General features: G+C 68.7%; 52 protein-coding genes and 1 tRNA gene (2 of these 53 cut by a window edge). 32 read left to right on the top strand and 21 right to left on the bottom strand.

Annotated elements, in window-relative coordinates:
• From gap to HNQ73_RS07515, 9 genes are all read left to right on the top strand, one after another.
• On the top strand, window positions 1-967 hold the 3' portion of the coding sequence (gene gap, locus HNQ73_RS07555; RefSeq protein WP_183333840.1) for a type I glyceraldehyde-3-phosphate dehydrogenase. Its footprint begins 41 nt before the window's first position; the window shows 967 of its 1,008 coding nt (coding positions 42-1,008); its start codon lies beyond the left edge, outside the window; it ends in the stop codon at window positions 965-967.
• A 76-nt stretch (window positions 968-1,043) separates the two neighbouring features.
• Window positions 1,044-1,496, top strand: coding sequence for a hypothetical protein (locus tag HNQ73_RS07550; RefSeq protein ID WP_183333838.1), 453 nt, complete (start codon window positions 1,044-1,046; stop codon window positions 1,494-1,496).
• Window positions 1,496-2,716, top strand: coding sequence for a phosphoglycerate kinase (locus tag HNQ73_RS07545; protein ID WP_183333836.1), 1,221 nt, complete (start codon window positions 1,496-1,498; stop codon window positions 2,714-2,716). Before HNQ73_RS07550 ends, HNQ73_RS07545 begins: the two co-directional genes overlap by 1 nt.
• Window positions 2,717-2,776: 60 nt before the next feature.
• A complete protein-coding gene (gene fba, locus HNQ73_RS07540; RefSeq protein ID WP_183333834.1) occupies window positions 2,777-3,841 on the top strand; it encodes a class II fructose-bisphosphate aldolase in 1,065 nt (354 codons plus the stop codon).
• A 228-nt stretch (window positions 3,842-4,069) separates the two neighbouring features.
• On the top strand, window positions 4,070-4,726 hold the full coding sequence (locus HNQ73_RS07535) for a thiamine phosphate synthase (RefSeq protein ID WP_183333832.1): 657 nt from the start codon (window positions 4,070-4,072) through the stop codon (window positions 4,724-4,726).
• Window positions 4,723-5,754, top strand: a complete 1,032-nt coding sequence (locus tag HNQ73_RS07530; RefSeq protein WP_183333830.1) for a tetratricopeptide repeat protein — start codon at window positions 4,723-4,725, stop codon at window positions 5,752-5,754. Before HNQ73_RS07535 ends, HNQ73_RS07530 begins: the two co-directional genes overlap by 4 nt.
• Before the next feature lie 63 nt (window positions 5,755-5,817).
• Window positions 5,818-6,612 (top strand): inositol monophosphatase family protein, encoded by a 795-nt coding sequence (locus tag HNQ73_RS07525; protein ID WP_183333828.1) that lies wholly within the window; start codon window positions 5,818-5,820, stop codon window positions 6,610-6,612.
• A 177-nt stretch (window positions 6,613-6,789) separates the two neighbouring features.
• On the top strand, window positions 6,790-7,776 hold the full coding sequence (locus HNQ73_RS07520; RefSeq protein WP_183333826.1) for a flagellar motor protein MotA: 987 nt from the start codon (window positions 6,790-6,792) through the stop codon (window positions 7,774-7,776).
• A gap of 1 nt (window position 7,777) precedes the next feature.
• Window positions 7,778-8,809, top strand: coding sequence for a peptidoglycan -binding protein (locus HNQ73_RS07515; RefSeq protein WP_183333824.1), 1,032 nt, complete (start codon window positions 7,778-7,780; stop codon window positions 8,807-8,809).
• 38 nt (window positions 8,810-8,847) lie between these two features.
• Here HNQ73_RS07515 and HNQ73_RS07510 read toward each other — a convergent pair whose 3' ends face one another.
• Window positions 8,848-10,668 (bottom strand): ABC transporter transmembrane domain-containing protein, encoded by a 1,821-nt coding sequence (locus HNQ73_RS07510; protein WP_183333822.1) that lies wholly within the window; start codon window positions 10,666-10,668, stop codon window positions 8,848-8,850.
• A gap of 195 nt (window positions 10,669-10,863) precedes the next feature.
• On the opposite strand from HNQ73_RS07510, the gene rpmE reads away from it, so the two are divergent.
• Entirely contained in the window at window positions 10,864-11,094 is a 231-nt protein-coding gene (gene rpmE / locus HNQ73_RS07505) for a 50S ribosomal protein L31 (protein ID WP_183333820.1), read from the top strand.
• Window positions 11,095-11,184: 90 nt separating this feature from the next.
• On the opposite strand, the gene rcdA is transcribed toward rpmE, so the two are convergent.
• Together rcdA and HNQ73_RS07495 are read right to left on the bottom strand one after the other, a co-directional pair.
• The gene (rcdA, locus tag HNQ73_RS07500) at window positions 11,185-11,718 is read right to left on the bottom strand and encodes a protease adaptor protein RcdA (RefSeq protein WP_183333818.1); all 534 of its coding nucleotides are present in this window, start codon (window positions 11,716-11,718) and stop codon (window positions 11,185-11,187) included.
• Window positions 11,719-12,190: 472 nt separating this feature from the next.
• Window positions 12,191-12,397 carry a DUF1192 domain-containing protein gene (locus HNQ73_RS07495; protein WP_183333816.1) on the bottom strand — a complete coding sequence of 69 codons (207 nt, stop codon included), beginning with the start codon at window positions 12,395-12,397 and terminating at the stop codon, window positions 12,191-12,193.
• A 209-nt stretch (window positions 12,398-12,606) separates the two neighbouring features.
• Between HNQ73_RS07495 and HNQ73_RS07490 the strand changes: the two genes are divergently transcribed.
• Window positions 12,607-13,023: a YciI family protein gene (locus HNQ73_RS07490; RefSeq protein WP_183333814.1), complete on the top strand. Its 417-nt coding sequence runs from the start codon at window positions 12,607-12,609 to the stop codon at window positions 13,021-13,023.
• Between the two features lie 253 nt (window positions 13,024-13,276).
• Window positions 13,277-13,999, top strand: coding sequence for a DUF1013 domain-containing protein (locus HNQ73_RS07485; protein WP_183333812.1), 723 nt, complete (start codon window positions 13,277-13,279; stop codon window positions 13,997-13,999).
• 75 nt (window positions 14,000-14,074) lie between these two features.
• Here the strand turns inward: HNQ73_RS07485 and HNQ73_RS07480 are convergent, their stop codons facing one another.
• Window positions 14,075-16,018 carry a propionyl-CoA synthetase gene (locus HNQ73_RS07480; protein ID WP_183333810.1) on the bottom strand — a complete coding sequence of 648 codons (1,944 nt, stop codon included), beginning with the start codon at window positions 16,016-16,018 and terminating at the stop codon, window positions 14,075-14,077.
• 183 nt (window positions 16,019-16,201) lie between these two features.
• On the opposite strand from HNQ73_RS07480, the gene HNQ73_RS07475 reads away from it, so the two are divergent.
• The 3 genes from HNQ73_RS07475 to HNQ73_RS07465 all read left to right on the top strand — a co-directional run bounded on the left by HNQ73_RS07475 (window position 16,202) and on the right by HNQ73_RS07465 (window position 19,711).
• Window positions 16,202-16,957 (top strand): sulfite exporter TauE/SafE family protein, encoded by a 756-nt coding sequence (locus HNQ73_RS07475; RefSeq protein WP_183333808.1) that lies wholly within the window; start codon window positions 16,202-16,204, stop codon window positions 16,955-16,957.
• 42 nt (window positions 16,958-16,999) lie between these two features.
• Complete coding sequence (locus HNQ73_RS07470) at window positions 17,000-17,995, top strand: glycerophosphodiester phosphodiesterase (RefSeq protein WP_183333806.1); 996 nt, start codon at window positions 17,000-17,002, stop codon at window positions 17,993-17,995.
• A gap of 87 nt (window positions 17,996-18,082) precedes the next feature.
• The gene (locus tag HNQ73_RS07465) at window positions 18,083-19,711 is read left to right on the top strand and encodes an acyl-CoA synthetase (RefSeq protein WP_183333804.1); all 1,629 of its coding nucleotides are present in this window, start codon (window positions 18,083-18,085) and stop codon (window positions 19,709-19,711) included.
• 71 nt (window positions 19,712-19,782) lie between these two features.
• Here the strand turns inward: HNQ73_RS07465 and HNQ73_RS07460 are convergent, their stop codons facing one another.
• Window positions 19,783-19,971, bottom strand: a complete 189-nt coding sequence (locus HNQ73_RS07460) for a YdcH family protein (RefSeq protein WP_183333802.1) — start codon at window positions 19,969-19,971, stop codon at window positions 19,783-19,785.
• 209 nt (window positions 19,972-20,180) lie between these two features.
• Here HNQ73_RS07460 and HNQ73_RS07455 point away from each other — a divergent pair, with 209 nt between their 5' ends.
• The 5 genes from HNQ73_RS07455 (at window position 20,181) to HNQ73_RS07435 (ending at window position 23,609) form a co-directional block, all read left to right on the top strand.
• Window positions 20,181-20,402, top strand: coding sequence for a YdcH family protein (locus HNQ73_RS07455; protein ID WP_183334297.1), 222 nt, complete (start codon window positions 20,181-20,183; stop codon window positions 20,400-20,402).
• 132 nt (window positions 20,403-20,534) lie between these two features.
• Window positions 20,535-21,026: a 5-(carboxyamino)imidazole ribonucleotide mutase gene (purE, locus tag HNQ73_RS07450; RefSeq protein WP_183333800.1), complete on the top strand. Its 492-nt coding sequence runs from the start codon at window positions 20,535-20,537 to the stop codon at window positions 21,024-21,026.
• Complete coding sequence (locus HNQ73_RS07445; protein ID WP_183333797.1) at window positions 21,019-22,104, top strand: 5-(carboxyamino)imidazole ribonucleotide synthase; 1,086 nt, start codon at window positions 21,019-21,021, stop codon at window positions 22,102-22,104. The genes purE and HNQ73_RS07445 overlap by 8 nt, the downstream gene beginning before the upstream one ends.
• A gap of 142 nt (window positions 22,105-22,246) precedes the next feature.
• Window positions 22,247-22,477 (top strand): 30S ribosomal protein S21, encoded by a 231-nt coding sequence (rpsU, locus tag HNQ73_RS18065; RefSeq protein ID WP_183333794.1) that lies wholly within the window; start codon window positions 22,247-22,249, stop codon window positions 22,475-22,477.
• A 241-nt stretch (window positions 22,478-22,718) separates the two neighbouring features.
• Window positions 22,719-23,609, top strand: coding sequence for a tetratricopeptide repeat protein (locus HNQ73_RS07435; RefSeq protein WP_183333792.1), 891 nt, complete (start codon window positions 22,719-22,721; stop codon window positions 23,607-23,609).
• Window positions 23,610-23,735: 126 nt separating this feature from the next.
• Here HNQ73_RS07435 and HNQ73_RS07430 read toward each other — a convergent pair whose 3' ends face one another.
• The 6 genes from HNQ73_RS07430 to HNQ73_RS07405 form a co-directional block, all read right to left on the bottom strand.
• Complete coding sequence (locus HNQ73_RS07430; RefSeq protein ID WP_183333790.1) at window positions 23,736-25,136, bottom strand: NAD(P)(+) transhydrogenase (Re/Si-specific) subunit beta; 1,401 nt, start codon at window positions 25,134-25,136, stop codon at window positions 23,736-23,738.
• A gap of 4 nt (window positions 25,137-25,140) precedes the next feature.
• Entirely contained in the window at window positions 25,141-25,590 is a 450-nt protein-coding gene (locus HNQ73_RS07425) for an NAD(P) transhydrogenase subunit alpha part 2 (RefSeq protein ID WP_183333787.1), read from the bottom strand.
• A 52-nt stretch (window positions 25,591-25,642) separates the two neighbouring features.
• Window positions 25,643-26,779, bottom strand: coding sequence for a Re/Si-specific NAD(P)(+) transhydrogenase subunit alpha (locus tag HNQ73_RS07420; RefSeq protein ID WP_183333784.1), 1,137 nt, complete (start codon window positions 26,777-26,779; stop codon window positions 25,643-25,645).
• A gap of 82 nt (window positions 26,780-26,861) precedes the next feature.
• Window positions 26,862-27,017 carry an aa3-type cytochrome c oxidase subunit IV gene (locus HNQ73_RS07415; RefSeq protein ID WP_183333782.1) on the bottom strand — a complete coding sequence of 52 codons (156 nt, stop codon included), beginning with the start codon at window positions 27,015-27,017 and terminating at the stop codon, window positions 26,862-26,864.
• Between the two features lie 139 nt (window positions 27,018-27,156).
• Window positions 27,157-28,521 (bottom strand): ABC1 kinase family protein, encoded by a 1,365-nt coding sequence (locus tag HNQ73_RS07410; protein WP_183333780.1) that lies wholly within the window; start codon window positions 28,519-28,521, stop codon window positions 27,157-27,159.
• 63 nt (window positions 28,522-28,584) lie between these two features.
• Entirely contained in the window at window positions 28,585-30,408 is a 1,824-nt protein-coding gene (locus HNQ73_RS07405) for a M3 family oligoendopeptidase (protein ID WP_183333778.1), read from the bottom strand.
• A 205-nt stretch (window positions 30,409-30,613) separates the two neighbouring features.
• Here HNQ73_RS07405 and HNQ73_RS07400 point away from each other — a divergent pair, with 205 nt between their 5' ends.
• From HNQ73_RS07400 to mepK, 3 genes are all read left to right on the top strand, one after another.
• Window positions 30,614-32,098, top strand: coding sequence for a sigma-54-dependent transcriptional regulator (locus tag HNQ73_RS07400; protein WP_183333775.1), 1,485 nt, complete (start codon window positions 30,614-30,616; stop codon window positions 32,096-32,098).
• A 110-nt stretch (window positions 32,099-32,208) separates the two neighbouring features.
• Window positions 32,209-33,933, top strand: a complete 1,725-nt coding sequence (locus HNQ73_RS07395) for a L,D-transpeptidase family protein (protein ID WP_183333773.1) — start codon at window positions 32,209-32,211, stop codon at window positions 33,931-33,933.
• A gap of 210 nt (window positions 33,934-34,143) precedes the next feature.
• Entirely contained in the window at window positions 34,144-35,775 is a 1,632-nt protein-coding gene (gene mepK / locus HNQ73_RS07390) for a peptidoglycan L,D-endopeptidase MepK (RefSeq protein ID WP_183333771.1), read from the top strand.
• Between the two features lie 84 nt (window positions 35,776-35,859).
• On the opposite strand, the gene HNQ73_RS07385 is transcribed toward mepK, so the two are convergent.
• A complete protein-coding gene (locus HNQ73_RS07385) occupies window positions 35,860-36,111 on the bottom strand; it encodes a DUF2312 domain-containing protein (RefSeq protein WP_183333769.1) in 252 nt (83 codons plus the stop codon).
• Between the two features lie 148 nt (window positions 36,112-36,259).
• On the bottom strand, window positions 36,260-36,565 hold the full coding sequence (locus HNQ73_RS07380; protein ID WP_183333766.1) for a DUF1244 domain-containing protein: 306 nt from the start codon (window positions 36,563-36,565) through the stop codon (window positions 36,260-36,262).
• Between the two features lie 112 nt (window positions 36,566-36,677).
• On the opposite strand from HNQ73_RS07380, the gene HNQ73_RS07375 reads away from it, so the two are divergent.
• The 4 genes from HNQ73_RS07375 to pyk all read left to right on the top strand — a co-directional run bounded on the left by HNQ73_RS07375 (window position 36,678) and on the right by pyk (window position 41,026).
• Window positions 36,678-37,607: a DMT family transporter gene (locus HNQ73_RS07375; RefSeq protein ID WP_183333764.1), complete on the top strand. Its 930-nt coding sequence runs from the start codon at window positions 36,678-36,680 to the stop codon at window positions 37,605-37,607.
• Between the two features lie 34 nt (window positions 37,608-37,641).
• Complete coding sequence (locus tag HNQ73_RS07370) at window positions 37,642-39,006, top strand: glycerate kinase type-2 family protein (protein ID WP_244649980.1); 1,365 nt, start codon at window positions 37,642-37,644, stop codon at window positions 39,004-39,006.
• 89 nt (window positions 39,007-39,095) lie between these two features.
• Window positions 39,096-39,569 carry a DUF1036 domain-containing protein gene (locus tag HNQ73_RS07365; protein WP_183333762.1) on the top strand — a complete coding sequence of 158 codons (474 nt, stop codon included), beginning with the start codon at window positions 39,096-39,098 and terminating at the stop codon, window positions 39,567-39,569.
• Window positions 39,566-41,026, top strand: coding sequence for a pyruvate kinase (pyk, locus tag HNQ73_RS07360; RefSeq protein WP_183333760.1), 1,461 nt, complete (start codon window positions 39,566-39,568; stop codon window positions 41,024-41,026). The genes HNQ73_RS07365 and pyk overlap by 4 nt, the downstream gene beginning before the upstream one ends.
• A gap of 71 nt (window positions 41,027-41,097) precedes the next feature.
• Here pyk and HNQ73_RS07355 read toward each other — a convergent pair whose 3' ends face one another.
• From HNQ73_RS07355 to cpdR, 4 genes are all read right to left on the bottom strand, one after another.
• Window positions 41,098-41,724 (bottom strand): tetratricopeptide repeat protein, encoded by a 627-nt coding sequence (locus HNQ73_RS07355; protein ID WP_183333758.1) that lies wholly within the window; start codon window positions 41,722-41,724, stop codon window positions 41,098-41,100.
• 158 nt (window positions 41,725-41,882) lie between these two features.
• Entirely contained in the window at window positions 41,883-42,008 is a 126-nt protein-coding gene (gene ykgO, locus HNQ73_RS07350; RefSeq protein WP_183333756.1) for a type B 50S ribosomal protein L36, read from the bottom strand.
• 55 nt (window positions 42,009-42,063) lie between these two features.
• A tRNA-Val gene (locus tag HNQ73_RS07345) sits at window positions 42,064-42,138 on the bottom strand.
• A gap of 86 nt (window positions 42,139-42,224) precedes the next feature.
• Window positions 42,225-42,584 (bottom strand): cell cycle two-component system response regulator CpdR, encoded by a 360-nt coding sequence (gene cpdR, locus HNQ73_RS07340; protein ID WP_183333754.1) that lies wholly within the window; start codon window positions 42,582-42,584, stop codon window positions 42,225-42,227.
• A 309-nt stretch (window positions 42,585-42,893) separates the two neighbouring features.
• Between cpdR and HNQ73_RS07335 the strand changes: the two genes are divergently transcribed.
• Window positions 42,894-43,784, top strand: a complete 891-nt coding sequence (locus HNQ73_RS07335; RefSeq protein ID WP_183333752.1) for an N-formylglutamate amidohydrolase — start codon at window positions 42,894-42,896, stop codon at window positions 43,782-43,784.
• A 184-nt stretch (window positions 43,785-43,968) separates the two neighbouring features.
• Here HNQ73_RS07335 and HNQ73_RS07330 read toward each other — a convergent pair whose 3' ends face one another.
• Window positions 43,969-45,255: an MFS transporter gene (locus HNQ73_RS07330; protein ID WP_183333750.1), complete on the bottom strand. Its 1,287-nt coding sequence runs from the start codon at window positions 45,253-45,255 to the stop codon at window positions 43,969-43,971.
• Window positions 45,256-45,408: 153 nt separating this feature from the next.
• Here HNQ73_RS07330 and hisN point away from each other — a divergent pair, with 153 nt between their 5' ends.
• Window positions 45,409-46,191 carry a histidinol-phosphatase gene (gene hisN, locus HNQ73_RS07325; protein ID WP_183333747.1) on the top strand — a complete coding sequence of 261 codons (783 nt, stop codon included), beginning with the start codon at window positions 45,409-45,411 and terminating at the stop codon, window positions 46,189-46,191.
• Here the strand turns inward: hisN and HNQ73_RS07320 are convergent.
• Complete coding sequence (locus HNQ73_RS07320) at window positions 46,158-47,144, bottom strand: alpha/beta fold hydrolase (protein WP_183333745.1); 987 nt, start codon at window positions 47,142-47,144, stop codon at window positions 46,158-46,160. The two genes, hisN and HNQ73_RS07320, sit on opposite strands and share 34 nt — an antisense overlap.
• Before the next feature lie 190 nt (window positions 47,145-47,334).
• Here HNQ73_RS07320 and HNQ73_RS07315 point away from each other — a divergent pair, with 190 nt between their 5' ends.
• Entirely contained in the window at window positions 47,335-47,805 is a 471-nt protein-coding gene (locus tag HNQ73_RS07315) for an Hsp20 family protein (RefSeq protein WP_183333743.1), read from the top strand.
• Window positions 47,806-47,918: 113 nt separating this feature from the next.
• Here the strand turns inward: HNQ73_RS07315 and HNQ73_RS07310 are convergent, their stop codons facing one another.
• Window positions 47,919-48,626, bottom strand: coding sequence for a PepSY domain-containing protein (locus HNQ73_RS07310; RefSeq protein ID WP_183333740.1), 708 nt, complete (start codon window positions 48,624-48,626; stop codon window positions 47,919-47,921).
• An 87-nt stretch (window positions 48,627-48,713) separates the two neighbouring features.
• The gene (locus tag HNQ73_RS07305; protein ID WP_183333738.1) at window positions 48,714-49,778 is read right to left on the bottom strand and encodes a threonine aldolase family protein; all 1,065 of its coding nucleotides are present in this window, start codon (window positions 49,776-49,778) and stop codon (window positions 48,714-48,716) included.
• A gap of 615 nt (window positions 49,779-50,393) precedes the next feature.
• On the opposite strand from HNQ73_RS07305, the gene gltB reads away from it, so the two are divergent.
• Both gltB and HNQ73_RS07295 read left to right on the top strand, forming a co-directional pair.
• The gene (gene gltB / locus HNQ73_RS07300) at window positions 50,394-55,094 is read left to right on the top strand and encodes a glutamate synthase large subunit (protein WP_373284877.1); all 4,701 of its coding nucleotides are present in this window, start codon (window positions 50,394-50,396) and stop codon (window positions 55,092-55,094) included.
• A 169-nt stretch (window positions 55,095-55,263) separates the two neighbouring features.
• On the top strand, window positions 55,264-55,609 hold the beginning of the coding sequence (locus HNQ73_RS07295) for a glutamate synthase subunit beta (protein ID WP_183333734.1). 1,079 nt of this gene lie beyond the right edge of the window; 346 of the gene's 1,425 nt are visible here — the first part of the coding sequence; its start codon is at window positions 55,264-55,266; its stop codon lies beyond the right edge, outside the window.

Here is a 55,609-nt window from a genome sequence, read left to right as displayed (position 1 = left end):
CCGCAACGTCCTGCGCGCCATTATCGAGAGCGGGCGGACTGACATCGAGGTCGTTGCCATCAACGATCTCGGGCCCGTCGAGACCAATGCCCATCTGCTGCGCTTCGATTCGGTCCACGGCCGCTTTCCGGGCGAGGTGAAGGTCGACGGCGACACGATCGACGTCGGCCGCGGCCCCATCAAGGTCACCGCCATCCGCAACCCGGCCGAGCTGCCGCACAAGGAGCTCGGCGTCGACATCGCCCTCGAGTGCACGGGCATCTTCACCTCGAAGGAGAAGGCGAAGGCCCATCTCGATGCCGGCGCCAAGCGCGTCCTCGTCTCTGCCCCGGCCGACGGCGCCGACCTCACGGTGGTCTATGGCGTCAACCACGACAAGCTGACGAAGGATCACCTCGTCGTCTCCAACGCCTCCTGCACGACGAACTGCCTCGCGCCGGTGGCGAAGGTGCTGCACGCCGCCATCGGCATCGAGAAGGGCTTCATGACGACGGTGCACGCCTACACCGGCGACCAGCCCACACTCGACACCATGCACAAGGACCTCTACCGCGCCCGCGCGGCGGCCCTGAGCATGATCCCCACCTCGACCGGCGCCGCCAAGGCGGTCGGCCTCGTGCTGCCGGAGCTCAACGGCAAGCTCGACGGCGTCTCCATCCGCGTGCCGACGCCGAACGTCTCGGTCATCGACTTCAAGTTCATCGCCAGCCGGCCCACGACGAAGGAAGAGGTCAACGAGGCCATCAAGCGCGCCGCCGGGCAGGAGCTGAAGGGCATCCTCAACTTCACGGCGAGCCCCAACGTCTCGGTGGACTTCAACCACGACAGCCATTCCTCCACCTTCGCCCTGGACCAGACGAAGGTGATGGACGGCACGCTGGTGCGTGTCATGTCCTGGTACGACAACGAGTGGGGCTTCTCCAACCGCATGGCCGACACGGCCGTTGCGATGGGCAAGCTGCTCTGAATGCCACCGGGGCGCGGACCCAACGTCCGCGCCCCGCGTTGTCTGATGGGTTCGGCTGGGCGAACGGGAGACCGTGATGAGCGACACTGGCGGTGAACGCATCGAACCCTTTCTGCCTCCGTCGGCCACCGATGCCGAGCCGGCGGCCGCTCCCGCCGTGCCCGCTCCCGCGCCGGCCCCGCCGCCGGCGGCCCCCGCCGCCCCTGCAGAACCTTCACCGGCTCCCGCCCCGACGCCGAGCGCCCGCTCGCTCGCCGAGCAGCTTGCCCGCATCGAGGAAAAGGCCGCGCGGATCGAGGAGAAACAGGCCCGCGCCGAGGCGCTGATGCTGCGCCTCGAGGACAAGGTGCAGGCCACTTCGAATCTCTCGGGCGAACTCGCCCGCCAGAGCGATCTTGCCGCGCTGAACGACAGGGTGGCCCGCCTGCCGGGCTATTCGGCCCTCATCGTCACGGCGCTCATCGCGGCGGTCCTGGCCGCGAGCTTCACCGTCGCCCTCATCAAGTTCCTGCCCGGAGGCATTGGATAATGAGCCAAGGGACCAGCCCTGACACGCGGAGCTTTCGCACGCTGGACGACGTGCAGGTAAAGGGCAAGCGAGTCCTGCTGCGTGTCGACCTCAACGTGCCGATGGAGAACGGCCGCGTGAGCGATGCGACGCGCATCGAGCGGGTCGTGCCGACCATCCGCGAGATCGCCGAAGCCGGCGGCCGTGTGGTGCTGCTCGCCCATTTCGGACGCCCGAAGGGCAAGCCCGAGCCAAAGGACAGCCTGCGCCCCGTGGTGGCCGCCGTGGCCGAGCACGTGGGCCGGCCGGTCGCCTTCGCCGAGGACTGCATCGGCGAGGCGGCAGCCAGGGCCGTCGCGGCCCTCAAGGACGGCGACATCGTCCTGCTCGAGAATACCCGTTTCCATCCGGGCGAGGAGAAGAACGATCCCGAGTTCGTGAAGGCGCTCGCCGCCAACGGCGACATCTACGTCAACGACGCCTTCTCCGCCGCCCACCGCGCCCACGCCTCGACCGAGGGCCTCGCCCACGTGCTGCCGGCCTATGCCGGGCGCTCCATGCAGGCCGAGCTCGAGGCCCTCGCCAAGGCCCTCGAGGCGCCGAAGCGCCCGGTCGTCGCCATCGTCGGCGGTGCCAAGGTGTCGACGAAGATCGACTTGCTCGAAAACCTCGTCACCAAGGTCGACGCGCTTGTCATCGGCGGCGGCATGGCCAACACCTTCCTGCACGCCCAGGGCGTCGCCATCGGCAAGTCCCTGGCCGAAAAGGATCTCGCCACAACGGCGCTGAAGATCATGGAGAAGGCCGCGACCCACAACTGCGCGATCATCCTGCCGGTCGATGCGGTGGTGGCCTGGCACTTCGAGGCCAACGCCCCGTCCCAGGCCTACGGCCTCGACGCCATCCCCGAGGATGGCATGATCCTCGACGTCGGCCCGCAGTCCGTCGAGCGCGTGCGCGCCGCCATCGACGACGCGGCGACCCTCGTCTGGAACGGCCCGCTCGGCGCCTTCGAGCTGCCGCCCTTCGACGCCGGCACCGTCGCGGCCGCGCGGCATGCGGCGGAGCGCACACGCGAGGGCAAGCTCGTCTCCGTCGCCGGTGGCGGCGATACGGTCTCGGCGCTCAACCACGCGGGCGTGGCGGATGCATTTTCCTATGTCTCGACGGCGGGAGGAGCCTTCCTCGAATGGATGGAAGGCAAAGCCCTGCCCGGCGTCGAGGCCTTGCGCGCCGGCTGAGGCGCGGCAACCATAATGAGCCGGGCGGCCAACGCCCGACCTGTCTAGCGGAGAAAGAAAGTGGCTCGGATCACCCTGCGTCAGCTGCTCGACCACGCCGCCGAATACGGCTACGGCGTGCCGGCATTCAACATCAACAACATGGAGCAGGGCCTCGCCATCATGGCGGCGGCCGACGCCGTTGACGCGCCCGTCATCATCCAGGCGAGCCGCGGCGCAAGGCAGTATGCCAACGACGTGGTGCTCGCCCGTCTCATCGACGCGCTCGTCGAGCTCTATCCGCACATCCCGGTGTGCATGCACCTCGACCACGGAAACAACGAGGCGACCTGCGTCACCGCCATGCAGCACGGCTTCACCTCCGTGATGATGGACGGCTCGCTGAAGGAAGACGGCAAGACGCCGGCAGACTGGGACTACAACGTCAATATCACCCGCCGCGTGGCCGAGATGGCCCACTACGGCGGCGTCTCGGTGGAGGGTGAACTCGGCGTGCTCGGCTCGCTCGAGACGGGCATGGGCGACAAGGAGGACGGCCACGGCGCCGAGGGCAAGCTCAGCCACGACCAGCTCCTGACCAACCCTGACGAGGCGGTGAAGTTCGTCCAGGAGACCCAGGTTGACGCGCTCGCCATCGCCATGGGCACCTCGCACGGCGCCTACAAGTTCTCGCGCAAGCCGGACGGCGACATCCTCGCCATGCACGTGATCGAGGAGATCCACCGCCGCCTGCCGCACACGCACCTCGTCATGCACGGCTCCTCGTCCGTGCCGCAGGAGCTGCAGGACATCATCAACAAGTACGGCGGCAAGATGCCCCAGACCTGGGGTGTGCCGGTCGAGGAGATCCAGCGCGGCATCAAGCACGGCGTGCGCAAGATCAACATCGACACCGACAACCGCATGGCGATGACCGGCCAGATCCGCCGCATCCTCGCCGAGCACCCGGAAGAGTTCGACCCGCGCAAGTATCTGAAGCCGGCGATGGAGGCGATGACCAAGCTGTGCAAGGAGCGCTTCGAGCAGTTCGGCACGGCGGGCCACGCGAGCAAGATCAAGCCCATTCCGCTGTCCGAGATGGCGAAGCGCTACCGCTCGGGCGAGCTCGCACCGAAGATCGCCTGATTTCGACCGTCCAGGCCGGGAACCGGGAAACGAACACGAGGGTCGCCACACGGCGGCCCTCGGTATTTCAAAAACCGCTTTCCACATTCCGGCACGGCACTCTAGAGTCGCCCGCGACCTCGCGCTGCCGGCAGCTGGCGCGGACGACGCCGCCTCGAAGCAGAAGCCTGTAGGATTGCCTCACGATCGGACCGGCACTGCTCTTGTCACTCGGATACCTCAACGGCCATGTCCGACCTCACGCCTCGTCTCTATCTCGTCTCGCCGATCATCACCGATGTCGAGGCCTTCGCCCCCCAGCTCGCGGCGGCCTGCGAGGTTGGCGACATCGCGGCCGTGCTGCTGCGGCTCGCCACGAGTGACGAGCGGGCGGCCATCAAGCAGGTGAAGGCGCTCGCGCCCATCGCCCAGAACCAGGGGGCGGCGGTCATCGTCGCCGGCACGCCCGTCGTCGCCGTCCGCGGCGGGGCCGACGGCGTGCACCTGACCGGCTCCGGCTCGGCCGACGAGATCGAGGCGGCGCGCGAGGCGCTTGACACCATGAAACCCGAGCGCATCGTCGGCATCGGCGGACTGCGCAGCAAACACGATGCGATGGTCGCAGGGGAGATGGACGTCGACTACGTCATGTTCGGCGAGCCGTTGCTCAACGCCACGCTGCCCCCATTCTCCCAGGTGGTCGAGCGGGCGGCCTGGTGGGCGGAGATCTTCTCCGTGCCCTGCGTGGCCTTTGCCCCCACGCTCGAGGACGTGACGCCGCTGGCCGAGACGGGCGTCGAGTTCGTCGCCGTCGGCGAAGCGATCTGGTCCGCCCCCGAAGGGCCGGCCAAGGCCGTGGCCTGCGCGCTCGGGGCGCTCTCATCCGCCGAGGTGCCGCAACGATGAGGTCGTGCGTCGCCGCCGTTCTCGCCGTGCTGCTGCCTGCTGCCGCGCTCGGCCAGCCCGCCACGGGCCAGCAGCTGCCCGCGCCAGCGGAAGGCGCGGCCCCCGCCGAAACGGGGCGCGCCCCCATGCTGCCGGCGCCGCAGAACACCCCTGTCATTCCCACCCTGCCGAGCGACCGCAACGACCTCGCCTACGGCGCCTACCAACGGGGGCTCTACGTCTCGGCCCTGAAGCACGCGACGGCGCGCGTGGAGGCCAACCGCAACGACGCCGCCGCCATGACCCTGCTCGGCGAGCTCTACGCCCAGGGCCTGGCGGTCCCGCAGAACTTCACCGAGGCCGCCTCGTGGTACCGGCTTGCGCACGAGCGGGGCGATGCCAACGCCACCTTCGCCCTGGCCATGCTGACCATGGACGGGCTCGGCGTTCCGAAGGATCGGGCGCAGGCCGAGGCGCTGCTGGAACAGGCGGCGGCCAAGGGCCATCCAGTCGCCTGCTACAATCTCGCCCTGCTGCTGCTGCCACGACACACCGAAGGGGGAGACGCACGGGCCGTGGAGCTGCTGCAACGGGCGGCGGCGGCCGAGATCGCCGATGCGCAGTATGCGCTCGCCGTGCTCTACAGAGAGGGGCGCGGCGTGCCGCCCGACCGCGTCAAGATGGCCGAGTGGCTGGCACGCGCGGCCGAGAACGGCAACCTGCCGGCCCAGGTGGAATACGCCATCGCCCTCTTCAACGGCGACGGCACGGCCCGCAGCGAGGAAGAGGCGGCGCGCTGGTTCGAGCGCGCGGCCTGGCGGGGCAACCCCATCGCCCAGAACCGGCTGGCGCGCATCCTCGCCGCCGGCCGCGGCCGGCCGGCGGACCCGGTGGAGGCCGCCACGTGGCACATGCTCGCCGCCCAGGCCGGCCTCGCCGACAGCTGGCTCGACGACGCCCTCAAGTCCCTGACCGACGAGCAGCGCAAGACTGCCGCCGACAACGCCCGTGAACGGGCCGAGCGCCTCGAATTCGGCATCGGCCCTTGACCGCGCCGCGCAGCGGGGGCAAACCGCGCCCGGCCGCACTCCAGTAATGAAAGATCGCAAGGCATGATCCGCTCCCCTCTCATCACCGTGATGACCGATGCCGTCATGAAGGCGGCCCGCTCGCTCAAGCGCGACTTTGGCGAGGTCGAGGCGTTGCAGGTGACACTGAAGGGGCCGGGCGACTTCGTCTCGGCCGCCGACCGCAAGGCGGAAAAGACCCTGCGCGAGGCGCTGGAGAAGGCCCGCCCCGGCTATGGCTTCGTGATGGAGGAGAGTGGCATCGTCGAGGGCAGTGACAAGAGCCACCGCTGGCACATCGACCCGCTCGACGGCACGACTAACTTCCTGCACGGCTTCCCACACTTCGCCATCTCGGTCGGCCTCGAGCGCGACGAGCAGCTGGTGGCCGGCGTCATCTACGACCCCATCAAGGACGAGATGTTCGTCGCCGAGAAGGGCAAGGGCGCCTTCCTCAACAACAGGCGCATCCGCGTCTCGGGCCGGCGCGACATGTCGCAGGCCCTCGTCGGCTGCGGCATTCCGCATCTCGGCAAGGGCGGCCACGGCCAGCTCATCCGCGAGCTCGCCGCCGTTTCGGTGCGCGCCGCCGGGGTGCGCCGCTCGGGCTCGGCCGCGCTCGACATTGCCTATGTCGCCTGCGGGCGGCTCGATGGCTTCTGGGAACGGGGCCTCAACTCATGGGACATGGCGGCCGGCCTCGCCATCCTGCGCGAGGCCGGCGGCTTCGCGAGCGACGCCGACGGCGGCGTGAACCCGCTCGCCAGCGGCTCCATCGCCTGCGGCAACGAGGCACTGCACCGCGAGCTGGTCGAGGTGCTGAAGGGCGCGCGCGCCTGAGGCGCCCTCCCCGCCGCACCGCGCCGCGGCTTGTCGCGCAGTCATGAAGATGCCGACAAGCCGTGCGAGGAAGAGCCATTGCCGGCGTGCGCCGCAACGCGCGCCGGCCTTGATCGCCGGGTATTCCCCGGCGAACATGGGTGTATAGTCCCTCTGGACACAACCCGATGGTCTGAGATGGCGGCCGGCGATTCCATCAAGCTCTCCTCTCCCCGGATCTACCTGGTCCGCATGGGCGTCTTCCTGATTCTGGTGGGCTTCATCGCCTTCATGCTCTACCGCCAGATCTGGGCCGCCTTCCTCACCAACCCGGCGCTGAACGGCATCATCCTCGGGGTGCTGCTCATCGGCATCGTGCTTGCCCTGCGCCAGGTGGCCCGCCTCTTCCGCGAGGTGCGCTGGGTCAACAACCTTCGCCGCAGCGGTGAGGGCGTCGCCCTCATCGACATGCCCGTGCTGCTTGCGCCCATGGCGACGCTGATCGGCGACCGTCTGGGCCGCGGCGGTGTGCCCACGGCAACCCTGCGAGCCATCCTCGATTCCATCGCCGCGCGCCTCGACGAGAGCCGCGACATCACCCGCTATCTTGCGGGGCTGCTTGTTTTCCTCGGCCTGCTCGGCACCTTCTGGGGCCTGTTGGAGACAGTGAGCTCGGTCGGCAAGGTCATCCAGTCCATGCGCACCGGCGGGGAGGCGACCGCCCTCTTCGACGAGCTCAAGGCGGGTCTCGCCGCACCGCTCGGCGGCATGGGCATCTCCTTCTCGTCCTCGCTCTTCGGCCTCGCCGGCTCGCTGGTCCTCGGCTTCCTCGACCTGCAGGCCGGACAGGCGCAGAACCGCTTCTACACGGAGCTGGAGGACTGGCTCGCCGCCACGGTCGCGGACGTCACGCTCGATGTCATGCCCGGCACGCCCGCCCTCGCCGCGAGCCAGGATGTCGCCGCCGCACTGGAGCGGCTCACCGTCGCCGTCAGCGAGGGCCAGAGCGGCCGGGCTGCCACCCATGCCATGGCCAATCTCGCCGAGGGCATCCAGGGCCTTGTCCAGCACATGCGCACCGAGCAGCAGATGATCCGCGACTGGGTGGAAGCCCAGGCGAGCCACCAGCGCGAGATCAAGCTGCTGCTCGAGCGCCTGAACGCCGAGCGCGCGCGGATCGACTAGCATGGCCCTGTCGCGCGCCCGCCGGCCCGAGCGCCGGATCGACTACTGGCCCGGATTCGTCGACGCGCTGTCGACGCTCGTCCTGTCCATCATCTTCCTGCTGTCGGTCTTCATGCTGCTGCAGTTCTTCCTGTCACAGGAGATCTCCGGCAAGGACACGGCCCTGCAGCGGCTCAACCAGCAGATTGCCGAGCTGACCGAGCTGCTCGCCCTCGAGCGCGGCTCAAAGAAGGAGCTGCAGGACAATCTCTCGCTCCTGCAATCGACGCTGGAAGCGAGCGAGGCCGAGCGCAACCGCCTCTCTGGCCTGCTCGCAAGCGGCGCAGCAGCGGGCGATGCCGCCAGCCGGCGCGTCGGCGAGCTGGAGGGCGCCCTGTCCGCCGAGCGGGAGGTGTCGGCCCGCGCCCTCGCCCAGGTCGAGCTGCTCAACCAGCAGCTCGCCGCCATGCGCCGCCAACTCGCGGCGCTCGAAGAGGCACTGCAGGCCTCGGAAGCGCGTGACAGGCAGTCCCAGGCGCGCATCGCCGACCTCGGCTCGCGCCTCAACACGGCGCTCGCCCAGCGCGTCCAGGAGCTCGCCCGCTACCGCTCCGACTTCTTCGGCCGCCTGCGGCAGATCCTCGGCAACCGCTCGGACATCCGCGTCGTCGGTGACCGTTTCGTCTTCGAATCGGAGGTTCTGTTCGACACGGGCCAGGCGACGCTCCGTCCCGAGGGCATGGCCGAGCTCGACAAGATCGCGAGTGCCGTCCTCGAGCTTGCGCGCGAGATCCCGCCGGACATCCCGTGGGTGCTGCGCGTTGACGGGCATACGGACAAGCGCCCGCTCTCCGGCACGGGCCAGTACAAGTCCAACTGGGCTCTGTCGGCGGCGCGCGCCATCTCGGTCGTGCAGTATCTCGTCGAGAAGGGCGTGCCACCCCAACACCTGCTCGCCGCCGGCTTCGGCGAATTCCAGCCGATCGAGCTGGGAGACAGCGAGGACGCCTACCGCCGCAACCGGCGCATCGAGCTGAAGTTGACCGAGCGGTAACGGCGCGCGCGGGGTGCGGCAGCGCCGCCGTCCGCAGGTTACTTCGCCGCGAGCACCTCGGCCGGCACGTCACCGAACTGCAGGCGGGCAAGCTTCGCATAGAGCCCCCCGCGCGCCGCCAGTGTCGCGTGCGTGCCCTCCTCCACGATGCGTCCCTCGTCCATGACGAGGATGCGGTCGGCCGACTGGACCGTCGCCAGCCGGTGGGCGACGACGATGGTGGTGCGGCCCTGCATGAGCCGGTCGAGCGCCTCCTGCACGAGACGTTCGCTCTCGGCATCGAGGGCGGAGGTCGCCTCGTCGAGAAGGAGGATGGGCGCATCCTTCAGGACAGCGCGGGCGATGGCGATGCGCTGGCGCTGCCCCCCGGAGAGCGTCACCCCGCGTTCACCGAGCAGCGTGTCATAGCCCTGCGGCAGCGCCGCGATAAAGCCATCAGCCGCAGCCAGCTCCGCGGCGCGGCGTACCTCCTCCATGGAAGCGTCGGGGCGACCGTAACGGATGTTGTCGGCCACGCTCGCGCCGAAGATCGCCGCCTCCTGCTGCACATAGGCGATGCGGCGGCGCAGCTCCACGAGATCGGCGTGGCGCACGTCGACGCCGTCGACCAGCACGGCACCGTCCTGGCAGTCGTAGAAGCGAAGGATCAGCTGGAAGACGGTGGTCTTGCCGGCACCCGACGGCCCGACGATCGCCACGCGCTCGCCCGCCGCAACAGAGAAGTCGAGCGCGTGGAGGGAGGAACGGTCCGGCCGGCTCGGATAGGCGAAGGACACATTCCGGAAGGCCACCGTGCCGCGTGGCGGCTGCGGCAGGGGAACGGGCGAGGCGGGCGAGGCCACGCTCGCACGTGTGGCGAGCAGCTCCGACAGCCGGCCGGCCGCGCCCGCCGCCTGGGACACCTCACCCCAGACCTGGCTGAGCTCGCCGAGCGCGCCAGCGGCGAAAACCGCATAGAGCACGAACTGGGACAGCCGGCCGGCGCTCATGCGCCCGCCGAGCACGTCCTGTGCGCCATACCACAGCACCGCCACCACGCTCGCCGCGATGAGGAAGAGCGCAACCGCCGTGAGATAGGCGCGCGCGCGGATGGAGGCGCGCGCAGCCTCGAAGGCGTTCTCCGCCGCGGCTCTGTAGCGTTCGGCCGTCGCCGCCTCGACACCGAACGCCTGCATGGTGCGGATGGCCCCCACCGCCTCGGTGGCGAAAGCGGAGGCATCCGCCAGCCTGTCCTGGGCGGCGCGGGAGCGCCGGCGCACGCTGCGCCCCGAAGCGACGAGCGGCAGGACGATGACCGGGATCGCCGCGAGGACAAGAGCCGACAGGCGCGGGCTCGTCACCACCATCATCGTTGCGGCGCCAAGGAAGAGAAAAAGGTTGCGCAGCGCGATCGAGGCACTCGCACCGAAGGCGGCCTTGATCTGCGTCGTGTCGGCGGCGAGGCGCGAGGCGATGTCGCCGCTGCGCGCGCTGTCGTAGAAGCCCGGGTCAAGCCACAGGAGATGGCGGAAGACGGCGGTGCGCAGGTCCGCCACCACCCGTTCACCGAGGGTGGTCACGAGATAGTAGCGGGCGGCGCTCGCCACGGCGAGCACGGCGACGACAACGACGAGCGTGCCGAAATAGGCATTGATCATGCCGCTGTCGGGATCGGAGAAGCCGCCGTCGATCACCCGGCGCACCGCCAGCGGCAGCGCGAGCGTCGCCCCCGCGGCGACGACGAGGGCCACGAGCGCCGCCGCGATGCGACCGCGATAGGCGAGCGCGAATGGCACCAGCGGCCTGAGCGCCGCGAGCGATGCGCGCTCGGCCTTCCCGCCGGCCGCTCCCCCCTGTGCCGTCCCGTCGTCCGTCTTCATGCGGCCTCTGCCCGCTGCCATCATCCCTTCCTTCCACTCGCCGACCGTCCGCGGCGATTTGGGCCTTTCTGCCCTGCTTGTATCCGTCTTGGCGCTGCGCTATAGGGTCGCGACCTTTCAGGAATATCCGTCGTCGTCGTGACGCGCTGCTGCCGGCGTGAGACGTGCGGCGCGGCGTTGGACAAGGACACCGCCATGAAAACCGATACGCACCCGGACTACCACTTCATCAAGGTCGTGATGACCGACGGCACGGAATATGTCACGCGCTCGACCTACGGCAAGGAAGGCGACGTGCTGAATCTCGACATCGACCCGCGCACCCACCCGGCCTGGACCGGCGGCTCGCAGCAGCTCGTGGACCGCGGCGGCCGCGTCTCGCGCTTCAACAGCCGTTTCGCCGGCTTCAACTTCGGCAAGAAGTAAGGGCGGGGCGGAACCTCCGCCTCCTTCCCAAATCAAAAGCCCCGGCGACACTGCCGGGGCTTTTGCTTGTCCGGAAACGGAAAATGGCGGTCAGTGCCGGGAGAAGGCGGACTGCAGGCGCCCGAGCTGCAGAGCGACCGGGCTCGTCGAGGAGGCAAGAAGGCTCTCGCCGCTCAGCAGCGCGTCGAGATGCAGCACCCGCTCCTGCAGGCGCAGTGAATGTTCGATGAGCTCGCGCATGCGCTCGGGCAGGAGCGCGACGAGATCGCCCGATGTCGGTGAATTCTGCCAGGTCAGCTTGACCTTGTGCTTCTCCTGCATGGCCTGCTCGGGCGTCAGCTCGCCCTCCGCCACGGCGCGCTGCAGGAGCAGCCAGGACGCGACCTGCATGAGGCGCGTGGTCAGGCGCATGCTCTCGGCCGCATAGGCGAGCGCCGCCTGCCGCGTCAGCTGGCGGCTTTCCTCACGTCCCGGCCCGTCGAGATAGGCCGCAGACTCCTCGATCAGGTCCATCCCCTCACGGAACAGCAGCCGGAAAGCCTCGGAGGCCACGAAGCTGCGCCCGAAAGGAATAAGGGCCGTATCCTCATTGTGCTCGCTGCGGAGCTTGCTCTGTTCGCTCATAGGTCCTCGCGCCTCCCTCGGTTCCGCCACCAAGCTGTTCCGAAATGGAACGTTGCACTCGTTGCGGGAGACACGTTGCAAGTTTGCCGCCAATCACCTCAGCAATAGGTTAACGAAACTGCCCGAGGAGAGAAAGCGGCAGAGTTTGAGAGCATGCATGCCGGGCCGGCCCGACGAAATCCCGCCCGCCTCGGGGCATCGACAGGACCGGCCAGCCCCTTGGCGCCGATAGCCTCTTCCGCCCCGTCGGCCTCCCCGGACGGCCCCGCCGGGCACCAAAAAAGAGCCGCCCGAGGGGCGGCTCGAAGTGATAACAGGGAGGCGTCAAACAGAGTGGACAGGAGCCACTCGGCATCCAGAAGACTGGATGGTTGTTGTTATAAATCGGAAACCTTAACGGTCGGTTAACCTGGCACGTCTCGTTGCGGGGCTCCCGTCCCGCCGCGGCACAGGCCGACCCGCTCAGGATGGATCAGCGAAAGAAGGCGTCCGCCGCCTGCCGCGAGGCGCGCTTGGCCTCCCTCGCCCCTTCGAGCCGGGCGATCTCCGCCTTGAGCAGCGTGATCCTGTCCTCGATCTCATCGAGCGACAGTGCCGAGAGATCCTGCCCGATCTCGTGGATCAGGGGAGTCTTGCCGAGAGGACCCTTGCGCGGCTCGTCGCCGAAGATGTCCTGCATGTCCTCCCTCCCGTCGCCAGTTGCGGAGGGGCAAATCTAGGACGGGGCGCCGCAGATTGCCAGCCGCCGGCCAAGACGGCTCCCTCTCCCACCCGACGCACGAACATCCTGCTCGGAAAGTTTTGCTCGGCATGACCGCCGATTGCAGCAATGCTGTCCCGGGAAGGAAACGGGGAAGCCCGGGAAAACGAAACCCTAGGAGACGAGACATGCGCGTTATGGTCCTGGTCAAGGCGACGGAAGACAGCGAGCGCGGCACCCCTCCCTCCGCCGAGATGCTCAAGGCGATGGGCCGGTTCAACGACGAACTCATCGCGGCCGGCGTGCTGGTGACAGGCGACGGGCTCAAACCTTCATCCGCGGGCAAGCGCATCGTCTTCGACGGGCCGGATCGCACCGTCGTCGACGGCCCCTTCCCCGCGACGCGGGAGCTCGTTGCCGGCTTCTGGCTCTGGGAAGTCGAGGACATGGACGAGGCGGTCGCTTGGGTGAAGCGCTGCCCCAATCCCATGCCGGGGCCAAGCGAGATCGAGATCCGCCCCGTCTACGAGGCGGCCGACTTCGGCGAGGAATTCGCTGTCGAGCTCAACGAGCGTCTCGCCCGCCTGCGCGAGAGGCGGCCCTGAGCCCCGGCTTTTTCTTTCACAGGCGCGGTCAGCCTGCAGCGGCCGCGGCGGTGCGGACGGGTCTGCGACAAGACCTCGCCGCGATCGTCTGCGATCATTTGCCAGATCGACGCGACGCGCTTATATAGCGGCCAGTCCCCGTCATCGACGATCGATGATTGCTCCGGCTCCCGTCGAGTCGGAGCGCAGGGAAACCGTGTCCGCCAGGCCGGGGCGCCGGACGCCCCCGAACTTGTCTTTTAAGGAGCCGACCATGTCCACCGGACCGCTGATGCCGAAGGCGACCGCCGTCTGGCTCGTCGAGAACACGGCGCTGACGTTTGATCAGATCGCCGACTTCTGCAAGCTGCACCCGCTCGAGGTGAAAGGCATCGCTGACGGCGAGGTTGCAGCCGGCATCAAGGGTCTCGATCCGACCGTGAATGGCCAGCTGACCCGCGACGAGATCAGCCGGGGTGAGGCCGATCCCTCCTATCGCCTCAAGCTCGCCCCGCCGAAGGTCAAGCTGCCCGAGGTGAAGCGCAAGAAGGGCCCGCGTTACACGCCCGTGTCGCGCCGCCAGGACCGGCCCAACGCCATCCTCTGGCTGCTGCGCAACCACCCGGAGCTGAAGGACGCGCAGATCATGCGTCTCGTCGGCACGACGAAGACCACCATCCAGCAGATCCGCGACCGCACCCACTGGAACGCGGCGCATCTGACGCCGATGGACCCCGTCACGCTCGGCCTGTGCTCGCAGATCGATCTCGACTTCGAGGTCGCCCGCGCCGCCAAGGACCGGCCGAAGGTGGTGCCGGAGGACGACCAGACGCTGCTGCCGGCCGAGGTCACCACGGCGCCCGAGGAGGAGGTGCAGCCCTTCGGCGACACGTCGCGTCCGCGCCGCGAGGAAGAGGAAGAGCTCGACGTCGATTCCGTCTTCGCCAAGCTCAAGCAGCTCAAGCGCCCGGACGACGAGGAAGACGAGGAGCTCTGAGAGCCCATCGGCCCCGCGGCATCCGCCGCGGGGTTTTTCTCGTGGCGCCGCCTTGTCTCATGGCGTGGCTTCTTCTTATGGCGCCGCCGCCCTGCCCCGGCGACGGGCGAGCACGGCGGCAACCTCGTCCAGCGCCGCCGGATCGTCGATGGTCGCGGGCACGGACCAGGTTTCGCCGTCCGTGATCTTCTTCATGGTGCCGCGCAGGATCTTGCCCGAGCGCGTCTTGGGCAGGCGGGCGACGGTAACGGCGAGCTTGAAGGCAGCGACGGGACCGATCTCCGCACGCACGCGCGCGACGATCTCGGCCTCGATCTCCTCCGGCGGACGGGCGACACCGCTCTTCAGCACCACGAAGCCGACCGGCACCTCCCCCTTCACCGGATCACTCGCGCCAACCACGGCGCATTCGGCGACGTCCGGATGGGCGGCAATCACCTCTTCCATGCCGCCGGTGGACAGGCGGTGGCCGGCGACGTTGATGATGTCGTCCGTCCGCCCCATGACGAAGAGATAGCCGTCCTCGTCGATATAGCCGGCGTCCGAGGTCTTGTAGAAACCGGGAAGCGCCTCGAGGTAGCTCTCGCGAAAGCGCTCATCGGCCCGCCACAGGGTGGGCAGGCAGCCGGGCGGCAGCGGCAGCTTCACCGCGATCTCGCCCATGACACCCCGCGGCTGGTCCTGGCCCGCCTCGTCAAGGATATGCACGTCGTAGCCGGGCATCGGCACCGTCGCCGAGCCGTGTTTGACCGGCAGCGCCCCGAGGCCGAGCGGATTGCCTGCGATGGCCCAGCCCGTCTCTGTCTGCCACCAGTGGTCGATCACCGGCACGTTGAGCACCCTCTCCGCCCACTGCACGGTATCGGGATCCGCCCGCTCGCCGGCGAGGAAGAGGGCGCGAAAGTTCGTCATGTCGACGTTGTCGATCAGCAGCCCCTGCGGGTCCTCCTTGCGGATGGCGCGGAAGGCGGTGGGCGCGGTGAACAGCGTTGCCACGCCGTGCTCGGCGATGACACGCCAGTAGGCACCGGCGTCGGGCGTGCCAACGGGCTTGCCCTCGTAGAGGATGGTGGTGCAGCCGGAAAGCAGCGGCCCGTAGACGATGTAGCTGTGGCCCACCACCCAGCCGATGTCGGACGCCGCCCAGAACACCTCCCCCGGCGCGATGCCGTAGAGGTTCTGCATGGACCAGGTCAGCGCCACCATGTGCCCGCCGTTGTCGCGCACCACGCCCTTGGGCTTCCCTGTCGTGCCGGAGGTATAGAGGATGTAGAGCGGATCAGTCGCCTCGACCGGCGTGCAGTCCGCTGCCTTGCCGGCGGCGCGCGCCCTGTTCACGGTCTCCGTCCAATCAAGGTCGCGCCCCTTGACGAGGCTCGCCTCCGCCTGCGGACGCTGGAGGATGAGGCACACCTCGGGCTTGGCCGGGGAGAGGTCAATCGCCTCGTCGAGGAGCGGCTTGTAGGCGACAACGCGGCTCGGCTCGATGCCGCAGGAGGCGGAGAGGATCACCTTCGGCTCGGCGTCGGCGATGCGTTGCGCCAGCTCACGCGCGGCGAAGCCGCCGAAGACGACAGAATGGATGGCGCCGATGCGGGCGCAGGCGAGCATGCCCACCACCGCCTCCGGCACCATGGGCATGTAGATGACCACCCGGTCGCCCTTGCCCACCCCGATGTCGCGCAGCACGGCGGCCAGGACGCGCACCTCAGACAGAAGGCCGTTGTAGGAGATGACGCGCTTCGCCCCGGTCACCGGGCTGTCGTAGATGATGGCCGGCTGGGATCCGCGCCCGGCGTCGACATGCCGGTCGACCGCGTTGAAGCAGGTGTTGCAGACCGCTCCCGGGAACCAGCGCCCATAGACGCCGAGGGAGGGGGCGAAAACCTCCGACGGCGGGCGCATCCAGTCAATGGCCTGGGCCGCCTGCCCCCAGAAGGCGAGCGGGTCCCGGCGCCAGGCCTCGTAGACCTCTCCATAGCGGCTGTGTGCTGCTGATCCCCTCGACGCGGCGATCATGCTGGCTCTCCTCCCCTTGGCCGGGGCACGCCCCCGCGGACAGATGGCCCGGCCGGCGGGGAGTGCCCTTCAACTCTTGCCCGGAAGCGTGTCCGGCATTGCAAGCATAGCAGCCCGGCGGCCAGCCGCCTTGAGACTTTCGGAGAGGCTCACTACCAAAGGGCTCCCTCCGGGCCGTGCCGAATGATCACCGATCCCCTCTTCTATCTCGCCGCCATCCCGGCGGTCGTTATCGTCGGCCTCGCCAAAGGCGGCTTCGTCGGGCTTGGCATCCTCGGCCTTCCGCTCATGGCCCTGACCGTGTCGCCGGTGCAGGCCGCGGCCATCATGCTGCCCATCCTCATCGTGCAGGACGCGGTCGGCCTCTACGCCTTCCGCAAGCACCTCAACAAGCGCCTGCTCGCCATCACGCTCACGGGCGCGCTCGTCGGCGTCATCCTCGCCACCTTCACCGCCGCGGCGGTCTCGGAAGCGGCGGTGCGGCTCGCCGTCGGCCTGATCGCCGTCGTCTTCGCCCTCAACTGGTGGCTCAATCTGGCCAAGCAGGCGGCGGGCGAGCGGCCGGGCGGCGTCGCCTGGGGCCTCCTGTGGGGAGGCATATCCGGCTTCACCAGCTTCATCAGCCATGCCGGCGGGCCGCCGTTCCAGGTCTACGTGCTGCCGTTGCAGCTGCCGCGGGACGTGCTGGTGGGCACAACGGTGTGGTTCTTCGCCGCCGTCAACATCATGAAGGTGGCGCCTTATGTCTGGCTCGGCCAGTTCACAAACGAGAACCTCATGACGTCGCTTGCGCTGATGCCGGTCGCAATCGCCTCCACCATGGCGGGCGTCTGGCTGGTGCGCCGCGTGGACTCCGCCGCCTTCTACCGCCTCGTCTACGGACTGCTCGTGCTCGTCGGCTTCAAGCTGGCCTATGATGGGCTTGTCGCCCTCATCTGATTCTCTCCCTCCCCTCCGGGGGGCACGCACGACAGGACAGCCATGGCGCCGTTCGCCAACCTCGCCCTGCTCCGCACCGGCATGGCCTGCCTCGCCCTTCTCCTCGGCGGTGCCGGGGCGCTGGCCTTCGACCTGCAGGGCCATCGCGGAGCGCGTGGCCTTGCGCCCGAGAACACCCTGCCCGCCTTCGAGAAGGCCCTGCGCATCGGCGTTACGACGCTCGAGCTCGACGTGGGCATGACGCGCGACGGCGTGATTGTCGTCGCCCACGATCCCCGCCTTAACCCCGACATCACGCGCAGCCCGGACGGCGCGTTCCTGACCGGGCCGGGCAAGGCGCTGACCGAGATGACGCTGGAGGAGCTGCGGGGCTACGACGTCGGCCGTGCCAGGCCGGGCAGCCGCACCGCCAGGGCCTTTCCGGACCAGACGCCGGCCGACGGCGCGCGCATCCCGACACTCGAGGAGGTCTTCGCCCTCGCCGAACGCCTCGGCGCAAGGGACGTGCGCTTCAACATCGAGACCAAGTCGAGCCCGCTGCCAGACGCCGCCACACCCGAGCCGCGCGCGTTTGCCGCAGCCCTGGCGAAGGCCATCGACAAGGCCGGCCTGCGCGAGCGCGCCACCATCCAGTCCTTCGACTGGCGCACGCTCATGGCGCTCAGGGAAATAGCGCCCGACATCCCGCGCGTGTGCCTGACGAGCGAGGGCAGTTTCGACACGCTCCAGCGCGGCAAGGAAGAAGGCTCCCCCTGGCTCGGCGGCCTCGACGTGGACGATTTCGAGTCCGTGCCGGCGCTGGTGGCCGAGGCAGGCTGTACCACATGGTCCCCCAACTTCCGCAACCTCACCGAGGCGCTCGTCGACGATGCGCAGGACATGGAGCTGTCCGTGGTTCCATGGACGGTGAACGAGACGGAGGACATGGCGCGGCTGATCGACTGGGGCGTCGACGGGCTGATCACCGACTTTCCCGACAAGGCCCGCACTGTCATGGCCACCAAGGGGCTGCCGTTACCCGCGCCGGTTGCGCCCTGACGCCACAGCCTCGCCCTTTGGCTGATTGAGCCTCCCGGTCCGGCCGGCTAGGCTGCGGCATCGCATTCCCGCAGCGGACACTGGAAAATGACGGCCTCAGCCTATGACATCGACCTCGATCGCAACCCGGCCAATTTCCAGCCGCTGACGCCACTGACCTTCCTCGAGCGGGCGGCGAGCGTCTTTCCCGAGCGCACGGCCATTATCCATGGTAGCCTGCGGCGCAGCTACCGCGACTTCTATGCCCGCGCCCGGCGCCTCGCCTCGGCGCTCGCCGCGCACGGCATCGGCCGCGGCGACACGGTGTCGGTGATGCTGTCAAACACGCCGGCGATGCTGGAGTGCCACTACGGCGTGCCCATGACGGGCGCCGTGCTGAACACCATCAACACCCGGCTCGACGCGGCGATCATCGCCTTCACGCTCGACCACGCCGAGACGAAGGTGCTGATCACCGACCGCGAATTCTCCAAGACCATCCGCGAAGCGCTCTCCCTCGCCAAGGCAAAGCCGCTCGTCATCGATTATGACGACCCCGAATACAACGGGCCGGGTGAGCGCCTCGGCTCCACCGACTACGAGAGCTTCATCGCCGGTGGCGACCCCGAATACGCCTGGCAGATGCCGCGAGACGAGTGGGACGCCATCTCGCTCAACTACACCTCGGGCACGACCGGCGACCCCAAGGGCGTCGTCTATCACCACCGCGGCGCCTACCTGCTCGCCATGGGCAACGTCGTCACGTGCAACATGGGCAAGCACCCAGTCTACCTGTGGACGCTGCCGATGTTCCACTGCAACGGCTGGTGCTTCCCCTGGTCGATCTCGGTGGTGGCCGGCACGCACGTGTGCCTGCGCCAGGTGCGTGCCGGTGCCATGTATGCGGCGCTCGCCGACCACGGCGTCACGCATCTGTGCGGCGCGCCCATCGTCATGGCGACGCTGCTCAACGCGCCCGACGAGGAGAAGCGCGCGTTCCAGCAGAAGGTCTCCTTCTTCACGGCAGCCGCCCCGCCGCCCGAGGCGGTGCTCGCCGCCATGAAGGACGCCGGCTTCGAGGTGACGCACCTTTACGGCCTGACCGAGACCTACGGCCCCGCCGTCGTCAATGACTGGAACGAGGCCTGGGACGCCCTGCCGATGGCCGACTATGCGGCGAAGAAGGCCCGCCAGGGTGTGCGCTATCTGGTGCTCGAGGGGCTCGACGTGCGCGATCCCGAGACGCTCGCCCCCGTGCCGGCAGACGGCGAGACGCTGGGCGAGGTCATGTTCCGCGGCAACGTGGTGATGAAGGGCTACCTCAAGAACAAGGCTGCCACCGACAAGGCCTTCGCCGGCGGCTGGTTCCACTCCGGCGACCTCGGCGTCAAGCATCCCGACGGCTACATCCAGCTCAAGGACCGCTCGAAGGACATCATCATCTCCGGCGGAGAGAACATCTCCTCCATCGAGGTCGAGGACGCGCTCTACAAGCACCCGGCCGTGCAGGCCGCGGCGGTGGTCGCCAAACCGGACGAGAAGTGGGGCGAGACGCCCTGCGCCTTCGTGGAGCTGAAGCCGGGGGCGGAGGCGACGGCCGAGGAGCTGATCGCCTTCTGCCGCAGCCGGCTTGCCTCCTTCAAGTGCCCGCGCTACGTCGTCTTCACCGAGCTGCCGAAGACCTCCACGGGCAAGATTCAGAAGTTCCGCCTGCGCGAGATGGCGCGCGAGGTCTGAAGCGCCGGCCCTACGAAAACGGCCACCCGAAGGGGTGGCCGTCGCACCGGTGGGTTAAGCCGGCTGATCCGTCAATGGACAGACTGCGATCCCATCGATTGGCGCAAGCGCTCCATCTCGTCCTTCAACTGCAGCTTCTTACGCTTGAGTTCCGCGATCTTTAGCTCGTCAGCCGAGGGGCTGGCCTGCACCGCTTGGATTTCGCGCTCAAGCGCCTGGTGCCGCTTCGCGAGCTCGGCCAGATGGGCGTTCAACGACATCGCTTTCCTCCTTCGGATCACTCCGACGACAGGACTGTGACACACCATTGTGGCGGAGTCGAAGCAGATTCCGGCATCAGCAGCGCATTGGCGGCGAGCAGTGGGCAAGCACCCCTTTTTGCATCACTTCGGCTTGCCCAGCGTGACGGGGCGCCGCATACTTCGCGCGCCCGTCGTTCACCGGGCCGATGCTTCCGGGCAGCGCCATGATGACCACCGATATCGACGACGAAGACGAGCGCCAGCAGATGATCGGCGAGCTCAATCGCCTGCGCGAGGAACATCGCGACCTGGACGCGGCGATCGCGGCGATCGAATCCGTCGGTCCGGCCGACCAGCTGCAGGTCCAGCGGCTGAAGAAACGAAAGCTCATCCTCAAGGACCGCATCACCTTCCTCGAGGACAAGCTGACGCCGGACATCATCGCCTGAGGACGGCAAGCACCCTCGTACAGCCTGCGAAGCGGGGCGCACTGCGCCGCACCCCGGCGGGGCGATTGCCGATTGCCCATCGCCCGCCTGTTACTGTATGCCCCGCGCGGAAGCCTTTTCGCAGGATCATCAATGACGACGCATACGCCGGTCGCCATCGTCATGGGCAGCCAGTCCGACTGGGCAACGATGCGCCACGCCGCGGAGACGCTCGCCGCGCTCGGCATCGCCTACGACGCGCGCATCGTTTCCGCCCACCGCACGCCCGAGCGGCTGTTCGCCTTCGCCAGGGGCGCCCGTGATGAGGGCTTCAAGGTGATCATCGCCGGGGCCGGCGGTGCGGCGCATCTGCCGGGCATGGTCGCCTCGCTCACGCCGCTTCCGGTCTTCGGCGTGCCGGTCGAATCGAAGGCCCTGTCGGGCCAGGACAGCCTGCTGTCCATCGTGCAGATGCCGGCCGGCATTCCCGTCGGCACGCTCGCCATCGGGCGGGCCGGTGCGGTCAACGCCGCGCTGCTCGCCGCCGCGGTGCTCGCCCTGTCCGATGCGGACCTCGCCGCCCGCCTCGACGAGTGGCGCTCCGCCCAGACCGCAGCCGTGGCAGAGCGGCCGAGCGATGACTGAACCGATGCTCCCCCCCGGCTCCACTGTCGGCATCCTCGGCGGCGGCCAGCTCGGCCGTATGCTGGCGCTGGCTGCTGCCCGCTACGGGCTCAAGGCCCACATCTACGCGCCCGAGCCGGACAGCCCGGCCTTCGAGGTGGCCGCCCGGCACACGGTCGCCTCCTACACCGACGAGGGGGCGCTCGTCGGCTTCGCGGCCAGCGTCGACGTCGTCACCTACGAGTTCGAGAATGTGCCCGCCGACACGGCCCACATCCTCGAATCGCACGTGCCGCTGCGGCCCGGCGCGCGGGCGCTCGCCGTGGCGCAGGACAGGCTCGAGGAAAAGACCTTCGTCAGCGGTCTCGGCATAGCGACCGCGCCCTTCCGGGCCGTCTCGAGCGAGGCGGACCTGCACGACGCTCTCGCCGCCCTCGGCCGGCCGGCCGTCCTCAAGACGCGCCGCTTCGGCTACGATGGCAAGGGGCAGGTTATCATCAGGGCCGGGGACGACCCGGCCGCGGCGCTCGACTCCATCGGCCACATGCCAGCGATTCTCGAAGGCTTCGTGCCCTTCTCGCGCGAGGTCTCGGTCGTCGCCACACGCGGGCTCGACGGCACCGTCGCCTCCTACGACCTGTGCGAGAACGAGCACCGCGAGCACATCTTGCGCGTCACGCGCGTGCCCGGCACCCTGCCGGCTGCGCTCGGCGAACACGCCCGCGCCATCGCCGCGCGCATCGCCGCGGCGCTCGACTATGTCGGCACGCTGTGCGTGGAGATGTTCGTCGTCGAGCGCGACGGCGAGCCTCCGCGCCTCCTCGTCAACGAGATAGCGCCGCGCGTGCACAACTCCGGCCACTGGACCATCGAGGGTGCCAAGACCTCGCAGTTTGAGCAGCACATCCGCGCCATCTGCGGATGGCCGCTCGGCTCGGTGGCGCTCGTCGGCCCGGTGGAGATGACCAACCTCATCGGTGACGACATGGCCGCCTGGCCGCAGATCCTCGCCGAGGAGGGGGCCCACCTGCATCTCTACGGCAAGGCGACCGCCCGGCCCGGCCGCAAGATGGGGCACGTCACACGCGTAAAAACCTGAGGCGGAGGCCCGTTTTCCGACACCTCACCTGTGGACAGGCGGCGCCTGATCTGTTATCCACCTCGCACGGTTGTGGCGCGCCGTTCGCGCCATCAAGGCGTTTTCGCCACTCACCACGAAACCAAAAGCGGGAAGACGACGCGTGCAGGTTCTCGTTCGCGACAACAACGTTGATCAGGCGCTCCGTGCGCTGAAGAAGAAGATGCAGCGCGAAGGCATCTTCCGGGAAATGAAGCTCCGCGGCCACTATGAGAAGCCGTCGGAGAAGCGCGCCCGCGAGAAGGCTGAGGCTGTTCGCCGCGCCCGCAAGCTGATGCGCAAACGTCTGCAGCGCGAAGGCCTGCTGCCGAGCAAGTCGAAGCCCTCCCGCTGAGGGTGCTGCCGCGGCATGGGGCACGTCGCGCCCTGCGTCGCGGTATCGGCGTATCATCACGGGGCACACGCCCCGGCATTGCAAGCGCCCTCCCTCGCGGACGGGCGCTTTGTTGCATGAGACGCCCCCTCCCCTCCTGCCGGCGGGGCACCAGCGGCATCGGGCGTTCACGCTCCTGCCTCACTTGTGGCCCAGAACCGGCCTCATCAGACGATCAACATGTTCGGGTTGGAGGATTGACGTGATCGAACGGGGGAAGTCGACCTCTGGCGCCATTCTGTCGACAGCGGCGCTCGGCCGCGGCCTGCTGCCGCTCGCGGTGGCGCTGGCCCTGGCCGGCTGCGAGACGGTGGGCGGCGTCAGTGGATCGCGGGGCGTGGCGGAGCTCGTGCAGGACAATACGGAGGCAGCCAAGACCGACATCGCCTCGCTGTCAGAGGTGATCCGCGCCAACCCCAACGATCCGCAGGCCTACAACGCCCGCGGCGCGGCCTATGCGCGCATCGGCCGCTACTCCGACGCGATGAGCGACTTCACCCAGGCGATCAGGCTCGATCCCAACTTCGCCGCAGCCTACACCAACCGGGCCCTCTCCCTCCGACAGACCGGGCGAGACGACCAGGCGCTCGCCGACTTCAACCGCGCCATCCAGGCCGACCCCAACTACGCCCCGGCCTATCTCGGCCGCGCCAACCTGCTGCGCGTCAAGGGCGACTTCAACCAGGCGCTGGCCGACCTCTCCCGCGTCATCCAGCTCAACCCGGAATCGGCCGAGGCCTATCATGCCCGCGGCCTCGTCTATCAGCGCCAGGGGCAGAACGAGCTCGCCATCGCCGACTTCCGCTCGGCCATCGACCGCAACCCCTTCGCCGGCGCGCCCTATGCCGCGCGCGGCCAGAGCCTCGTCGCCGTTGGCAAGTACAAGGAGGCGATCGAGGACTTCAACGCCGCCCTCAATGCCGACAACCGCAATGCGGTGGCCTGGGCGTGGCGCGGCGTGGCCCTCGAGCGCCTGGGCGACCGCACGCAGGCGACCGAATCCTACCAGCGGGCGCTGGCCATCGACAGCAGCAACCAGGTGGCGCGCGAGGGCATGTCCCGCGTCGGCGGTGGCCTCGCCCTCTTCCGCTGAACGTCCCGGCCGCCGGCTGCACCGAGGGCGCGCACGCCAGCCCTGGCGCCTTCCCGCCGGCGAAGGGCCAAGTCATGAAAAAGGCCGCCCCTCGGCGGCCTTTTCCGTATCCGGGGATGCGCCCGGTCAGTCGAGCGCCTTGACGATCTCCTCGACCATCTTCTTGGCGTCGGCGAAGAGCATCATCGTGTTGTCCTTGAAGAACAGCTCGTTCTCGACGCCGGCATAGCCCGAGCCCATGCCGCGCTTGACGAAGAGCACCGTCTTGGCCTTCTCCACGTCGAGGATCGGCATGCCGAAGATGGGCGAGGACGGGTCGGTCTTCGCCGCCGGGTTCGTCACGTCGTTGGCGCCGATGACGAAGGCGACGTCGGCCTGCGCGAACTCGGAGTTGATGTCCTCGAGTTCGAACACCTCGTCATAGGGCACGTTGGCCTCGGCGAGCAGCACGTTCATGTGGCCCGGCATGCGGCCCGCCACCGGATGGATGGCGTACTTGACCTCGACGCCCTCCGCCTTGAGCTTGTCGGCCATCTCGCGCAGCGCGTGCTGGGCCTGCGCCACCGCCATGCCGTAGCCCGGCACGATGATGACCTTGCTCGCGTTCTTCATGAGGAACGCGGCATCGTCGGCCGAGCCCTGCTTGATGGGGCGAGACTCGGCCGCGCCGGCCGCCGCCGCTGCACTCTCGCCGCCGAAGCCGCCGAGGATGACCGAGATGAACGAGCGGTTCATCCCCTTGCACATGATGTAGGAGAGGATGGCACCCGAGGAGCCGACCAGCGCACCCGTGATGATGAGCGCGAGGTTGCCCAGCGTGAAGCCGATGCCGGCCGCCGCCCAGCCGGAGTAGGAGTTGAGCATCGACACGACGACGGGCATGTCGGCTCCGCCGATCGGGATGATAAGCAGGATGCCGAGTGCGAAGCTGATGAGCGTGATCAGCCAGAAGACGAACCGGCTCTCCGTCGCCACGAAGAGGATGATCAGCACCAGCAGCGCAACGCCGAGGCCGATGTTGATGGCGTGCCGGCTGGGCAGCATGATCGGCTTGCCGCTCATGCGCCCGTCGAGCTTGAGGAAGGCGATGACGGAGCCGGTGAAGGTGATGGCGCCGATGGCGACGCCGAGCGCCATCTCGACGAGGCTGCCGCCGTGGATGGAGCCGACCTGGCCGATGCCGAAGGCCTGCGGCGCATAGAGGGCAGCCGCCGCCACGAGCACGGCGGCCATGCCGACCAGCGAGTGGAAGGCCGCGACGAGCTGCGGCATCGCTGTCATCGGCACGCGCCGGGCGATGACGGCGCCGATGCCGCCGCCAATGGCGATGCCGAGGATCACCAGCAGCCACGCGAAACCGCCGGACGGCGGATGGCCCACGAGCGTCGTCAGGATGGCGACGCCCATGCCGATCATGCCGTAGAGGTTGCCCTGCCGCGACGTGACGGGGTGTGAGAGGCCGCGCAGCGCCAGGATGAAGAGGACGCCCGCCGCGAGATAGAGAAGGGTCGAGAGATTGGCCGACATTCGCTCAGCCCTTCTTCTTGTACATGGCCAGCATGCGCTGCGTGACCAGGAAGCCGCCGAATATGTTCACGGAGGCGAAGATGAGGGCGACGAAGCCGAAGATGCGCGCCCACACCGGCCCGTCGCCGAGCGACGGCGCAGCCTCGACACCGACGGCGAGCAGGGCGCCGACGACGATCACCGAGGAGATGGCGTTGGTCACCGACATGAGCGGTGTGTGCAGGGCCGGCGTCACCGACCACACGACGTAATAGCCGACGAAGACCGCGAGCACGAAGATGGCGAGGCGGAACACCGTCGGGTCGACGGCGCCACCCGTCGCGGCATGGGCGGCGGCGCCCAGCGCCGCGGCCGCCTGATCGGCATAGCTCTGCGCGGCCTCGGCCGCTTGTCTGGCGACCTCGGCCGCCGCACGGGCCTGTTCGAGCGCCTGTTCGGGCGTCAGGTTGGCCATGGCTCGCTTCCCCCTGCTGCTCCTCGCCCCGGACGGGGCCTGTCGGACTGACTTAACCCTGCGGCTGGAAGGCCGGATGGACGACGGCGCCGTCGCGCGTGAGGCACGTGGCCTTGACCAGCTCGTCGTCCCAGTTCACGGCAACGGCCTTCGTCTCCTTGCTGACGAGCGTCTCGACGAAGGCATAGAGGTTCTTGGCGTAGAGGCTGGAGGCCGTCGCCGCCAGGCGCCCCGGCACGTTGAGGTGGCCGACGATCTTGACGCCGTTGTGCTCCGTGACCTCGCCCGGTTTCGACAGCTCGCAGTTGCCGCCGCGCTCCACCGCAAGGTCGACGATGACCGAGCCTGGCTTCATCGATTCGACCATCGCCCTGGTCACGAGCCGCGGCGCAGGCCGGCCCGGAATGAGTGCGGTGGTGATGACGACATCCTGTTTGGCGATGTGCGAGGCGATGAGCTCCGCCTGCTTCTGCTTGTAGGCGTCCGACATCTCCTTGGCGTAGCCGCCGGCCGTCTCGGCCTGACGGAATTCATCGTCCTCCACGGCGATGAACTTGGCGCCGAGCGATTCCACCTGCTCCTTGGCCGCCGGGCGCACATCCGTCGCCGTCACGACGGCGCCGAGGCGCCGGGCGGTGGCGATGGCCTGCAGACCGGCGACGCCTGCCCCCATGACGAAGACGCGCGCAGCCGGCACGGTGCCCGCCGCCGTCATCATCATGGGGAAGGCGCGGCCATATTCGGCCGCGGCATCGATCACGGCCCGGTAGCCCGCGAGGTTCGCCTGCGAGGACAGGACATCCATCACCTGCGCGCGGGTGATGCGCGGCATCAGCTCCATGGCGAAGGCGGAAACACCCGCCTCGGCCAGGGCCTGCACCGCAGCCTCGTTGCCGTAGGGGTCCATGATGGCGATGACGAGCGCGCCCTTGTTGACGCCCTTCAGCGCCTCCGCGGCCGGCCGCCTGACGGCCAGCACGATGTCGGCGTCCTTCATCGCCTCCGCCGCCGTCTTGGTGATGGTCGCCCCGGCCGCCTCGTAGTCCGCATCCGTGATGCCGGAGGCAAGGCCCGCCCCGGTCTCGATGGCGACGGTTGCCCCAAGCGCCGCGAATTTCTTCACCGTCTCAGGCGATGCGGCCACGCGGCTTTCGAGATGAGCCGTCTCCTTCGCAATCGCGATGCGCATTGTCTCCCCCCGGGAACAAGGCCATGCCGCCAGGGCAGGGGCCGATCGTGATGAAAATCGCGGAGCCCGGCCGGGTCCGCCGTCAGAGCAGGAAGATCGCCATCAGGACGAGCACAACGACGATCGCGACGATCGCCCATTTGGAGAAGGAGACGAACGCAGCATAGGTGCGCTCGTGCTCGGGATAATCCATGTCCGGGTGCCCCCCGGCGGGAACGGCGTGCTTGTGCTGTGCCATGATAATCCTCGGTATGATCCGGCTTCGTCCGGCTTTACCGCAAGGTTTCGCCGCATGCAACGCGACCCGCGGCAGCGGAACCCGGCCATCCGGCGGACAAGGCTTTTAAACCGTTTTAAACGATACGCAAGGCCGAATTTCACGCCGGCGCCGGCAGACCAGCTGCAGAAAGGGCCCCCTGCTGCGCTGCCGCCACCGCATCGAGGTCGAAACGGTCGATCTCGGCCTCGAACAGGCGGTGGAAATTCAGCTCCGCCCCGAGATGCAGGAAGACAGCGCCAAGGCCGATGGCCGCCCTGTCCATGAAGACGAACTCGCGCGGCACCCGCACGGGCCCCTTCTCACGCAGTGCCTGCTTGACGCGCCAGGCCTCGCGCCGGCCGTACTCGCCGGGCGCCACGCCGTCTGCGATCGTGCGCACCCGGTCGTCGAGCAGCGGCCCGTAGATGAAGCGGGCCCACATGTTGAGTACCTCGATGAGATCCTTGCGCAGGCCGCGGAAGCCCCAGGTCTCGTAGGCGGCCACCACCCGGTCTGGCTCGTCGTCGCGCAGGCCCCGGTAGAGGTCCACAACCCCGCCGACGAACCGCGCGGGAAAGATGCGAATGCAGCCATAGTCGAGCAGGTTGATACCGGCAGGCTCACCCGCGTCATCCTCGAAGACCGTGTAGTTGCCCAGGTGCGGGTCGCCGTGGATGACGCCGAAATGGGAGAAGGGATGCCACCAAGCCTTGAACATGGCGGTGGCAAGGCGGTTGCGCGTTGCGAGAGGCGCCTCCTTGTAGGCGAGAATCGGCTTTCCCTCGAGCCAGTCGAGCGTCAGCAGCCGCTGGGTCGACAGATCCCGCCACACGCCCGGCACACGCACCTCGGGCACCCCGGCGAGCATTTGGGCATAGAGCACGGCGTGACGCGCCTCGCGGCGGTAGTCGAGCTCCTCACGCAGTCGCGCGGCGATCTCCTCCTGGATCTCGGCCGTGTCGATCTCCGGGCTCAGCCTCCGCTGCACGGCCAGCAGCACGCCGAGCTGGCGCAGGTCTGCCTCCACCGCCGACTGCATGTCCGGATACTGAAGCTTGCAGGCAAGCGGCGCGCCGTCGTGCGAGCGCGCCCGATGCACCTGGCCGAGCGATGCGGCCGCGGCGGGCGCGAGATCGAAGGCGCCGAAGCGCCCGGCCCAGTCGGGGCCGAGTTCGGCCATCATGCGCCGGCGCACGAAGGCTGCCCCCATGGGCGGTGCCTGTGACTGCAGCTTCTGCAGCTCCGCCGCATATTCCGGCGGCAGCGCGTCCGGGATGGTGGCGAGCAGCTGCGCCACCTTCATCAAGGGGCCCTTGAGGCCGCCGAGCACGCCGGTCAGCTCCGCCGCATAGCGCGCGCGGTCTGCCTCCCGCCCCAGCATGCGCGAGCCGACCATGCGGGCGGCGATGCCACCCACATTGGCGCCGACCCGCGCATAGCGCGCGGCACGGGCCGAAAACCTGTTGCCTTCGGGATCGCTCATGGCGCGCGTTCTCCAACAGCCTCTATCTGGTGTCGACGCGGGCCGATTGCGACCGCCGGGCCCTCAATCCTCCAGTTCCTCCAGCTCGGTAATGAGCCGGTCCACCATGCCGAGGCCGATCTGCCAGAAGGCCGGATCCCGCGCATCGAGGCCGAAGGGAGCGAGCAGCTCGGAGTGGTGCTTGGTGCCGCCGGCAGCGAGCATGGCGAGATAGCGCTCGGCAAAGCCCTCCCGCGCGTTCTCGTAGACGCCGTAGAGCGAATTCACCAGGCAGTCGCCGAAGGCATAGGCGTAGACATAAAACGGGGAGTGGATGAAGTGGGGGATGTAGGTCCAGAACACCTCGTAGCCGGGGCGCAGGTCCACGCTCGGGCCGAGGCTCTCGCTCTGCACCTTCATCCACAGCTCGCACAGCCGCTCCGAGGTGAGCTCGCCTGCCCGCCGCTCGGTGTGGACATGCCGCTCGAAGGTGTAGAAGGCGATCTGCCGCACGACGGTGTTGATCATGTCCTCGACCTTGGCGGCGAGCATGGCCTTGCGCTGGCGCTTATCACCCGTGGCCTCGAGCAGGCGGCGGAAGGTCAGCATCTCGCCGAAGACGGAGGCCGTCTCGGCCAGCGTCAGCGGCGTCGGCGCCATGAGCGCACCGTTTGGCGCGGCGAGCACCTGATGCACGCCGTGGCCCAGCTCGTGGGCGAGCGTCATCACGTCGCGCGGCTTGCCGAGGTAGTTGAGCAGCACATAGGGATGCGCGGACGGCACGGTGGGATGCGCAAAGGCCCCCGGTGCCTTGCCCGGCCGCACCGGCGCATCGATCCAGCGTTCGTCAAAGAAGCGCCGGGCGATATCGGCCATCTGCGGCGAGAATTCGCCATAGGCGCCGAGCACAGTGTCACGCGCCTCCTCCCAGGCGATGGTGCGCATCTCGACCTCGGGCAACGGCGCGTTGCGGTCCCAGTGCGCCAGCTTGTCCTTGCCGAACCAGCGCGCCTTGAGCGCGTAATAGCGGTGCGACAGCCGCGGATAGGCCTCATGCACGGCCTTGACCAGCGCCTCCACCACCTCGCGCTCGACACGGTTGGCAAGGTGGCGGGAGTCGGCCACGTCCTCGAAGCCACGCCAGCGATCCGAGATCTCCTTGTCCTTGGCGAGCGTGTTGGTGATGAGCGTGAAGGTGCGCAGATTGGCGCGGAAGACCTGCGCCAGCGCCTCGGCGGCGGCCCGCCGGACCTCCTCCTGCGGCTCCTGCAGTTTGTTGAGGGTCGGCTCCAGCGTCAGCTCCTCGCCGTCGACGTTGAAGCGCAGCGAGGCGATGGTCTCATCGAACAGGCGGTTCCACGCCGCCCGGCCGGTCACCGACTTCTCGTGAAAGAGCTGCTCGATCCGGTCGTCGAGCTGGAAGGGCTTGTCCTTGGCGATATCCTCCAGCCACGGGCGCCAGCGGGCGAGCGGCGGCTTCGCCGCGGCCGCGGCCAGCAGCGCGTCGTCGATGCGGTTGAGCTCGAGCGTGAAGAACAGGAGATCCGAACTCGCCGCGGTCAGGCGCTCCTGCGTGTCGCCATAGAACTTGCCGCGCTTCGGGTCCGTCGTGTCGCCCGAATAGACGAGCCCGGCGTAGGACATGAGCCGGCCGAGAAGGTCCTCCAGCGCCTCGTAGCGGGCGACGACCGCCGCCAGCTGCTCGCTCGCGTCTGGCGCTGCCGCCATCGCCGCGAGCTTGCCCCGGTAGGCGGCGGCGAAGGCCTTGCACTCCTCCTCCGCCCGCGCGAGGTCATCAGCAAAGGCCTGCGACTCCATGCCCGGATAGAGATGCGACAGGTCCCATTCCGGCAGGCTGCCGAGCATGTTGCCGTCCTGCGCCTGCGCGCCCGTGCTGCTGGTTGTCATCGTGTTCCCGTCTTTTCCTGCCCCGCCCTTGCCGCCGGCGGCGGGACGATTCCGTCTCGGGCCGATCATCGGGCTTCAAACAGAGATGATCAACGGCGCGGGCCCCCATAAGCCATCGCCGCCTGCGCCCGCTGCGTTAACAAGGGCTTTACCGTTCTCGCCCAGCATCGCCCCGAAACGGAACACAGCCGGGCGGTTGAGCGAAATGACGACGATCCTGATCGTGGACGACGACCCGGTGCAGCGCCGCCTCGTCGAAGGCATGGTGCGACGTTTCGGCTATGAGCCGATCATCGTCGGCTCGGGCGAGGAGGCGCTCGCGCTGATGGCCGGCGGCCAGCCGCCCGTTGACCTTGTCCTGCTCGATCTCGTCATGCCCGACCTCGACGGCATGGGCGTGCTCTCGGCAATGCGCGAGAGGAACATCGCCCTGCCCGTCATTGTGCAGACGGCCCACGGCTCCATCGAAACCGTCGTCTCGGCCATGCGCGCGGGGGCGGTGGACTTCGTCGTCAAGCCGGTCGGGGCCGAGCGCCTGCAGGTCTCCATCGCCAACGCGCTGCGCGCCGGTGCGCTGGAGGAAGAGATCCGCCGCATGAAGCGGCGCGTCGAAGGCTCCCTGCAGATCCGCGACATCTCCACGCGCAGCGAGGCCATGCGGCGCACGCTGCAGCTGGCGGAGCGCGCCGCCCGCTCCTCCATCCCGGTGCTCATCGAGGGGGAGTCCGGCGTCGGCAAGGAGGTGCTCGCCCGCGCCATCCAGGGCTCCGGCGAGCGCAAGGGCAAGCCCTTCGTCACCGTCAACTGCGGCGCCATTCCCGAAAACCTCGTGGAATCCACTCTCTTCGGCCACGAGAAGGGCGCCTTCACCGGCGCCACCGAGAAGCATGCGGGCAAGTTCGTGGAGGCGAACGGGGGCACGCTCTTCCTCGACGAGATCGGCGAGCTGCCGCTCGACGCACAGGTCAAGCTGCTGCGCGCCATCCAGGAGGGAGAGGTCGATCCCGTCGGCGGCCGCCGGCCGGTGAAGGTGGACATCCGCCTCATCTCGGCGACCAATCGCAGCCTGCTCGAACTCGTCAAGCAGGGCCGCTTCCGCGAGGACCTCTACTACCGCCTCAACGTCTTCCCCATGACGTTGCCGCCGCTGCGGGCACGGCGCGAGGACATCCCCGATCTCGCCAACAGCTTTCTCGCGCGCTTCGCCGCCGAGGAGGGCAAGCGCGTGCGCTCCATCACGCCCGAGGCGATGGCGCTGCTCACCCGCTACGACTGGCCGGGCAACGTGCGCCAGCTAGAGAACGCCATCTTCCGCGCCGTGGTCCTCGCCGACGGGACCGAGCTGACGGTGGCCGAGTTCCCGCAAATCGCGAGCCAGGTTGAAGGCTATACGGTGGACATCCCGCCCGCTCCGGCCGCGCCGGCACCCGCCCCGGCTCCCGCGCGCGAGATCGTCCATGTCGAGGTGCGCGATCCGGCCAGCCTGCGGCTGCTGGACGACGTCGGTGACGTGCGTCCCCTCGCCGACATCGAGGCCGACACCATACGCTTCGCTCTCAGCCACTACCGGGGCCACATGTCCGAGGTGTCGCGCAAACTCGGCATCGGCCGCTCCACGCTCTACCGCAAGCTCAAGGAGCTCGGCCTTGCCGAGGGCACGGACGGAGAGGCGGGAGCGACGACGGAATGAAAACTGAACGTATGACAGCGCACGGCGTAACCCCGCTTTTCGGGCGAATCGTTTATAAGATGGCCGGTCCAGCTGGCGGAACGAGCGGACTGGCGGGAAAGGGGGCACTCATGCGGGCGAGCGCAGCGGCTTGCATCCTGGCCGTCGGCACCGGGCTTCTCACTGCAGCGGCGGTGCAGCATGCCGCGGCCGAGCCTGCTTCACAGGTGCAGCCCGGCGACTTCGTCCTCCCCGCTCCGCCCGCGGCAAGCGTCGACGTGACGGACATCCTGCCGAAAAAGCCCGAGGCTCCCCACGCTGCCGCCACGCCGCCGGCGCCCGAGGCACTCGCCCCGCCCGATCTTCCCGACGCCCAGGTGTCGATCTCGCTGGACGAGCCGTCGGTCGCCCTCGCCGGCCGCATTGCCGATGCGCGCAACTGGGCGCTGCCGCGTCTCGACGAGGGACAGCGCGAAGCGATCCGCACCTTCTACCGCGAGCACGGCTTCCATCCCCTCTGGATCGCCGATGGCGACTTCACGCCGGCGGCGCGCAAGGTCATGGCGACGCTGCAGGACGCTGCCGCCGAGGGGCTCGACCCGGCCGACTATCCGCTGCCTGCGATCGACGACCTCGACGGCGACGGCCGCGTCAGGGCCATCGCCGACGCCGACCTTAAGCTCACCGCTGCCGTGGTGCTCTATGCGCGCGACGCACGCGGCGGGCGCATCAATCCGACGAAGCTCTCGAAGCTGCTGACGCCGACCCGCGAGCTGCCCGAGGCAGGCGAAGTGCTGGCCCGCCTGCGCGATGCGGCCGACCCCGGCGCCGCACTTGCCTCCTACAATCCGCCGCATCCGCAGTATGCCGCCCTGAAGCGCAAGCTGGCGGAGATCCGCGCCGAGCGGCCGGCCCAGCCGCCCATGGTGCGCGTGCCGAAGGGGCCGCCGCTGCGGGTGGGCATGCAGGACGAGCGCGTGCCGCTCATCCGCGCCCGCTTCGGCCTCGACGTGACGCCGGACGACGACCACACCTACGACGAGAAGGTGGCCGCAGCGGTTGCCGATTTCCAGCGTCAGCACGGGCTGGCGGCAGACGGCATCCTGGGCGCGCAGACCCTCGCCGCGCTCGGCAGCACGACGACGAGCGGACAGCTCGAGGCCGACATCATCGCCAACATGGAGCGCTGGCGCTGGCTGCCGGCCGACCTCGGTGACAAGCACATTGCTGTCAACATCCCTGCCTACACCGTCCGGGTGTTCGAGAAGGGCAAGGTGATCCACGAGGCGCGTGCCATCGTGGGCAAGCCGGAATCACCCACGCCCGTCTTCTCGGACGTAATGCGCCACGTCGTCGTCAATCCCTACTGGCATGTGCCGCCCTCGATCCTGCGCAAGGAGTTCCTGCCGCGCATGGCGGAGGATCCGGACTATGCCGCGCGTCGCGGCTATGAGGTGATTCGGCGGGGCAACAGCATCTCCATCCGCCAGCCGCCGGGCGAGCGCAACGCGCTCGGCCACATCAAGTTCATGTTCCCCAACCAGCATGCCGTCTACCTGCACGACACGCCGAACCGCTCCCTGTTCCAGCGTGCCGAGCGCGCCTTCAGCCACGGCTGCGTGCGGGTGGACGATCCCTTCACCTTCGCCGAGATCGTCCTTGGCAAGGAATGGCCGCAGTCACGGGTGAAGAAGCTCATCGGAAAGGGCGAGCGCCTCGTGCGCCTGCCCGAACTTATCCCCATCCATCTGACCTATTTCACGCTCGTCGTCTCCGACAATGGCAAGCTCGTCCGCTACCCGGACATCTATAAACACGACCAGCGCGTAACGGCTGCGCTCCGCAATCTACACTGAATCTGGCTGCATATGCCGGTCGAGCGGCATTATTTTGCCATCGTCTCGCCTTAACCGGTTCTTGTCCGCAGCCCGCCCCGGCGCTAACCTTGCGTTAAGGCTTTGCGGTAAGAGTTCGTTCATCGTTTGACTGACGGCCAGGCCCTGGTCGTCTCAGCAACGGATGAGTTGGCTTTGTATTCGACACGCTTCAGGCAAGCGTTGTCCCGGGTGGGGCCTTGTTCGCGCATCGCGTGCAAGATCCTGATCGCGTGCGCCGCGGTCGTCGCCGGGACCCGCAGTCTCCAGGATGCGGTTGCCAACGGCGACACGCGGACCCTGAGCCTGTACCAGACACACACCAAGGAAAGCGTGACGGTTACCTTCAAGCGCAACGGGGTGTACGACCGCGAGGCGCTGGAGAAGCTCAACTGGATCCTGCGCGACTGGCGGCGGAACGAGCCCATCGCCATGGACCCGAAACTGTTCGACGTGGCCTGGGCCGTGCATCGCGAGGTCGGCTCGCGACAGCCGCTCCACGTCGTCTCGGGCTACCGCTCGCCAGAAACCAACGCCATGCTGCGACGCCGCTCGAGCGCTGTTGCCAAGCAGAGCCAGCACATGCGCGGCAAGGCGATGGACTTTTACCTGCCGGACGTGAACATGGCCCAGGTGCGCGCCGTGGCCATGCGCCTGCAGCGCGGCGGCGTCGGCTATTATCCCACGGCCTTCAACCCCTTCGTCCATCTCGACGTCGGCAGCGTGCGCTCTTGGCCGCGCATGACGCGTGACCAGCTCTCGCGCCTGTTCCCCGACGGCAAGACCGTCCACATCCCCGCCGACGGCAAACCGATGCCGGGCTACGAGCTCGCCCGCGCCGAGATCCTAGCGCGCGGCGATTCGGTCGCCGGCTCGTCTTCGGCCTATGCCGAAGCCGAGAAGAGCACCCGGCCAAGCGGGTCCCGCAAGAGCTTCTGGGCCTCCCTCTTCGGTCTCGACGAAGAGGAGGAGGAGGATTTCGCCAGGCCGAGCGGTGGCCGCACGCGCGTTGCCTCCGCGGCAGCACCCACGGCCGACGCCGACAACAGCAACGTATCCTTCTTCCTGCGTGAACGGCGCGGCGGCGCGCCGGCCGAGCCACAGGCGTCCCGTCCCACCGCCGTGGCGGCGGTTGCCCCGGCGAAGCCGCAGGCTGGCGAGACGACCGCTCCCGTTCCGGTGCCCTCGACGGCGCCGTTGCCCCAGGCGCGGCCGGACGACGTCGGCCCCGCCACGGCGCCAGCGACCGCGGAGGCTCCCGTCGCGCTTGCCCTCGCCCCCGTGCCGCCACGGCGGCCGGAGGATGCCATCGCCTCGGTCAGCGCCATCGCCGCGACCGCTGCCGTCGCCAATGTCCCCATGCCGCCCAGCCGTCCGGTCAGCTTTGCTGCCGCGGGCCTCGGCGCGGGGGAGATCGGCACGCGCGCCTCGGCCGACGAAAGCGATGCCCTCGCGGCCCTCGCCGCGGCCGCCACCGGCCGGGCAGCCCCGACGCGCGTCGCCGGCCTTGTGCCGATGGCCTATGCGGCAGCCGAGGTTCCGATCCCGCCCGCTCGCCCGTTCGACTCCTCCCCCACCGTCGCGGCGGAAGCAAAGCCCGCCCCCGTGCCGCAGCGGCAGCGCCCCGTCGCCGCCGCGGCCGTGCCGCGCGTCCTGCGCCCCCTCTTCGGTGGCGATCCCGTCGAGCCGCCGAACCCCGCCGCCCGCATCGCGATGGCCCACTCCGTCGCCGCCACGGCTTCGCCGGCCATGCCGGCAGGCGAGCTGGCGCCCCTTGCCCTCGCGCTGCCGCTGCCGGGTGAGGCGGACACGCCCGCGCCCTGAGGCGCCCGGAAGGTTCAGCCCAGCAAAAAGCCCCGGCGAGGACCGGGGCTTTTTCGTGGGGCCGGATACGTGCCGCGCAGAGGCTTACATGCCGAGGGCCTGCATGTAGAGCTCGAGGATCGCCTCTTCCTCCTGGCGCTCCTCCGGCGGCTTCTTGCGGATGCTGATGATCCGGCGGATCGCCTTGGTGTCGAAGCCCCGTCCCTTGGCCTCGGCGTAGACTTCCTTGATGTCGCCGGCGATCGCCGCCTTCTCCTCCTCGAGGCGCTCGATGCGCTCGATGAACTGCTTCAATTCCTCGGCGGCAACCCCGCTGTCGGCAACGTCGCTGACCATGTGTCTCTTCCGTTTCACTGGTGGGACATGGGCGGCTGCCGGCCACCCGCGCGCGAGCCGCGCAGACTAGTGGCTCCGGCGCGGATTGGAAGAGGCCGCGCCTGCCGAAATGCCGCGTGTCCCCGCTATCCCGATGCCGAAAAGCGGGTCAGCCGTGGCGATGGGCGCTCTCGAAGGCCGCCTTCTGCTCCGGCGTCGCCTCCTTCTGGTAGCGCTGCTTCCACTCCTCGTAGGGCATGCCGTAGACGTGCCGGCGGGCCTCGGCCCGGTCGAGCTTCACCGACCGCTCGGCCGCTGCCTCCTCGAGCCAGTTCGACAGACAGTTGCGGCAGAAGCCGGCCAGGTTCATGAGGTCGATGTTCTGCACGTCGGTGCGCTTGCGCAGATGGTCCACGAGCTTGCGGAAGGCCGCGGCCTCGAGTTCGGTCATCGTATGGGCGTCGATCTGCTGCATGGCGCTCTCCTCCTCGCAGGGGTCCGTTGCGAGGAACAATGGTGACGGGAGCTGCAACTTGCCATAGGAGGGGCGCAACCGCGACCTTCCGTTGCACACATCCGGTGCCCCCTTGAGCGTCTCGTCCTCCACCGCCACCCGTGCACCCTCCGCACTTGCTCTCGGCGCGCTGCTGGCCGCGGCGCTCGCCATGGGCCTGTCTCCCGTCTTCGTGCGGCTTGCCGATGTCGGGCCCTTCGCCAGCGCCTTCTGGCGCGTGGCGCTCGCCCTGCCCCTTCTCTGGCTCTGGATGCAGGCGGAGGAGCGCGACCGGCAGGCCGGCACGCCCCGCCGGTTCGGCCGCGGCAGCGTGCTCGCGGGCCTGTTCTTCGCCGGCGACCTGTTCTTCTGGCACCTCGCCATCATGAACACGACAATCGCCAACGCGACATTCTTCGCGACGACGGCACCGCTCTTCGTCGTGCTGGCGAGCTGGCTCGTGCTGCGCCGCCGGGTTGCCGGGCCGGTGCTCGTCGGCCTCGTCTTCTGCCTCATGGGCGGGGCGGCACTCATCGGCCAGAGCCTCGACATCGCGCCCGAGAGGCTCGCGGGCGACGGCTACGGCATCGCCACCGCCGTCTTCTTCGGCCTCTACTTCCTCGCCGTCGAGCATGCGCGCAAGACGACGGGGGCGGCCCGCGTCACCTTCGAATCGAGCCTCGTTACCTCGGCCATCCTGCTCGTCGTCGCGCTCGTCATGGAGCCGCATATCCTGCCGCAGAGCGTCTGGGGCCTCTCCGTCCTCGTCGCCCTCGCCTGGTTCAGCCACGCCGGCGGACAGGGCCTTCTCGCCTTCGCGCTCGGACACCTGCCGGCCACCTTCTCCTCCCTTGTCATCTTCCTCGAGGCCGTCTTCGCCGCCGCCTTCGGCTGGCTCATCGCGGGCGAGGCCTTGACGCTGGTGCAAACCGCAGGCGGACTTCTCATTCTGTTCGGCATCTGGCTGGCGCGGCCCAAGGCCGCTCGTGCCGCCGCGGACCATCAGCAGCCCGCGCCGCCCTAGCAGCCGGGCGCCGGGAGGAACGAGGGAGAACGACATGGGGGACGGCTCGGGCGAGGAGCGGGGCAACGAAAGGCTGGTGAACCGGGACGAGGCGCATCTGACCGGCACTGCAGGCGCGCGGCGCGCCGTGCTGGTGGAGGTGTTCGAGGCGGCCGTCGCGGCCGCGCATCCGCGCCTGTGCCTGCCACGGCACCTGCCGCCTCCCCCCGCCAACGGGCGCGTCATCCTGCTGGCTGCCGGCAAGGCCGCCGCGTCGATGACCGTCGTCGCCGAGGAGATCTACGAGAGGGAATACCGCCTGCCACGCGAGCGCCTGACGGGCATCGCCGTGACGCGGCACGGCTACGCCGAGCCCGCCCGCGGGATCGAAATCGTGGAGGCGGGCCATCCGGTGCCCGATGCCGCGGGCATCGCCGCCACGGAGCGGGCCCTCGCCCTCGCCGCAGGCGCACACAAGGACGATCTCGTGCTCGTGCTGCTGTCCGGCGGCGGCTCGGCCAACTGGATCGCCCCCGCCGGCAGCCTTACCCTGGCGGAGAAGCAGGCCATCACACGCGCCCTGCTGCGCTCCGGCGCCTCGATCGAGGAGATCAACGCCGTGCGCAAGCACCTGTCACGGATCAAGGGCGGGCGCCTCGCCCGCTGCGCAGCCCCGGCGACAATCCTGACGCTCGCCATCTCCGACGTGCCGCGCGACGATCCCTCCACCATCGCCTCCGGCCCGACGGTGCCAGACCCGACGACGCTGGCCGACGCGCGCGCCATCGTCCGACGGCGCGGCGTGCCTCTTCCCCCCTCGGCCGAGGCGCTGCTCGATGACCCGGCCAACGAGTCGCCGAAGGCAGGTGACCCGGCCTTTGCGCACAGCCGCTTCGAGATCATCGCCCGTCCGGCCGACTCGATCGCCATCGCGGCGCGCACTGCCCGCGACCTCGGCTATGAGCCCATCGTGCTCGGCGCCGACCTCGAGGGCGAGGCCCGCGAGGTGGCGGCCGAGCATGCGCGCCAGGCGCTGGCCTTGCGCGCGGCAGGCCGGCGCGCCGCCATCATCTCCGGCGGGGAGCTGACGGTGACGCTGAAGGGCAAGGGCCGCGGCGGCCCCAACCAGGAATATGCCCTCGCGCTCGCCCTGGCGCTCGACGGCGCGGCCGGCATCTGCGCGCTCGCCGGCGACACGGACGGGACCGACGGCGGCGGCGGCTCGGCGAGCGACCCGGCGGGCGCTATCGTCGACGAGACGACGCTCGCCCGCGCACGCGCCCTTGGCCTCGATCCCGCCGCATCTCTGGCAGACAACGATTCGACGGGCTTCTTCGAAGCCCTCGGAGACCTTCTCCTGCCCGGCCCCACGCGCACCAACGTCAACGACTGCCGCGTCATCCTGGTGGACGACCGCTAGGGACGCGCGGAGCCGGACATGAGGATTGCGTTGACATTCAGGGCCGTGACGCTCAAGACCTGTATCGATTAGATGACCGATTTTGCCCAATGAAACCCGTTCAGCTCCATCCCGCATCCCGGCTGCGAAAGCTCGCCCTCGGCCTTGCCGCCATGGCGCCGCTCGCGCTCGTCGCGGGGGCCCTGTCGCCCGCCTGGGCTGACCTGCGCATCTGCAACATGACCGGCTCACGCGTCGGCGTCGCGCTCGGCTACCGTGATGCCCAGGGCTGGATGAGCGAAGGCTGGTGGAACATCGACGAGCGCAAGTGCGAGACGCTGCTCAAGGGGCCGCTCGCCGGGCGGTTCTACTACGTCTACGCTGTCGACTATTCCGGCGGCGGCGAGTGGGGCGGCCGCTCCTACCTGTGCACGCGCGACCGCGAGTTCTCCATCCGCGGCATCGATAACTGCCTCGCCCGCGGTTACGAGCGGACCGGGTTCTTTGAAGTAGACACTGGCCAGCAGAAGAGCTGGACCATACAGCTGACGGACAGCAACAGAGCAGCCGAGGTGCGCAGATGAGACGGATGCGTCGCGTAAAGATCCTGGCCACCCTCGGGCCCGCGTCCAGCGACCCGGCCATGATCGCCCGGCTGCACGAGGCGGGGGCGGACGTCTTCCGCATCAACATGAGCCACACTTCGAAGGACGATCTCGCCGAGCGCGTGGCCGCCATCCGCGCTGTCGAGAAGCAATCCGGCCGGCCCATCGGCATCCTGGTCGACCTGCAGGGGCCGAAGCTGCGCATCGGGACCTTCGCCAAGGATGCCGAGATGCTGTCGCCCGGCGACCGCTTCGTCCTCGATTCCGACCCCAGGCCGGGAACGGCCAAGCGCGTCTACCTGCCGCATCCCGAGATCCTTCAGGCGCTCGAGCCGGGCCATACCATCCTCATCGACGACGGCAAGATCAGGCTCGAGGTGGAGAGCGTCAGTAAGGGCAAGGCCACCACGCGCGTCGTGGTGGGCGGCAAGGTTTCCAACCGCAAGGGTGTCAGTCTGCCGGACACCACCATCCCTGTCTCCGCCATGACGGAGAAGGACCGCACGGACCTTGAGGCCGCCGTCAACATCGGCGTCGACTGGATCGCGCTCTCCTTCGTCCAGCGGCCGGAGGACATCGCCGAGGTGCGCAAGGTCGCGCGCGGACGTGCGCTCGTCATGGCCAAGATCGAGAAGCCCCAGGCGGTCGCCCGTCTCGACGAGATCATCGAGGTCTCCGATGCCCTGATGGTCGCGCGTGGCGACCTGGGCGTCGAGATGCCGCTGGAGAAGGTGCCGGGCATCCAGAAGCTTATCACCCGCAGCGCGCGCCGCTGGGGCAAGCCGGTCGTCGTTGCGACCCAGATGCTGGAGTCGATGATCAATTCGCCGGTTCCGACGCGCGCCGAGGTGTCCGACGTCGGCACCGCCGTCTTCGAGGGTGCGGACGCCATCATGCTCTCGGCCGAGAGCGCCGCTGGCCAGTATCCGGTCGAGGCGGTGGAGACAATGAACCGCATCGCCGTGGAGATCGAGCGCGACAGCAACTACCGCGCCATTATCAACGCCCAGCGCGCCGAGCCCGAGCCGACGGGCGCCGATGCCATTGCCTCTGCCGCGCGCTCGATCGCCGAAACGCTCGACCTCAAGGCCATCGTCGCCTGGACGTCGTCCGGTGCCACGGGCCTCAGGATCGCGCGTGAGCGCCCGCCGACGCCGGTCCTCGCCCTCACGCCCAACGTCGACGCGGGGCGCCGCCTCTCCCTCGTCTGGGGCGTGCATCCCATCGTCACCGAGGACGCGCGGGACATCGACGACATGGCCGACCGCGCCTGCGACATCAGCCGTGCCGCCGGCTATGCAGAGGTGGGCCAGCGCATCATCATCGTCGCGGGCGTCCCCTTCGGCACGCCGGGGGCGACGAACATGGTGCGCGTCGCCTTTGTTGCCCAGGACGGCGGCGCGCTGGGCCACGGCAACACGGCCCGCAGGGCCTGACGGCTGCGTCAACCGGACCGAAAACAGGTCGGCGGCCCGGTCCCGGGCCGCCGATGCACATACGGCGCGGATCAGATATCCCGGCCGTCCACCTCGGGCGCCAGCCGCTCGACGGCGGCCTTCACCGTCTCCAGATGCGGATGGATGGCCAGCGCCTGGCGATAGGCGCGCAAGGCCAGCGCCTTCTCCTCCTCAGCCTCGAAGAGCCGGCCAAGGGCCGTCCAGGCCTCGTAGTGGCGCGGCTCGCGGGCGATGGCCTGCTGGAGATCGAAAATGGCGCGCTCGCGGTCTCCGAGCATGCCGAAGAGCGCCGCCCGCCGCGCCCAAGCCTCCGCCCAGCCGGCCTCAAGGACGACGACCCGGTCAAGCAGCTCGATGGCGAGCGGCGGATTACCCATGCGCACGGCGGCGAGCGCGCGACTCATCAGGAGATCGGCCGTATCGGAGCCGGAGCGCAACCACTGGCGCTCGATGAGGCGGGCGATACCAGCCGCCTCGGCCGCGTCACGGCTGTTGCCGAGCCGCTCGAACAGCCGGTCGAGCTGCGCTGCGCGCCGCGCCTCGGGCGAGGCCGGCTGCTCATCGGCGCCCGGCGTCTGATGCTCGTCAGGCGGCTGGGCCACGACTCCACCTGCGGGCGCTGCGGCAAGCGCCGTCGCCATGAAGAGAAGGACAAGCAGGCGGGCTGCGGGTGTCATGGCGACAAGCCTAGCGCGCCATACTGCGGCCGGCAAAGCCCCTCGCGGACACGTCGCCGTGATCTTCCGCGGCGCCCAACGCCGAAAGCCCGGCGTTTCGCCGGGCTGTTCGCTTAACGGAGGACGGCCGCCGGAGCGGCCGGGCGCTCGGCCTGGCCTCAGCCCTGCCGCGCCTTGTAGCGCTTCTGCGTCTTGTTGATGATGTAGACGCGGCCCTTGCGACGAACCAGCTGGTTGTCGCGATGACGCTCGCGCAGAGACTTGAGCGAATTGCGGATCTTCATCGTCCGATCTCCGTCCGGCGCGGCTCCATCGAACCTCGGCCGACCTAGAAAAGAATGGTGGGCGCGACAGGGATCGAACCTGTGACCCCTACGATGTCAACGTAGTGCTCTCCCGCTGAGCTACGCGCCCTTTGGACAACGCTCTCGCGAAGTCCTCATGTGGGCCGCGGATATAACGACTCGCGGCGAACTGCGCAAGCCGTCCGCGAAAAATACTCAGGCCGCGAGCAACTTTTCCACCTCTGAAACGAGTTCGCGCAGGTGGAAGGGCTTGGACAGCACCTTGGCGTCCTTGGGCGCCTCCGAATCGGGATTGAGGGCAACCGCCGCGAAACCCGTGATGAACATCACCTTGATGTCCGGATCGAGCTCCGTGGCACGACGCGCCAGCTCGATGCCGTCCATCTCCGGCATGACGATGTCGGTGAGCAGCAACTCGAACGGCTCCTCCCGCAGGCGATTGTAGGCCGACAGCCCGTTGTCGAAGGACACCACCTCGTGACCCGCATTCTGCAGGGCCTTGACGAGGAAGCGCCGCATGTCGTTGTCGTCTTCGGCGAGAAGGATCTTGCTCATGGCACGCGCGTCGAAAGTGATCGGGCGGGCTGCGGGCGCGGATCCACCGTGCCGCGCGGCCCGGCCGTGAGGTTAGTGGCACGTCCGTCGCCGGACAATGCTCCTCCCCGAGCCGCCGACGCCGTGCCCCATCGTCTAGCCATGCGCCTCGTAAAAAACCCGTGAAAAATGGCGCGAAGCGCCGCAACGGCGGTGAATGCACAAGCCTGTGCAAGGCAACGATGGACGACACGCCGCCAAATCGGCCACAATCGGCCCTGCGGCGGTCTTCCACACGGCGACCGCCCCTGGTCAGCGTCGTGGTCCCCGATGTCGTCTCCGATCGAGCCGGAACTGGCGGTCCCCTTCACGGTCGTCGAACCGACTGACCAGACGGTGCCGCTCGTCTTCAACGCACCCCATGCCGGGGCGATCTATCCACAGAGCTTTGTGGATGCCGCGCGCCTCGACCCGCTCGCCCTGCGCCGGTCGGAAGACGCCTATGTGGACGCGCTCTTCGCCGGCATGAGCGGCCTCGGCGCGCCGATGCTCGTTGCCCGCTTCCCCCGCGCCTATCTCGACGTCAACCGGGAGCCCTACGAGCTCGACCCGCGTATGTTCGACGGCAGGCTGCCGCCCTATGCCAACACGCGCTCGCTGCGCGTCGCCGGCGGACTCGGCACCATCCCGCGCATCGTCGGCGACGGGCAGGAGATCTATGCGCACAAGCTGCCGGTGGCCGAGGCGATGCGCCGCATCGAGTGGCTCTACAAGCCCTATCACCGGGCCCTGCGGCAGCTGGTGATGCGCACCCAGCGCCGGTTTGGCATCGTACTGCTCATCGACTGCCACTCGATGCCCTCGTCCAGCGTGACGCGGGACGAGAACTCGCGTGCCGACATCGTCATCGGCGACCGCTTCGGCACGAGCTGCGCGGCTGCGACCAGCGACAGGGTGGCCCAGTGCTTCGAGCGGCTTGGCTATCGCGTCGCGCGCAACCGCCCCTATGCCGGCGGGTTCATCACCGAGCACTACGGCGAGCCGGCCGCGGGGCGCCATGCACTGCAGGTAGAGATCAACCGCAGCCTCTACATGGACGAGCGGACGATGCAGCGCACGGAGGGCTTCGCCCGCCTCGCCAGCGACATCACCGAGGTCTTCTCCCTCATCGCCGAGACGGTCACGGCCGATCTCACCGAACGGTGGCTGGCGGCGGAATAGGCCCGCCCGCGTAGCCCCGGCTGCCGCCACGGCAGCAGACAAGAAAAAAGGCCGCACACTTGCGTGCGCGGCCCAAGTCTAGGGAGGAAACGCCCAAGGAGGGCAGCGGCACTGCGACGGAACATCGCCGTACCGCACTGCAACAATATGCCATCGCAGCGCACAAAAAGCAAGGGTGGTTGACCTATTTTTTTGTGCCGCCGGGCTCGCGAACCCGGCCCGGATGGGCATCGTGCGCGAAGACGTAGGTAATGAGCGCAGCCGCAATTGCAAGCGCCAGCAAGGAAAAGACGGCCTTGTACGCCACCTGTGGATATTGCCCGAGGGGGTCGCGACCAAACATGTCCATGAGCCGTCCGGTCACCGTCTGCATCACGAACACACCACCCATGGTGCCGATGTTCATCAGGGTCATGCCGCGACCGATAAGGTTTTGGGGAAAAAGAGATTTTCCGTGCGCCATGACAGGCGGCGTATAGGCCACGGACGCGCCGAAGACGACAAGCCAGACCACTGCCGCAACGGGCCCGAGAGGCATGAGGGCAGCGTAGGCGAGGCATGCAATGGTTGCAGAGGCGCCGAGGATGACCGCCGGCTTGTATGCATGGAACACACGGTCTGCCCCGCCCCACAGGAAGAGCGCGCAGATCTGCGTCGCCGAGGCCGCAAAGAGCGCGACACCGCGCTGCTCGAGGTCGAAGCCGTAGACGTCCCTCAGAAACGGGCCCGCCCACAGGCCGACGACCGTGCCGAAGGAGGCGTAGCCCGTCGCGTGCATCACGAAGAGTGGCCAGAAGGAGCGCACGCGCATCGCCTCGCGCACGCCCCCGAGGGCCGAGCGCCACGATTCGCGACCGCCCCAGGCGCTGAACACGGGGCCGCGCACGCCGAAGAAGACCGCCAGCCCCGCAGCCGTGGCAAAGGCGGCGACGACGAGGAAGCTCGTCCGCCAGCCGACGGATTCGGCGGCGAAGGCCAGCGGCGCGGTGGCGGCGAGCGTGCCCAGGTTGCCGAGGCTGAGCTGGATGCCGGTGAGGAAGGCGAAGCGCTCCGGCGGGAAGAGACGGGCGTAGATGGCGAGCGGCGCCATGAAGAAGCTGGAGCAGCCGATGCCGAGGAGCAGCCGCGCCCCGACGAGCATGGCCGCATCCCGCGCCAGCGCGAACAGGAGGACGCCCGCCACCGCTGCCACCGCGCATACCAGCATCACCCGGCGCGGCCCGTAGCGGTCGATGCAGATGCCGACAGGGATCTGCGCCGCCGAGAAGGTGAGGAAAAAGCCGCTGGAGAGCAGCCCGAGGTCCGTCGCCGTGAGCCCGAGGTCCGCCGCAAGATTGGGCGCGATGACGCCGATCGAGTTTCGCAGGAACTGGCTGACGCTGTAGATGCACCCGAGCACCACAATGAGCAGCGCCGCCTGGGTTCTGACCGGCACCGCCGTCGCGCCCGCCGGGATCCCTCCGTCCTTCATCACCGGTTTCTCCCCCACCCTGCGCCTGAGGCCGCATGGCATCTTGCCGTTCCTCTCTTTCTAAACGGCCCTGCGCGCGATAAGACCCCACTGCAACGCAGTCCTGCCCGTGTGAGGTACGAGGCTCACGCACGGCTGGCGGAGGGGAAGGGAATGGTAGCGGTCGACTTCAGCGCCTTCATGGACGAACTCGCAACCGTGTCCGGACGCGCCATACTGCCTTTCTTCCGCACCGCGCTGATGGCGGAGAACAAGGCCCTCGGCGACAAGTTCGACCCGGTGACGGAAGCCGACCGCGCCGCCGAGGCGGCCATGCGCCAGCTCATCCGCCGGCAGTTCCCCCAGCACGGCATCTGCGGCGAGGAATTCGGCGATGAGCGCACCGACGCCGACTACGTCTGGGTGCTCGACCCCATCGACGGGACGCGCGCCTTCATCTCGGGCCTGCCGCTGTGGGGCACCCTCATCGGCCTCACCCACCGCAGCACGCCCGTCTACGGGCTGATGCACCAGCCCTTCACGGGAGAGCGCTTCTACGGCGGCGGCCGCAAGGCGGGTTACAAGGGCCCCATGGGCGCGCGCACACTCAAGACGCGCCGCTGCGCAAGCCTCGCCGAGGCGACGCTCTCCACCACCTCCCCCTCCCTCTTCAGCGAGGACGAGCGCCCGCGCTACGAGCGCGTGGAGCGGGAGACGCGCCTCGTGCGGTACGGCTACGACTGCTATGCCTACTGCATGGTCGCCGCCGGACACATCGACCTCGTCATCGAGGCCGGACTAAAGCCCTACGACATCGTTGCCCTGGTGCCGATCATCGAGGGGGCGGGCGGCATCGTCACCAACTGGGAGGGCGGCTCGCCGGCTGCCGGCGGCACGGTCATCGCCGCCGGCGACCCGCGCATTCACGAGGCAGCGCTCAGGCTCCTCTCGGCCTGATCGGGCAGCGCGCCGTCCGAGCCCGGCACGAAGGCATCGAATGCGGCCCAGAATTGGTCGCGAATCGCATCCCGCTCCATCAGGAGCTCGTGCCGCGCACCGGGGATCACGACGGCATGGCCCGTCTTGAGGCGGGACGCGAAGCGCTCGATCGACGGCGTCGAGACCACCCGATCAGCCCCTGCCGCGACGACGAGCACCGGCGTCCTGATCTCAAGCGCGAAGCCGGGTTCGGCAAAGGCACCCATGGCGCGATAGGCCGCATCGAGCCACGCCACGGTCGGGTCGCCGACGGCCAGGTGTGGCGCCCGGGCGGCCACCTCGGCATTGCGCGCGTAGCGCACCGGGTCCGACGACAGACGGTTGCCGGCAAAAGGCTTCGTCGAGATCGAGGTGGCACCGCCGCCGGGGACGTAGCTCGCCCCGAAGCCGCAGGCATCGAGCACCTCCGCCAGCAGGCGCGCAGCACGCGGCCAGCGTACCACGGCGATGTCGATCATCGGCGAGACCGTCACCAGACGCGCGAAGGGTGTCCTTCTCTCCCGCAGCGCATGAAGGAGGATTGCACCGCCCATGGAGTGCGCCAGGACGAAATAGGGCGGCGGGCAGCGCGGCAGGATGACCTGCTCGACAACAGCGTCGAGGTCGCGCTGGTAGAGCGAGAAGTCGTCGACATGGCCCTTGCGCGGGTCGGCAAGCTCTCGCTGCGAGCCCCCCTGGCCGCGCCAGTCAAATGCGACGACAGCGAAGCCGCGGCGGCGCAGGTCCGCCACCGTCTCGAAATACTTCTCGATGAACTCCGCCCGCCCCTGCGCGATGCAGACGGTGCCCCGCGTCCGGCGGGCCGTGGGACGCCACCGCGCCGTGCGCAGCACGATGCCATCCGCGGTGGTCACCGCGGCGACCACCGGCTGGCTCGGTACCGGATTCTGCTCTGTCGCGAAAAGTTCCATGGCCCCTCCCGCCATTCGCCGGCGGTCCCGGCGGTTATATCCGCAGTGCCGACCTCGTCGCCACAGGTCTTGAAAGACCTGAATGGCGCTCCCAACTCATGGGCGTGCAGGCCGCCCACGGCTGCACGGTGGGATGCCCGGCCGGCTTGGCGGGCATTGTCCGCATATCGCTTCAATTGGAGGATGTGCCATGCGTCAGTTCGATCTGTCCCCCCTGTACCGCTCGACGGTTGGCTTTGACCGTCTGTTCTCGATGCTCGACCAGATCGCCGGCGTCGACAGCTCTCCGAGCTATCCGCCCTACAACATCGAGCGAACCGGCGAAGATGCGTATCGCATCACGGTAGCCGTCGCCGGCTTCGCGAGCGACGATCTGTCCATCGAGACGAAGAACAATACCCTGACGATCCGCGGCGAGAAGAAGGTTGCGGAAGGCGCTCCGAAGCCCGAGATGCTCTATCAGGGCATCGCCTCGCGGGCGTTTGAACGCCGCTTCCAGCTCGCCGACTATGTCGAGGTGACGGGCGCCACGCTGGAGAACGGCCTCCTCCACGTTGACCTCGTGCGCGAGGTGCCGGAGGCGATGAAGCCCCGCATCATCCCCATCGCGACCAAACCGGCGAATGCCGCGATCGACGCCAAGGTCGCCGAGGCGGCGTAATCTGCCGCCATGGCCCCTCCCGAGGGGCCATGAACACCTCCCACGAAAAGTTCAGGCGCCGGATGTTCCGGCGCCTTTTGTCTTGTTGCGCATCATCGCCCAGCCGCCAGCCGTCAGAAGGGAGCGCTCGGCAGGATCTCCTCGCCCGAGGCCGGGCCGCCGATCTCGTCGCCGTCGTTGCCGATGACGTCGCTCGCCGGCGGCACGGGCGGCACCTCCGGCGGCGCGAGCACGACGCTCGGCCCCTCATCGGCCTTGCCCGAGGGGGCTGCATCGCCGGTCCGCCCGGGCTCGGCCGTCTCGCCGCGCGCCGGCGGCACCGGCGCCACGAGGCCGGGCTCCAGATCCTTCGGGCGTGGCGGCGGCAGGGCGGCCACACGCGGCAGCGGCTGCCTGAGCGGCACGGGTGCATAGATCTTCGCGCCGCGGCCGGTCCTGATCTCGACGTCGACGGCGCCGCCGAAGCGGTCGGGCGTATAGGGCCGGAACGGCTCCTCGGCCGTGATCGTGGAGCGCAGCGGACGTGCATCGACAATCGCCCCCGAATAGGCGTCGACCAGCAGGCGCATGCGCCAGCCGTTCACGTCCGTTCCCTCGACGACATAGAAGCCGCGGGTCAGGCGCGGCCGCGAGATCTGCGCGAAGCCCTCGGCGCGCACCGCGAGGACCACCTCGCGCGGGCTCAGCGGCTCGTCATAGATCTCCGGCGCATAGTACCCCTGCGCGAGGGCGACACCGGAGGCCAGCACGAAAGCCGCGGCGGCCGCGAACAGCCCGGCCGCACGCCGCGCCCGGCGCAGTTCGACCACAGGTGCAAGCACGTTATCTGCCTCATTCGTCACATTGCTCACCCATGTCCATGCATCGGCATTGAGGCGCGCGTTTGGCACCATGGCGGCAACGGTGGGTCAGGCCGCCGCCTGCCCACCGGCAACGGCGAGGAAACGGTCGACGGCTGCCTCCGTCGTGTCAAAGGCGGTGACGAGACGCACCAGCACCTCCCCCTCCCGCGCCGTCACCCCCTCCGGCAGGCTCGACGTCACCCACGGGTGGTAGAGGGCCCCCGCCGCGCGCAGGGCCTCGTCCATCGCCGGCGGCAGGAAGACGAATATCTCGTTGGCCTCCACCGGCAGAGCAACGCGGCAGCCGAGACGCGCGAGCCCCTCAGCCAGCCGGTCGGCCGCACGGTTGGCCCTGGCCGCGAGATCGAGCCAGTGACCGTCGGCGAGATAGGCGTCAAGCTGGGCGCCCAGCAGGCGCCCCTTGGAGAGCAGATGCCCGCTGCGCTTGCGGCGCTGCGCCATGTGCGCCGCCTTCTCGGGATCGAAGACGATCACGGCCTCAGCCGCGAGACAGCCGTTCTTGGTGGCGCCGAAGGAGAGAACATCGACGCCTGCGCGCCATGTCATGTCGGCGGGGCTGACGCCAAGACGCACGAGCGCGTTGGCGAAGCGCGCACCATCCATATGCACGCCAAGCCCGTGGCGGTGGGCGATGTCGGCCAGCGCTGCGATCTCCTCCGGCGTGTAGACGGTGCCGGCCTCGGTCGCCTGCGTCAGCGACAGAGCCGAGGGGATGACCTGGTGCGGCGGCCGGCCGGTGGGCGTCGCGAGATACGCTGCGATCTCCTCCCGCAGCAGCTTGCCGAGCCGGCCGGGAAAGCCGACGAGCTTGGCGCCCCCCGTAAAGAACTCCGGCGCGCCGCATTCGTCCTCGGCGACATGGGCCTCGGCATGGCACAGCACGGCCCCCCAGGGCGGGCAGAGCGTGGCGAGGGCGAGCGCGTTGGCCGCCGTGCCCGTGGCGACGAGGAAAACCGAAAGGTCGCGCTCGAAGATCTCCTTCAGCCGCGTCTCGACCCGCGCCGTATAGTCATCGGCGCTGTAGGCGCGCTGGCTGCCGGCATTGGCGGCGACAAGCGCCTCCATCACCCGCGGGCTGGCGCCCGCCACATTGTCACTTGCGAAATTCATCCTGCCTCCGCTCCTCGCTGGCACGGAAGCTAGAACATGCCGCGCCCGGCGTGAAGCGGCGAGCAGCTTCATGCGGCGCTTCCTCGGGCGCAGACCCGCGTGAAGCGACGGCGCGCCGAGGGCTCCCGTCAGCGCGCGCAATTAAATTACGCAGGCGCACGCCGAATCGTCACGAACGCAATACGGGCAAAGCTTCGCGTATAAGTTTCGATCAAACGACTCGCAAATACCCGCTTGTCACCTTAGAAAAAATCTGGCAAGGTCCGCCCGGTTTAGGACAGCCTTGCTGTCCCATTCCGGCCAACACCCGCGCCCGGCACCGGGCCGGCCCTTCCATGAAGGCAAGGCAGGTCTTTTTGGTCATGGCACGTTCGACGGCCGCCAAACGCGATACGAAACCTGCCGCCCGCGAAACGCGGGCTTAGCGGGCGCGCCCGGCTTTACGCCGTGAGACGCCCGCGAGGTGCGGGCGCAACGGAAACAGCGCGACCGGACCTCCAAGACCAAAAGGTGGGCACTGCACGCAGGCGGCGACACGCCGCCGGCACGGTCCGGTGACCCCCGACAGACGAACGACGTGGACACGCCGCCGCGGCGGCAACGATGGGGCAGAACATGAGCGCGACGACCGAGCAAAAGCTGGTTTCCAACCCGGCGCTGCTTCAGAAAACGCGCGCCACGGATCCCGGCCTTCCGCCCGCGCAGGGCCTCTATGATCCCGCGCGCGAGCGTGATGCCTGCGGCGTCGGCTTCATCGCCCACATGAAGAACGTCAAGAGCCACGACATCGTGGCCAACGGCCTCGCCATCCTGAAGAACCTCGACCATCGCGGGGCCGTGGGCGCCGACCCGAAGGCGGGCGACGGCTGTGGCATGCTGGTGCAAGTGCCTGACCGCTTCCTGCGCGAGGAATGCGCCAAGCTCGGCATCACACTGCCCCCGGTCGGCGAATATGCCGTGGGCCACCTCTTCATGCCGCGCGATCCGGAAGGCTACGCCATCGTCAAGGAGACACTGGAGCGCGTCGCTGCCGAAGAGGGCCAGGTGCTTCTCGGCTGGCGCGACGTTCCCGTCGATTCGTCCGTCCTCGGCGAGAGCGTGAAGCCCACCGAACCGCGGCACGTGCAGGTCTTCATCGGCCGCGGCCCCGGCGTGACGACGCAGGACGACTTCGAGCGGCATCTCTTCATCCTGCGCAAGGTCGTCTCCAACGCCATCTACAACCGCAAGGACCCGCGCACCGCCGGCTACTATCCGGTGAGCCTGTCGACGCGCACGCTCGTCTACAAGGGCATGCTGCTCGCCGACCAGCTCGGTGACTACTATGCCGACCTGCGCGACCCGCGCTTCGAGAGCGCCATCGCCCTGGTGCACCAGCGCTTCGCGACCAACACCTTCCCCACCTGGTCGCTGGCCCACCCGTACCGGATGGTGGCGCACAACGGCGAGATCAACACCCTGCGCGGCAACGTCAACTGGATGGCGGCGCGCCAGGCCTCGGTCGACTCCGAGATCTTCGGCAACGACATCTCCAAGCTCTGGCCCATCTCCTACGAGGGCCAGTCCGACACCGCCTGCTTCGACAACGCCCTCGAGTTCCTCACCCAGGGCGGCTATTCGCTCGCCCATGCCATGATGATGCTGGTGCCCGAGGCCTGGGCCGGCAATCCGCTCATGGACGAGGAGCGGCGCGCCTTCTACGAGTATCACGCCGCCCTGATGGAGCCGTGGGACGGCCCGGCCGCCATCGTCTTTACCGACGGGCGCCAGATTGGCGCGACTCTCGACCGCAACGGCCTGCGCCCGGCGCGCTACCTCGTCACCGAGGACGGGCTCGTCGTCGGCGCCTCGGAGATGGGCGTGCTGCCCATCCCGGAGGAGAAGATCGTCGAGAAGTGGCGCCTGCAGCCGGGCAAGATGCTGCTCATCGACCTCGAGCAGGGCCGCATCATCTCCGACGAGGAGATCAAGAGTGAACTCAGCCGCCGCCACCCCTACAAGGAATGGCTGAAGCGCACGCAAATCGTGCTGGAGGACCTGCCGCCGGTCCAGGCGCGCGAGTCGCGCACGGACGTGAGTCTGCTCGACCGCCAGCAAGCCTACGGCTACACGCAGGAAGACCTCAAGCTCCTCATGCAGCCCATGGCCGTCACCGGCCAGGAGGCCGTCGGCTCCATGGGCACCGACACGCCCATCTCGGCACTGTCGGACAAGCCGAAGCTGCTCTACACCTACTTCAAGCAGAACTTCGCGCAGGTGACGAACCCGCCGATCGACCCGATCCGCGAGGAGCTCGTCATGAGCCTCGTGTCCTTCATCGGGCCGCGGCCGAACATCCTCGACCTCGAGGGCACCTCACGCCGCAAGCGCCTCGAGGTGCGCCAGCCGATCCTGACCAACGAGGATCTGGAGAAGATCCGCTGCATCGGCCACAGCGAGGACCAGTTCGACACCAAGACGCTGGACATCACCTACCCCGCCAGCCAGGGCGCGGAAGGCATGGCCGGCGCCCTCGAGCGCCTGTGCGAGCGCGCCGAGGCGGCGGTGCACGGCCGCTACAACATCATCATCCTCTCCGACCGCATGATGGGGCCGGACCGCATCGCCATTCCTGCCCTGCTGGCAACGGCGGCGGTGCACCACCACCTCATCCGCAAGGGGCTCCGCACCTCGGTGGGCCTCGTCGTCGAATCGGGCGAGCCACGCGAAGTCCACCATTTCGCCCTGCTCGCCGGCTACGGCGCCGAGGCGATCAACCCCTATCTTGCCTTCGACACGCTGGCGGCGATGCACAAGGCGCTCGACTTCCCCGAGGAGGTCGACGAGGAAGAGATCATCAAGCGCTACATCAAGGCCATCGACAAGGGACTGCTCAAGGTCATGTCCAAGATGGGCATCTCGACCTACCAGTCCTACTGCGGCGCACAGATCTTCGACGCCGTCGGCCTGAGGAGCGATTTCGTCGAGAAGTACTTCTTCGGCACGGCCACCACCATCGAGGGCATCGGGCTCGCCGAGATCGCCGAGGAGACGGTGCGCCGCCACCGCGACGCCTTCGGCGACGCGCCGACCCTGCGCAACGCGCTCGAGGTTGGCGGTGACTATGCCTACCGTATCCGCGGCGAGGACCATGTGTGGAACCCGGAGACGGTGGCAACGCTGCAGCACGCGGTGCGCCTCAACGCGCGGGACCGCTACCGTGAGTTCGCCCGCCTCGTGAACGAGCAGGAGAACCGCTTCAGCACGGTGCGCGGCCTCTTCCGCATCAAGACGGCGGCCGAGCGTGGCGCGCAGCCGGTGCCGCTCGAGGAAGTCGAGCCCGCGAGCGAGATCGTCAAGCGCTTCTCGACGGGCGCCATGTCGCTCGGCGCCATCTCCAAGGAGGCGCACGAGACGCTGGCGCTGGCGATGAACGCCATCGGCGCCAAGTCCAACACCGGAGAGGGCGGCGAGGATGCCGCGCGCTTCCGGCCGCTGCCTGACGGCCGCTCCAAGCGCTCGGCCATCAAGCAGATCGCGTCGGGCCGCTTCGGTGTCACCGCCGAGTATCTCGTCAACTCGGACATGATGCAGATCAAGGTGGCCCAGGGCGCCAAGCCCGGCGAGGGCGGCCAGCTGCCGGGCCACAAGGTCGATGCCGTCATCTCCCGGCTGCGTCACTCGACGCCGGGCGTCGGCCTCATCTCGCCGCCGCCGCACCACGACATCTACTCGATCGAGGATCTCGCCCAGCTCATCTTCGATCTGAAGAACGTCAACCCGGACGCCGAGGTGTCGGTCAAGCTCGTGTCGGAAGTCGGCGTCGGCACCGTCGCTGCCGGTGTGGCCAAGGCGCGGGCGGACCACATCACCATCTCGGGCTTCGAGGGCGGCACCGGCGCCTCGCCGCTGACCTCCATCAAGCACGCCGGCAGCCCGTGGGAGATGGGCCTTGCAGAGACGCAGCAGACTCTGGTGCTCAACCGCCTGCGCGGCCGCGTGCGCCTGCAGGTCGACGGCGGTCTGCGCACCGGGCGTGACGTCGTCATCGGCGCGCTGCTGGGGGCGGACGAGTTCGGCTTCTCGACGGCACCGCTGATCGCCGCCGGCTGCATCATGATGCGCAAGTGCCACCTCAACACCTGTCCGGTTGGCGTGGCGACGCAGGATCCGGTGCTGCGCAAGCGCTTCAAGGGCCTGCCGGAACACGTCATCAACTATGTCTTCTTCGTCGCGGAAGAGGTGCGCGAGCTGATGGCCGAGATGGGCTTCCGCAAGCTCGAGGAGATCATCGGCCGCACCGATCTCCTCGACAAGAAGGAGGCCATCACCCACTGGAAGGCCAAGGGCCTCGACTTCACGCGCCTGTTCCACAAGCCCGAGGTCGGTCCCGACGTCGCCATCCACCACTGCGAGCGGCAGAAGCACCCGATCGACGACGTGCTCGACCGCAAGCTCATCGCGCAGGCGCGCGAGGCCATCGACAACGGCACGCCTGTCGTGATCGAGGAGCGGATCCGCAACGTCGACCGCGCGACGGGCGCCATGCTGTCGGGCGTGATCGCCAAGCGCTATGGCCACGAGGGCCTGCCGGAGGACACCATCACGGTGAAGCTGCGGGGCATCGCCGGCCAGAGCTTCGGCGCCTTCCTCGCCGCAGGCGTGACGCTGCACCTGACGGGAGAGGCCAACGACTATGTCGGCAAGGGCCTCTCCGGGGGCAAGATCATCGTCCAGCCGCCGGCCGAGATGAAGGCGGTTCCCGAACGCTCGATCATCGTCGGCAACACGGTGCTCTACGGCGCCATCTCCGGCGAGTGCTACTTCCGCGGCGTCGCGGGCGAGCGCTTCGCGGTGCGCAACTCGGGCGCCATCGCTGTCGTCGAAGGCACCGGCGACCACGGCTGCGAATACATGACGGGCGGCGTCGTCGTCGTTATGGGCCCCACGGGCCGCAACTTCGCAGCCGGCATGTCGGGTGGCATCGCCTACGTGCTCGACGAGGACGGCACCTTCGCCAAGCGGTGCAACCTGTCCATGGTCGATCTCGAACCCGTCGAGGAGGAGGAGGAGCTCATGGAGCGCCTGCACCACCACGGCGGCGACCTGGAGCACAAGGGGCGCATCGACGTGCTCGCCGACATGTCGGGCCACGACGAGGAGCGGCTGATGCAGCTCATCTCCAACCACCTGCGCTACACGGGCTCGACCCGCGCCAAGGCCATCCTCGATGACTGGGCGAACTACCGCACCAAGTTCGTCAAGGTGATGCCGGTCGAATACCGGCGTGCCCTGCGCGAGATGGAGCGTCTGCGCACGCTGCAGGCGGCGGAATAGGGATATGGGACCGCGGCGCGCCCTCCCCCGCGGGGGACGGGACGGCGCCCACGGCGCCGGCTTCGGGTGGCCGCGGTCCAGGCAGGATCTTTCTCCCAGCCGCTACGCGGCGGGCCAGCCCCTGCAAGGGGCCGGCGGGTCAGCGGCGCAAGGACTGGAAAACGAGACGATGGGCAAGGTAACGGGCTTTCTCGAATACGACCGGCAAGAGCAGAAGTACCAGCTCGCCGGCGACCGCGTTCGGCACTTCCGTGAATTCACGCTGCCGCTCGACGACAAGGACCTGCAGAAGCAGGCGGCCCGCTGCATGGATTGCGGCATCCCCTTCTGCCACGGGCCGACGGGTTGCCCCGTTCACAACCAGATCCCGGACTGGAACGACCTCGTCTACAACGACGACTGGGAGGAGGCCGCCCGCAACCTCCACTCCACCAACAACTTCCCCGAGTTCACCGGCCGCGTCTGCCCCGCCCCGTGCGAGGAGGCATGCACGCTGAACCTCGAGAACGTGCCCG

Source organism: Chelatococcus composti (assembly GCF_014201415.1).
Classification (GTDB): Bacteria; Pseudomonadota; Alphaproteobacteria; order Rhizobiales; family Beijerinckiaceae; genus Chelatococcus_A; species Chelatococcus_A composti.
This window is presented reverse-complemented; position numbering and strand designations above follow the sequence as displayed.

Excerpts from the sequence above, each read along its gene's own strand:
- HNQ73_RS07550 (WP_183333838.1), top strand. The coding sequence starts at position 1,044 with ATGAGCGACACTGGCGGTGAACGCATCGAACCCTTTCTGCCTCCGTCG.
- HNQ73_RS07545 (WP_183333836.1), top strand. The coding sequence starts at position 1,496 with ATGAGCCAAGGGACCAGCCCTGACACGCGGAGCTTTCGCACGCTGGAC.
- HNQ73_RS07535 (WP_183333832.1), top strand. The coding sequence starts at position 4,070 with ATGTCCGACCTCACGCCTCGTCTCTATCTCGTCTCGCCGATCATCACC.
- HNQ73_RS07530 (WP_183333830.1), top strand. The coding sequence starts at position 4,723 with ATGAGGTCGTGCGTCGCCGCCGTTCTCGCCGTGCTGCTGCCTGCTGCC.
- HNQ73_RS07525 (WP_183333828.1), top strand. The coding sequence starts at position 5,818 with ATGATCCGCTCCCCTCTCATCACCGTGATGACCGATGCCGTCATGAAG.
- HNQ73_RS07520 (WP_183333826.1), top strand. The coding sequence starts at position 6,790 with ATGGCGGCCGGCGATTCCATCAAGCTCTCCTCTCCCCGGATCTACCTG.
- HNQ73_RS07515 (WP_183333824.1), top strand. The coding sequence starts at position 7,778 with ATGGCCCTGTCGCGCGCCCGCCGGCCCGAGCGCCGGATCGACTACTGG.
- HNQ73_RS07510 (WP_183333822.1), bottom strand. The coding sequence starts at position 10,668 with ATGAAGACGGACGACGGGACGGCACAGGGGGGAGCGGCCGGCGGGAAG.
- rpmE (WP_183333820.1), top strand. The coding sequence starts at position 10,864 with ATGAAAACCGATACGCACCCGGACTACCACTTCATCAAGGTCGTGATG.
- rcdA (WP_183333818.1), bottom strand. The coding sequence starts at position 11,718 with ATGAGCGAACAGAGCAAGCTCCGCAGCGAGCACAATGAGGATACGGCC.
- HNQ73_RS07495 (WP_183333816.1), bottom strand. The coding sequence starts at position 12,397 with ATGCAGGACATCTTCGGCGACGAGCCGCGCAAGGGTCCTCTCGGCAAG.
- HNQ73_RS07490 (WP_183333814.1), top strand. The coding sequence starts at position 12,607 with ATGCGCGTTATGGTCCTGGTCAAGGCGACGGAAGACAGCGAGCGCGGC.
- HNQ73_RS07485 (WP_183333812.1), top strand. The coding sequence starts at position 13,277 with ATGTCCACCGGACCGCTGATGCCGAAGGCGACCGCCGTCTGGCTCGTC.
- HNQ73_RS07480 (WP_183333810.1), bottom strand. The coding sequence starts at position 16,018 with ATGATCGCCGCGTCGAGGGGATCAGCAGCACACAGCCGCTATGGAGAG.
- HNQ73_RS07475 (WP_183333808.1), top strand. The coding sequence starts at position 16,202 with ATGATCACCGATCCCCTCTTCTATCTCGCCGCCATCCCGGCGGTCGTT.
- HNQ73_RS07470 (WP_183333806.1), top strand. The coding sequence starts at position 17,000 with ATGGCGCCGTTCGCCAACCTCGCCCTGCTCCGCACCGGCATGGCCTGC.
- HNQ73_RS07465 (WP_183333804.1), top strand. The coding sequence starts at position 18,083 with ATGACGGCCTCAGCCTATGACATCGACCTCGATCGCAACCCGGCCAAT.
- HNQ73_RS07460 (WP_183333802.1), bottom strand. The coding sequence starts at position 19,971 with ATGTCGTTGAACGCCCATCTGGCCGAGCTCGCGAAGCGGCACCAGGCG.
- HNQ73_RS07455 (WP_183334297.1), top strand. The coding sequence starts at position 20,181 with ATGACCACCGATATCGACGACGAAGACGAGCGCCAGCAGATGATCGGC.
- purE (WP_183333800.1), top strand. The coding sequence starts at position 20,535 with ATGACGACGCATACGCCGGTCGCCATCGTCATGGGCAGCCAGTCCGAC.
- HNQ73_RS07445 (WP_183333797.1), top strand. The coding sequence starts at position 21,019 with ATGACTGAACCGATGCTCCCCCCCGGCTCCACTGTCGGCATCCTCGGC.
- HNQ73_RS07430 (WP_183333790.1), bottom strand. The coding sequence starts at position 25,136 with ATGTCGGCCAATCTCTCGACCCTTCTCTATCTCGCGGCGGGCGTCCTC.
- HNQ73_RS07425 (WP_183333787.1), bottom strand. The coding sequence starts at position 25,590 with ATGGCCAACCTGACGCCCGAACAGGCGCTCGAACAGGCCCGTGCGGCG.
- HNQ73_RS07420 (WP_183333784.1), bottom strand. The coding sequence starts at position 26,779 with ATGCGCATCGCGATTGCGAAGGAGACGGCTCATCTCGAAAGCCGCGTG.
- HNQ73_RS07415 (WP_183333782.1), bottom strand. The coding sequence starts at position 27,017 with ATGGCACAGCACAAGCACGCCGTTCCCGCCGGGGGGCACCCGGACATG.
- HNQ73_RS07410 (WP_183333780.1), bottom strand. The coding sequence starts at position 28,521 with ATGAGCGATCCCGAAGGCAACAGGTTTTCGGCCCGTGCCGCGCGCTAT.
- HNQ73_RS07405 (WP_183333778.1), bottom strand. The coding sequence starts at position 30,408 with ATGACAACCAGCAGCACGGGCGCGCAGGCGCAGGACGGCAACATGCTC.
- HNQ73_RS07400 (WP_183333775.1), top strand. The coding sequence starts at position 30,614 with ATGACGACGATCCTGATCGTGGACGACGACCCGGTGCAGCGCCGCCTC.
- HNQ73_RS07395 (WP_183333773.1), top strand. The coding sequence starts at position 32,209 with ATGCGGGCGAGCGCAGCGGCTTGCATCCTGGCCGTCGGCACCGGGCTT.
- HNQ73_RS07385 (WP_183333769.1), bottom strand. The coding sequence starts at position 36,111 with ATGGTCAGCGACGTTGCCGACAGCGGGGTTGCCGCCGAGGAATTGAAG.
- HNQ73_RS07380 (WP_183333766.1), bottom strand. The coding sequence starts at position 36,565 with ATGCAGCAGATCGACGCCCATACGATGACCGAACTCGAGGCCGCGGCC.
- HNQ73_RS07370 (WP_244649980.1), top strand. The coding sequence starts at position 37,642 with ATGGGGGACGGCTCGGGCGAGGAGCGGGGCAACGAAAGGCTGGTGAAC.
- HNQ73_RS07365 (WP_183333762.1), top strand. The coding sequence starts at position 39,096 with ATGAAACCCGTTCAGCTCCATCCCGCATCCCGGCTGCGAAAGCTCGCC.
- pyk (WP_183333760.1), top strand. The coding sequence starts at position 39,566 with ATGAGACGGATGCGTCGCGTAAAGATCCTGGCCACCCTCGGGCCCGCG.
- HNQ73_RS07355 (WP_183333758.1), bottom strand. The coding sequence starts at position 41,724 with ATGACACCCGCAGCCCGCCTGCTTGTCCTTCTCTTCATGGCGACGGCG.
- ykgO (WP_183333756.1), bottom strand. The coding sequence starts at position 42,008 with ATGAAGATCCGCAATTCGCTCAAGTCTCTGCGCGAGCGTCATCGCGAC.
- cpdR (WP_183333754.1), bottom strand. The coding sequence starts at position 42,584 with ATGAGCAAGATCCTTCTCGCCGAAGACGACAACGACATGCGGCGCTTC.
- HNQ73_RS07335 (WP_183333752.1), top strand. The coding sequence starts at position 42,894 with ATGTCGTCTCCGATCGAGCCGGAACTGGCGGTCCCCTTCACGGTCGTC.
- HNQ73_RS07330 (WP_183333750.1), bottom strand. The coding sequence starts at position 45,255 with ATGAAGGACGGAGGGATCCCGGCGGGCGCGACGGCGGTGCCGGTCAGA.
- hisN (WP_183333747.1), top strand. The coding sequence starts at position 45,409 with ATGGTAGCGGTCGACTTCAGCGCCTTCATGGACGAACTCGCAACCGTG.
- HNQ73_RS07320 (WP_183333745.1), bottom strand. The coding sequence starts at position 47,144 with ATGGAACTTTTCGCGACAGAGCAGAATCCGGTACCGAGCCAGCCGGTG.
- HNQ73_RS07315 (WP_183333743.1), top strand. The coding sequence starts at position 47,335 with ATGCGTCAGTTCGATCTGTCCCCCCTGTACCGCTCGACGGTTGGCTTT.
- HNQ73_RS07305 (WP_183333738.1), bottom strand. The coding sequence starts at position 49,778 with ATGAATTTCGCAAGTGACAATGTGGCGGGCGCCAGCCCGCGGGTGATG.
- gltB (WP_373284877.1), top strand. The coding sequence starts at position 50,394 with ATGAGCGCGACGACCGAGCAAAAGCTGGTTTCCAACCCGGCGCTGCTT.